General features: G+C 62.6%; 53 protein-coding genes and 1 tRNA gene (1 of these 54 cut by a window edge). 30 read left to right on the top strand and 24 right to left on the bottom strand.

What is annotated here, in order from left to right:
* The 3 genes in view from Q8O35_RS00785 to Q8O35_RS00775 are tightly spaced (at most 46 nt apart) and all read right to left on the bottom strand, a layout consistent with a single transcriptional unit that may run on beyond the window.
* On the bottom strand, positions 1–95 hold the 5' portion of the coding sequence (locus Q8O35_RS00785) for an aconitate hydratase (protein WP_305569247.1). Its footprint begins 1828 nt before the window's first position; the window shows 95 of its 1923 coding nt (coding positions 1–95); its start codon is at positions 93–95; its stop codon lies off the left edge, out of view.
* 46 nt (positions 96–141) lie between these two features.
* Positions 142–438, bottom strand: a complete 297-nt coding sequence (locus Q8O35_RS00780; RefSeq protein ID WP_305569245.1) for a hypothetical protein — start codon at positions 436–438, stop codon at positions 142–144.
* Complete coding sequence (locus tag Q8O35_RS00775) at positions 395–2050, bottom strand: hypothetical protein (RefSeq protein ID WP_305569243.1); 1656 nt, start codon at positions 2048–2050, stop codon at positions 395–397. The genes Q8O35_RS00780 and Q8O35_RS00775 overlap by 44 nt, the downstream gene beginning before the upstream one ends.
* Before the next feature lie 244 nt (positions 2051–2294).
* Here Q8O35_RS00775 and Q8O35_RS00770 point away from each other — a divergent pair, with 244 nt between their 5' ends.
* The 9 genes from Q8O35_RS00770 (at position 2295) to Q8O35_RS14800 (ending at position 10006) form a co-directional block, all read left to right on the top strand.
* Positions 2295–3059, top strand: coding sequence for an ABC transporter ATP-binding protein (locus tag Q8O35_RS00770; RefSeq protein ID WP_305569241.1), 765 nt, complete (start codon positions 2295–2297; stop codon positions 3057–3059).
* Between the two features lie 15 nt (positions 3060–3074).
* Positions 3075–4244 carry a branched-chain amino acid ABC transporter substrate-binding protein gene (locus Q8O35_RS00765; RefSeq protein WP_305569239.1) on the top strand — a complete coding sequence of 390 codons (1170 nt, stop codon included), beginning with the start codon at positions 3075–3077 and terminating at the stop codon, positions 4242–4244.
* Positions 4245–4320: 76 nt separating this feature from the next.
* Positions 4321–5223 carry a branched-chain amino acid ABC transporter permease gene (locus tag Q8O35_RS00760; RefSeq protein ID WP_305569237.1) on the top strand — a complete coding sequence of 301 codons (903 nt, stop codon included), beginning with the start codon at positions 4321–4323 and terminating at the stop codon, positions 5221–5223.
* Positions 5204–6415 carry a branched-chain amino acid ABC transporter permease gene (locus tag Q8O35_RS00755; RefSeq protein WP_371133069.1) on the top strand — a complete coding sequence of 404 codons (1212 nt, stop codon included), beginning with the start codon at positions 5204–5206 and terminating at the stop codon, positions 6413–6415. Before Q8O35_RS00760 ends, Q8O35_RS00755 begins: the two co-directional genes overlap by 20 nt.
* 3 nt (positions 6416–6418) lie before the next feature.
* A complete protein-coding gene (locus Q8O35_RS00750; RefSeq protein ID WP_305569236.1) occupies positions 6419–7144 on the top strand; it encodes an ABC transporter ATP-binding protein in 726 nt (241 codons plus the stop codon).
* 168 nt (positions 7145–7312) lie between these two features.
* Positions 7313–7759, top strand: coding sequence for a LexA family transcriptional regulator (locus Q8O35_RS00745; protein WP_305569234.1), 447 nt, complete (start codon positions 7313–7315; stop codon positions 7757–7759).
* Between the two features lie 3 nt (positions 7760–7762).
* Complete coding sequence (locus Q8O35_RS00740) at positions 7763–9043, top strand: Y-family DNA polymerase (protein WP_305569232.1); 1281 nt, start codon at positions 7763–7765, stop codon at positions 9041–9043.
* A 470-nt stretch (positions 9044–9513) separates the two neighbouring features.
* Positions 9514–9780, top strand: coding sequence for an NHLP leader peptide family RiPP precursor (locus tag Q8O35_RS00735; protein ID WP_305569230.1), 267 nt, complete (start codon positions 9514–9516; stop codon positions 9778–9780).
* 109 nt (positions 9781–9889) lie between these two features.
* Complete coding sequence (locus Q8O35_RS14800; RefSeq protein WP_371133068.1) at positions 9890–10006, top strand: DUF4113 domain-containing protein; 117 nt, start codon at positions 9890–9892, stop codon at positions 10004–10006.
* 257 nt (positions 10007–10263) lie between these two features.
* Here Q8O35_RS14800 and Q8O35_RS00730 read toward each other — a convergent pair whose 3' ends face one another.
* From Q8O35_RS00730 to Q8O35_RS00715, 4 genes are all read right to left on the bottom strand, one after another.
* Positions 10264–10671 carry an SH3 domain-containing protein gene (locus Q8O35_RS00730; RefSeq protein ID WP_305569228.1) on the bottom strand — a complete coding sequence of 136 codons (408 nt, stop codon included), beginning with the start codon at positions 10669–10671 and terminating at the stop codon, positions 10264–10266.
* Positions 10672–11101: 430 nt separating this feature from the next.
* Positions 11102–12391, bottom strand: a complete 1290-nt coding sequence (gene uraA / locus Q8O35_RS00725) for a uracil permease (RefSeq protein WP_305569226.1) — start codon at positions 12389–12391, stop codon at positions 11102–11104.
* A gap of 167 nt (positions 12392–12558) precedes the next feature.
* Positions 12559–13185 carry a uracil phosphoribosyltransferase gene (gene upp / locus Q8O35_RS00720; protein WP_305569224.1) on the bottom strand — a complete coding sequence of 209 codons (627 nt, stop codon included), beginning with the start codon at positions 13183–13185 and terminating at the stop codon, positions 12559–12561.
* A gap of 247 nt (positions 13186–13432) precedes the next feature.
* Positions 13433–14119, bottom strand: a complete 687-nt coding sequence (locus Q8O35_RS00715; RefSeq protein WP_305569222.1) for a response regulator transcription factor — start codon at positions 14117–14119, stop codon at positions 13433–13435.
* 416 nt (positions 14120–14535) lie between these two features.
* Here Q8O35_RS00715 and lon point away from each other — a divergent pair, with 416 nt between their 5' ends.
* The 4 genes from lon to Q8O35_RS00695 all read left to right on the top strand — a co-directional run bounded on the left by lon (position 14536) and on the right by Q8O35_RS00695 (position 18703).
* A complete protein-coding gene (lon, locus tag Q8O35_RS00710) occupies positions 14536–17145 on the top strand; it encodes an endopeptidase La (RefSeq protein WP_371133067.1) in 2610 nt (869 codons plus the stop codon).
* A gap of 111 nt (positions 17146–17256) precedes the next feature.
* Positions 17257–17502 (top strand): zinc ribbon domain-containing protein, encoded by a 246-nt coding sequence (locus tag Q8O35_RS00705; protein ID WP_305569220.1) that lies wholly within the window; start codon positions 17257–17259, stop codon positions 17500–17502.
* Positions 17503–17511: 9 nt separating this feature from the next.
* Entirely contained in the window at positions 17512–18438 is a 927-nt protein-coding gene (gene hemC, locus Q8O35_RS00700) for a hydroxymethylbilane synthase (protein WP_305569218.1), read from the top strand.
* On the top strand, positions 18425–18703 hold the full coding sequence (locus Q8O35_RS00695) for a helix-hairpin-helix domain-containing protein (RefSeq protein ID WP_305569216.1): 279 nt from the start codon (positions 18425–18427) through the stop codon (positions 18701–18703). The genes hemC and Q8O35_RS00695 overlap by 14 nt, the downstream gene beginning before the upstream one ends.
* A 144-nt stretch (positions 18704–18847) precedes the next feature.
* On the opposite strand, the gene Q8O35_RS00690 is transcribed toward Q8O35_RS00695, so the two are convergent.
* The 3 genes from Q8O35_RS00690 to Q8O35_RS00680 form a co-directional block, all read right to left on the bottom strand.
* Positions 18848–19195, bottom strand: a complete 348-nt coding sequence (locus Q8O35_RS00690) for a TraR/DksA C4-type zinc finger protein (RefSeq protein WP_305569214.1) — start codon at positions 19193–19195, stop codon at positions 18848–18850.
* 614 nt (positions 19196–19809) lie between these two features.
* The gene (gene dinB, locus Q8O35_RS00685; protein WP_305569212.1) at positions 19810–20988 is read right to left on the bottom strand and encodes a DNA polymerase IV; all 1179 of its coding nucleotides are present in this window, start codon (positions 20986–20988) and stop codon (positions 19810–19812) included.
* A gap of 92 nt (positions 20989–21080) precedes the next feature.
* Positions 21081–21968, bottom strand: a complete 888-nt coding sequence (locus tag Q8O35_RS00680) for a formate dehydrogenase accessory protein FdhE (protein WP_305569210.1) — start codon at positions 21966–21968, stop codon at positions 21081–21083.
* A gap of 201 nt (positions 21969–22169) precedes the next feature.
* Between Q8O35_RS00680 and Q8O35_RS00675 the strand changes: the two genes are divergently transcribed.
* A complete protein-coding gene (locus Q8O35_RS00675; protein ID WP_305569207.1) occupies positions 22170–22589 on the top strand; it encodes a hypothetical protein in 420 nt (139 codons plus the stop codon).
* A 96-nt stretch (positions 22590–22685) separates the two neighbouring features.
* Here Q8O35_RS00675 and icd read toward each other — a convergent pair whose 3' ends face one another.
* Positions 22686–23840: an NADP-dependent isocitrate dehydrogenase gene (gene icd / locus Q8O35_RS00670; protein ID WP_305569205.1), complete on the bottom strand. Its 1155-nt coding sequence runs from the start codon at positions 23838–23840 to the stop codon at positions 22686–22688.
* 353 nt (positions 23841–24193) lie between these two features.
* On the opposite strand from icd, the gene Q8O35_RS00665 reads away from it, so the two are divergent.
* From Q8O35_RS00665 to Q8O35_RS00655, 3 genes are all read left to right on the top strand, one after another.
* The gene (locus tag Q8O35_RS00665; RefSeq protein ID WP_305569203.1) at positions 24194–25540 is read left to right on the top strand and encodes a TrpB-like pyridoxal phosphate-dependent enzyme; all 1347 of its coding nucleotides are present in this window, start codon (positions 24194–24196) and stop codon (positions 25538–25540) included.
* A gap of 114 nt (positions 25541–25654) precedes the next feature.
* The gene (locus Q8O35_RS00660; RefSeq protein WP_305569201.1) at positions 25655–27697 is read left to right on the top strand and encodes a monovalent cation:proton antiporter family protein; all 2043 of its coding nucleotides are present in this window, start codon (positions 25655–25657) and stop codon (positions 27695–27697) included.
* 73 nt (positions 27698–27770) lie between these two features.
* On the top strand, positions 27771–28490 hold the full coding sequence (locus tag Q8O35_RS00655; RefSeq protein WP_305569199.1) for a Fe-Mn family superoxide dismutase: 720 nt from the start codon (positions 27771–27773) through the stop codon (positions 28488–28490).
* A 71-nt stretch (positions 28491–28561) separates the two neighbouring features.
* Here the strand turns inward: Q8O35_RS00655 and Q8O35_RS00650 are convergent, their stop codons facing one another.
* The 7 genes from Q8O35_RS00650 to Q8O35_RS00620 all read right to left on the bottom strand — a co-directional run bounded on the left by Q8O35_RS00650 (position 28562) and on the right by Q8O35_RS00620 (position 37711).
* A complete protein-coding gene (locus Q8O35_RS00650; RefSeq protein WP_305569197.1) occupies positions 28562–28858 on the bottom strand; it encodes a YciI family protein in 297 nt (98 codons plus the stop codon).
* Between the two features lie 58 nt (positions 28859–28916).
* A complete protein-coding gene (locus Q8O35_RS00645) occupies positions 28917–30806 on the bottom strand; it encodes a tetratricopeptide repeat protein (RefSeq protein WP_305569195.1) in 1890 nt (629 codons plus the stop codon).
* An 8-nt stretch (positions 30807–30814) separates the two neighbouring features.
* Entirely contained in the window at positions 30815–31990 is a 1176-nt protein-coding gene (locus Q8O35_RS00640) for a glycoside hydrolase family 3 protein (protein WP_305569193.1), read from the bottom strand.
* Between the two features lie 4 nt (positions 31991–31994).
* Positions 31995–32279 (bottom strand): Lrp/AsnC family transcriptional regulator, encoded by a 285-nt coding sequence (locus Q8O35_RS00635; RefSeq protein WP_305569191.1) that lies wholly within the window; start codon positions 32277–32279, stop codon positions 31995–31997.
* Between the two features lie 177 nt (positions 32280–32456).
* Positions 32457–33647 (bottom strand): class I SAM-dependent RNA methyltransferase, encoded by a 1191-nt coding sequence (locus Q8O35_RS00630; protein WP_305569189.1) that lies wholly within the window; start codon positions 33645–33647, stop codon positions 32457–32459.
* A gap of 24 nt (positions 33648–33671) precedes the next feature.
* Entirely contained in the window at positions 33672–36821 is a 3150-nt protein-coding gene (locus Q8O35_RS00625) for an EAL domain-containing protein (RefSeq protein WP_305569187.1), read from the bottom strand.
* Positions 36822–36970: 149 nt separating this feature from the next.
* Positions 36971–37711: a molybdopterin-dependent oxidoreductase gene (locus Q8O35_RS00620; protein WP_305569185.1), complete on the bottom strand. Its 741-nt coding sequence runs from the start codon at positions 37709–37711 to the stop codon at positions 36971–36973.
* A 120-nt stretch (positions 37712–37831) separates the two neighbouring features.
* Here Q8O35_RS00620 and Q8O35_RS00615 point away from each other — a divergent pair, with 120 nt between their 5' ends.
* The 8 genes from Q8O35_RS00615 (at position 37832) to proB (ending at position 43252) form a co-directional block, all read left to right on the top strand.
* Positions 37832–38458 (top strand): MBL fold metallo-hydrolase, encoded by a 627-nt coding sequence (locus Q8O35_RS00615; RefSeq protein WP_305569183.1) that lies wholly within the window; start codon positions 37832–37834, stop codon positions 38456–38458.
* A gap of 132 nt (positions 38459–38590) precedes the next feature.
* A complete protein-coding gene (locus Q8O35_RS00610) occupies positions 38591–38779 on the top strand; it encodes a hypothetical protein (RefSeq protein WP_305569181.1) in 189 nt (62 codons plus the stop codon).
* Between the two features lie 43 nt (positions 38780–38822).
* Positions 38823–39446 (top strand): flavodoxin family protein, encoded by a 624-nt coding sequence (locus tag Q8O35_RS00605; protein ID WP_305569179.1) that lies wholly within the window; start codon positions 38823–38825, stop codon positions 39444–39446.
* The gene (locus Q8O35_RS00600; RefSeq protein WP_305569177.1) at positions 39439–40179 is read left to right on the top strand and encodes a ComF family protein; all 741 of its coding nucleotides are present in this window, start codon (positions 39439–39441) and stop codon (positions 40177–40179) included. Before Q8O35_RS00605 ends, Q8O35_RS00600 begins: the two co-directional genes overlap by 8 nt.
* Before the next feature lie 103 nt (positions 40180–40282).
* Entirely contained in the window at positions 40283–40594 is a 312-nt protein-coding gene (gene rplU, locus Q8O35_RS00595; RefSeq protein ID WP_305569175.1) for a 50S ribosomal protein L21, read from the top strand.
* Positions 40595–40612: 18 nt separating this feature from the next.
* Entirely contained in the window at positions 40613–40882 is a 270-nt protein-coding gene (gene rpmA, locus Q8O35_RS00590) for a 50S ribosomal protein L27 (RefSeq protein ID WP_305569173.1), read from the top strand.
* A gap of 88 nt (positions 40883–40970) precedes the next feature.
* Positions 40971–42089, top strand: a complete 1119-nt coding sequence (gene obgE / locus Q8O35_RS00585) for a GTPase ObgE (protein ID WP_305569171.1) — start codon at positions 40971–40973, stop codon at positions 42087–42089.
* Complete coding sequence (proB, locus tag Q8O35_RS00580; RefSeq protein WP_305569169.1) at positions 42086–43252, top strand: glutamate 5-kinase; 1167 nt, start codon at positions 42086–42088, stop codon at positions 43250–43252. The genes obgE and proB overlap by 4 nt, the downstream gene beginning before the upstream one ends.
* A 110-nt stretch (positions 43253–43362) precedes the next feature.
* On the opposite strand, the gene Q8O35_RS00575 is transcribed toward proB, so the two are convergent.
* Complete coding sequence (locus Q8O35_RS00575) at positions 43363–44460, bottom strand: hypothetical protein (protein ID WP_305569167.1); 1098 nt, start codon at positions 44458–44460, stop codon at positions 43363–43365.
* A gap of 757 nt (positions 44461–45217) precedes the next feature.
* On the opposite strand from Q8O35_RS00575, the gene Q8O35_RS00570 reads away from it, so the two are divergent.
* The 3 genes from Q8O35_RS00570 to Q8O35_RS00560 all read left to right on the top strand — a co-directional run bounded on the left by Q8O35_RS00570 (position 45218) and on the right by Q8O35_RS00560 (position 48224).
* Positions 45218–45892, top strand: coding sequence for an anaerobic ribonucleoside-triphosphate reductase activating protein (locus Q8O35_RS00570; RefSeq protein WP_305569165.1), 675 nt, complete (start codon positions 45218–45220; stop codon positions 45890–45892).
* Positions 45840–47900: a ribonucleoside triphosphate reductase gene (locus Q8O35_RS00565; RefSeq protein ID WP_305569163.1), complete on the top strand. Its 2061-nt coding sequence runs from the start codon at positions 45840–45842 to the stop codon at positions 47898–47900. Before Q8O35_RS00570 ends, Q8O35_RS00565 begins: the two co-directional genes overlap by 53 nt.
* A gap of 198 nt (positions 47901–48098) precedes the next feature.
* On the top strand, positions 48099–48224 hold the full coding sequence (locus Q8O35_RS00560; protein ID WP_305569161.1) for a hypothetical protein: 126 nt from the start codon (positions 48099–48101) through the stop codon (positions 48222–48224).
* 251 nt (positions 48225–48475) lie between these two features.
* Here Q8O35_RS00560 and Q8O35_RS00555 read toward each other — a convergent pair whose 3' ends face one another.
* Positions 48476–48634: a hypothetical protein gene (locus Q8O35_RS00555; protein WP_305569159.1), complete on the bottom strand. Its 159-nt coding sequence runs from the start codon at positions 48632–48634 to the stop codon at positions 48476–48478.
* Between the two features lie 128 nt (positions 48635–48762).
* Here Q8O35_RS00555 and Q8O35_RS00550 point away from each other — a divergent pair, with 128 nt between their 5' ends.
* Complete coding sequence (locus tag Q8O35_RS00550; protein WP_305569157.1) at positions 48763–49026, top strand: hypothetical protein; 264 nt, start codon at positions 48763–48765, stop codon at positions 49024–49026.
* 132 nt (positions 49027–49158) lie between these two features.
* The gene (locus Q8O35_RS00545) at positions 49159–51072 is read left to right on the top strand and encodes a FapA family protein (RefSeq protein WP_305569155.1); all 1914 of its coding nucleotides are present in this window, start codon (positions 49159–49161) and stop codon (positions 51070–51072) included.
* 133 nt (positions 51073–51205) lie between these two features.
* Here the strand turns inward: Q8O35_RS00545 and Q8O35_RS00540 are convergent.
* From Q8O35_RS00540 to Q8O35_RS00525, 4 genes are all read right to left on the bottom strand, one after another.
* Positions 51206–51287, bottom strand: a tRNA-OTHER gene (locus Q8O35_RS00540).
* Between the two features lie 51 nt (positions 51288–51338).
* Positions 51339–53024: a hypothetical protein gene (locus Q8O35_RS00535; RefSeq protein ID WP_305569152.1), complete on the bottom strand. Its 1686-nt coding sequence runs from the start codon at positions 53022–53024 to the stop codon at positions 51339–51341.
* Complete coding sequence (locus tag Q8O35_RS00530; RefSeq protein ID WP_305569150.1) at positions 53024–54367, bottom strand: SagB family peptide dehydrogenase; 1344 nt, start codon at positions 54365–54367, stop codon at positions 53024–53026. Before Q8O35_RS00530 ends, Q8O35_RS00535 begins: the two co-directional genes overlap by 1 nt.
* 9 nt (positions 54368–54376) lie before the next feature.
* On the bottom strand, positions 54377–56551 hold a 2175-nt coding region (locus tag Q8O35_RS00525), incomplete at its 5' end, for a TOMM precursor leader peptide-binding protein (protein WP_305569148.1).

Genomic DNA, 56551 nt, shown 5'->3' with positions numbered 1-56551 from the left:
TCGATGCGCAGGCCGATCTCGTTGCCCGGATTCATTTTGCCGGTCACAAGATGCTGGGCGATGATCTTCTGGGTGAGGTTCCGTGCTTTGGCCATCTTCAGGATGCTCCTTTGCTTCCAGGGGGGATTTCTTGAAACGGGGCTAGAACGCGAGGCCGCCGGTGTCTGGTCCGGCATTCTCGTCGTAGCCCAGACGGATTCGGTTGATTCTCTTGCGCCGGAACTCCATCTCAACCTCCAGGCGCAGCTTGTCGCGCTGGAGGCGGAAGATCTCCGCAGCATGAAACACCCCGGCTGCGGGATCTTCCGCAGCCAGGAGTTCGCGGCAGCGCTTCACGCAGGCGTCGCGCTCCGCTGTAAAACCGGCCATCTCCGCCTCGCAGCGGATAATGGCCTCAGCCGGAGACTCGGACTCTGCGGTTTTTGGGCTTGGTGTCATGCTTTTCTGGCTCCTTGGGCGCCGGGGCGGGATCGCGCGCAATGGGCAACGAGTTGAACAGGGCCCAGAATCTGGGCCACAGGGCGGCCAGGCCGCCGGGGTTGTCCAGGGCTATGCCCGGACGGATGAAGGAGATGAGCGCCAGACCCATGGTGGCCCAGGCGTCAGGCGAGGTCCACACGCCTTCCCAGGCCATCTGCGGTCCGCTGGTGACGACCAGGGTGTCGTCGCCGGGCTCGTCGGAGGAGTCGAAGCTCGCTCCCAGGCGGTCAAGAATGTCCATGGACCACACGCGGGACGCCGGGTCGCCGGGCAGGGCCACTGTTGCGCCGCCAGCGCGCAGGGCCAGGGCCAGCGCCAGGGGCAGGTACTTGGCGTCACGGCTCATGCCGAGGGTTTGCCCGGCGTTCAGGGGGGCGTGGCGGCAGATGGCCGCGCCGCCGTCAAAGGCCGGAGCAAGGCCCAGGGCCTTGAAGTCCGCAAGCACCTGGGCGGGCAGGGTCAGCTCGCCCGAGAGCCTGGCGAAGCCGCCGGCCATGGCGGGCAGCGCCAGCACATAGGCCGAGAGGGCCGGGTCCAGGGGCAGCGCCGGCGCCTTGGGCAGCTTGGGCTTGCCAGCAGGGATGATGTATTCGTTGCCCTTGCGCTTGGCTTTGATTTCGCAAAGGTTCAGCACGCTCACCGCGTCATCCAGGGCGGCGGCCTGTGCGGCAGCCGCGCGCGGATCGGCGGAGAGCGCCAGACGCAGGCCCTCGGGGTAGGTCCAGGCGGAGATGGCAACGGCCTGGGCGAACAGCGGCGGGCTGTCGGGCGTAAGCTCGATGCGCGAGGCCATGCGTCCGCCGGACTCAAGGCGCGCAGGCAGGCCCCGGGTGCGCGGGTTCATGGGCGCAAGGCGCGCGCCCAGTTGCGGCAGAAGCAGGTCCAGGGGCCGCAGGTCCAGGGACTTGAGGCCTGCGCCGCCGGCGAATTTGCTTCGGCCCGCATCGCGCAGGGCCATGGCCAGCAGTACATAAAGGGTAAAGGGCTCCTCTCCTGCGAAGATGAGGATGTCCTCAAAGACCAGGGGAAACTCGTCCGAGGGCTTTTCCAGCGGGCTTCCGTCCAGGCCGTCTTCAGACCAGGAGAGATGCGCCCCGGCCTGATTCAGGGCCTTCACCAGCTCAATGAGCGGGTCGGAGAGCACCACGCCGCTGAGGCGCACGCTTTGGCCCGTGGCCGCAGCCAGCACGGCCAGAAGGCGCGTGTGGGCGCGGGAGCGCGGACCGGTGATGTCCAGGTCGGCGGCCTCGGAGCGCGGAATGAGGGTGAATGGTTTGTCCGCCGCGCGGCGCTGGGGCTGTGCCTCCAGGCCGAAGCTGCCAAGCAGCGCGAACATCTGGCGCGTCATGCGCGGGTCCAGGTTCTGCTGGCGGCTCATCTGGTCGAAGGCGCTCCAGAGCTGCTTCTCCAGCTCCCTGTCCAGGACCTGGCGGCCCTTGGCGGCGCGCTGCACCAGCTTGATCCTGCGGGCCACCTGGGCCAGCAGACGAGCGTCAATATCCAGCAAGTCCTCGAGGATGGTTGTCCTGGGACGCGGGCCTTTGTCGAAGATGATTGGGCGGTCAGTCATGGATTCTCTTTTTCAATGTGGTGTAAAAAAGGGACTCATAGCCCGAAATCCCGCCACGGGCAAGTGCAGGCGAGGGCAAGAAAACGCGTGGGTTGGCCCCTCCAAAGCGCGAACGATGTTCGGCCTATGTTTGTTTGTGGCGCATTAAGCCTTGCTGGGGCTCGAAAAAGCCGTGCGCATGCAAATTTTGTAAATCTTGGCCCTTGATTTTAATTGCCCTGAGTCTGTATAGTGCGCGCCACTTATGGCAACACTTGAACTCTCCGAAATCAGTGTCCGCTTTGGCGGGCTGCAGGCTTTGACTGATGTGTCCTTCCGCGTACGGGACGGGGATATCGTCGGCTTGATTGGCCCCAATGGCGCAGGCAAGACCACGGTTTTTAACGTCATTACCGGCGTATACCAAACAAGCGCAGGCCAGGTGAGCTACGATGGCGCCCCGCTGCGGGCTTTGCGCCCGCATAAGATTCTGGCCCTCGGCGTGGCGCGCACCTTTCAGAACATTCGCCTGTTTCAAAACATGACGGCGCTGGAAAACGTCATGGTGGCCCAACACTGTCGCACGCGCGCTGGTGTGCTTGGTGCCATTCTGCGCTCCCCGGCCCAGAAGCGGGAGGAAGCCCACATACGCCAGAAGTCCATGGAAGCCTTGGAATTCATGGGTCTTGGCGGCTTCGCTGGAGAGGTCGCATCAAACATGGCGTACGGACTTCAGCGCAGGCTGGAGATCGCCCGCGCCCTGGCCAGCGAGCCAAAGACAATTCTGCTCGACGAACCCGCAGCGGGGCTGAACCCCGCCGAGAGCCGCGAGCTGATGCACACCATTGGTCGCATCAGCGATCTGGGCATCAATATCCTTATGGTGGAGCACGATATGAAGGTGGTGATGGGGATTTGCCGCCATATTGTCGTACTGGATCACGGTGTGATGATCGCCGAGGGCAAGCCTGAAGAGATTCAGCGCGACCCCAGGGTGATCGAGGCGTATCTGGGCAATGAACATCAATAAAGGGGGAAAGAAGAGATGAAACGCGCGTTGTATCTGCTGTCTATGCTGCTTCTCGTTTCGCTCGTGGCCTTCGGCTGCGGTGGGGAGAAGAAGGAAGAGAAGAAGGGCGAGGCCCCCAAGGCCGCCGCAGGCATCAAGATTGGTAGCCTTGGCCCCCTGACCGGCCCCTACGCCGCCGACGGCAACGACATCAAAAACGGCGTTCTCGCCGCCATCGAGGTCATGAACCCCGAGATGGGCGCCCTTGGCCCCGTGACGCTCCAGGCTGAAGACGACGCCTGCGATCCTCGCCAGGCCGTGGCCGCAGCCAACAAGCTCATCAACGAGAAGGTCACCGCGGTCATTGGCGCATACTGCTCCAGCGCCACCATCCCGGCCTCCGAGCCCCTCATCGCCTCCAAGATTTTCATGATCACCCCGGCCTCCACCAGCGAAAAGGTCACTGAGCGCGGCATGCCTTTCATGTACCGCACCTGTGGCCGCGACGACGACCAGAGCAAGGCCGCCATTTCGTTCATGACCGACCATCTGAAGGCCAAGACCGTCTACATCATCGACGACAAGACCACCTACTCCCAGGGCCTGGCCGACAACGTCGCCAAGCTCGCCGCCGCTGGTGGCCTCAAGGTGCTGGGCCACGAGCACGTGAACCAGGGCGACAAGGACTACTCCGCCGTTCTTACCAAGGTGAAGGCCGCCAAGCCGGACGTCTTCTACGTCAGCTTGCAGAACTCCGCCTCCGCCGCCCCCATGCTCATCCAGATCGCCCGCATGGGCATCAAGACCAAGATCCTCGCCCAGGACGCCGTGTACCATCCGCAGCTGATGGAACTGGCCAAGAAGGACGCCGAGGGCGTGTTCCTGACCTTCGGCTACACCGACAAGGAGACCCCGTCCTACAAGAAGTTTGCTGATGCTTACAAGAAGCTCGGCGAGCCCGGCGCTTATTCCGCATACTCCTACGACTCCACCGTCGCCTACCTGAAGGCTGTGAAGGCCGCTGGCTCCACCGACCCCGACAAGGTTAAGGCCGAACTGGCCAAGCTCGAGTTCGACGGCGCCTCCAAGAAGATCAAGTACAAGGAGAACGGCGATTCCGGCTCCAACTACGTGATCCAGGTCGTCAAGGACGGCAAGTTCACGAACTACTGGAATCCCGAGAACGGCCAGCTGTTCGCGAAGTAGACCCCTCTTATCCCAATCGAGTGAACTCATGGCGGAGGCCCTTCGGGGCCTCCGCTTGTAAAAGGCGCAAACAAAAGTGGAATTTCTTCTCCAGCAACTCGTGAACGGCATCACACTCGGCGGGGTGTACGCCCTGGTGGCCCTGGGCTACACCATGGTCTACGGCATCATTCAGCTCATCAATTTCGCCCACGGCGAGATTTACGCCGCAGGCGGCTACATGGGCGTCATCCTAATCAGCTGGCTGTTCGCCCAGGGCTACCCCCCGGCGATCTGCCTGGGCGCGGCGTTGCTGCTGGCCATGGGCTACTGCGCCCTTTTGGCCATGGCGGTTGAGAAGGTCGCCTACAAGCCCCTGCGCCATTCTTCAAGACTGTCCGTGCTGCTCTCCGCGCTCGGCATGTCCATCTTTCTGCAGAACGGGCTCATGCTCACCCAGGGCGTGTACGACCGCGCCTACCCCGGCGAAATGGTCCAGGGCGGGTTCGAGGTCGCCGGCGCCGTAGTGTCCTACATGCAGGTCATCATCGTGTCCGTCACCATCGTGCTGCTGCTGGCCCTGAACCTGCTGGTCTTCAAGACGCGCATCGGCAAGGCCATGCGCGCCACGGCCCAGGACAAGACCATGAGCGCGCTGGTGGGCATCAACTCCAGCCGCATCATCAGCCTCACCTTCGCCATCGGCGCGGCCCTGGCCTGCGCGGCGGGCATCATGGTGGGTCTGTATTACGGCTCAGTGCGCTACGACATGGGTTTCGTGCCTGGGATCAAGGCCTTCTCGGCTGCGGTGCTCGGCGGCATCGGAAACATCACCGGCGCCATGATCGGCGGACTTCTCATCGGCATGATCGAGGTCTTCGCCGCCGGCTATATTTCAAGCGAATACAAAGACGTGTTCGCCTTCATCATCCTCATCGCTGTGTTGTATTTCATGCCCACCGGCATCATGGGAGAGAACGTTGACGATACGCGCGTCTAAACTCTGGCTTGGCTATGGCGTGGCCATGGCCTGGTTTTTCGTGCTGCTTTGGCCGCTCTTGGGCATCAAGGCCGAAGGGCTTGAATTTGCCGAAAGCATAAGCATCTGGCTCAAGGTGGCCGTGGCCGCAGCCATTCTGCTGGGCCTTCATCAACTGAAGCAGGGCGGTTTGTTCCGTTTCCTGGAAAAGCCGACCCAGGCCGCCTCTGCGGCTGCGGATGCCTTGGCCGCCCGCGTGCCCAGGTGGCTTGCCCTGTGCGCTGTGGCCGCATGCGCGCTGGCGTTCCCAATGCTCACGGAGCGCTATGCCCACGACGTGGCCATCAGCGTCCTTGTGTACATCATCCTTGGCCTGGGGCTGAACGTCGTCGTCGGTTTGGCGGGACTGCTCGACCTTGGCTACATCGCCTTTTTTGGCGTGGGAGCATACACCTACGCCCTGCTTTCCGTGCACTTCGAACTGTCCTTCTGGCTCTGCCTGCCCATCGCCGCCTGTTTTTCGGCCATCGCCGGATGCATCATCGGCTATCCGACCCTGCGCATGCGCGGCGACTATCTGGCCATCGTGACGCTAGGCTTCGGCGAAATCGTGCGCATCGTCATCAACAACTGGATGAGCCTGACCAACGGCCCCAACGGCGTGCTGGGCATCAAGTCCCCGGGCGCCTACTGGTTCAAGGACGGCAGCTTCGAGCACATCTGGCTCAACAGCCTGGAGCAGCTCTACTATATCATTCTCGGCCTGGCGATGCTCACCATCGTCGCCGTGTACCGCCTGAACTACTCGCGCATCGGACGCGCCTTCGAGGCCGTGCGCGAGGACCAGACGGCAGCCGAGCTCATGGGCGTGAACACCCTGCGCCTGAAGCTCCTGGCCTACGCCATGGGCGCGGTTTTCGGCGGCATTGCAGGCACGTTCTTCGCCGCGCGCATGAAGTTCGTCAGCCCTGAGTCCTTCACCTTCATCGAGTCGGCCATGGTGCTGGCCATGGTTGTGCTTGGCGGCATGGGCTCCATTCCCGGCGTCATACTGGGTTCGCTTGCGCTCATCGCCCTTCCAGAGGTTTTCCGCGGCTTCGAAATGTACCGCATGTTCGTGTTCGGCGGGGTCATGGCCGTCATGATGATCTTCCGTCCCAAGGGCCTGTGGCCCGCCAAGCGCATGGGCGCCCGCAGCGAGGAGAGAGACTAGATCATGACCGAGCAGACCCCCATCCTTGAACTCAAGAACGTCACCTCCGCCTATGGCCGCATCAAGGCCATCAAGGGCATTTCGCTCAAGGTCTATCCCGGCGAAGTGGTAAGCATCATCGGCGCCAACGGCGCGGGCAAGAGCACCACACTCATGAGCATCAGCGGGGTGATAAAGCCCACCAGCGGCGAGGTCTGGTACGCGGGCGACCGCATCGACGGCCTGGCCCCTGACCTGCTGCCTTCCCGCGGCCTGTGCCAGGTGCCCGAAGGCCGCCGCATCTTCCCCCGCCTGACGGTGGAGGAGAATCTGGACATGGGCGCGTTCTTCCGCAAGGACACTGACGCCATCAACCACGACAAAAATCGCGTGTTCCAAATGTTCCCCATCCTGCTGGAGCGCCGCAAGCAGCACGGCGGCACCCTTTCCGGCGGCGAGCAGCAGATGCTGGCCATGGGCCGTGCGCTCATGGGCCGCCCGAAGCTGCTGCTGCTGGACGAGCCCTCCCTGGGCCTTGCGCCGCTCATCGTTCAGCAGATCTTCCGCATCATCCGCGAGATCAATGAGGTCGACGGCGTTACGGTGGTGCTGGTGGAGCAGAACGCCAACCTGGCCCTCAAAAGCTCCAGCCGGGGCTACGTGCTGGAGACCGGCAATGTGGTCATGGAGGACGACGCCCAGGCGCTTCTCGTCAATCCGGCCATCCGCGCGGCCTACCTCGGCGAGTAGGATACGAACAAATTGGGAACAGGTTGGGAACAGCCTGCGAACAGTTTGCGAACAGAGTTCTCCACAGTTTGTTCAAAGAAATGCCCCTGGCGCGAGAAGTGTCCGGGGCTTTTTCGCGGCCGCCACCGCAGCCTTGACCCGCGCTCGTGCCTGGCCTAGCGTGGCCCCATGACACTGCGCACCAACGGCCTGGAGATCCTGGGCACCATTGACCCCGACGCCGCGCCGAAAATGAAGCTGCCCCTGTGGCTGGCCGGGGTGCAGGCGGGTTTTCCGTCGCCTGCCGACGACTTCATCGACAAGCGTCTGGACCTGAACGAGCACCTCATCAGCCATCCGGCGGCCACGTTCTTCGTGCGCGCCGTGGGCGACTCCATGCTGGGCGCGGGCATCCACGACGGCGACCTGCTCATCGTGGACCGGGCCATCGAGCCCTGCGCGGGCAAGGTGGTCATGGCGGCCATCGGGGGGGAACTTACGGTTAAGCGCCTTGAGCGCAAGGGCGAGCGCCTGTTTCTGGCTCCGGCCAACCCCGACTATCCCAGCTTCGACGTCACCAGTCGCGAGGACTTCGAAATCTGGGGCGTGGTGACCCACGTCATCCACAAGGTTTAGCCCGTGCCGCTTTACGCCCTGGTGGACTGCAACAACTTCTACGCCTCCTGTGAACGGCTGTTCCGGCCCGGTCTTAAGGGGAAGCCCGTTGTGGTGCTGTCGAACAACGACGGCTGCGTCATTGCGCGCTCCAACGAGGCCAAGGCGCTCGGCATTCCCATGGGCGCGCCCGCCTTCCAGTGGGAGCACGTGTTCCGCAAGCAGGGCGTGGCCGTGTTCTCAAGCAATTATGCCCTCTATGGAGATCTCTCGGCCCGCGTCATGACTGTGCTGGAGGATCTGGCCCCCCGCGTAGAAGTCTATTCCATCGACGAAGCCTTTCTGGACCTCTCCGGCGTTGCCGATGCGCCTGGCCTGTGCCGGAAGATCCGCGCGCGCGTGGGGCAATACACCGGCATTCCGGTGTCCATCGGCTTGGCGCGCACCAAGACCTTGGCAAAGCTGGCGTCCCGTTGCGCCAAGAAGGACCCCGCCCTGGGCGGCGTGTTCGACCTCGCAGGCTGCCCGGACCCGGAGGCCATCCTCGCCGCCGCCGAGGTGGGCGACGTGTGGGGCATCGGCCCGCGGCACGCCAAGCGTCTGCTATCCCGCGGGGTGCGCACGGCCCTTGATTTCTCTCGTCTGCCTGCGGATTGGGTGCGCAAGGAGATGACCGTGGTGGGCCTGCAGACCCAGATGGAGCTCAAGGGCATTTCGTGCCTGCCAGTGTCCAGCGCCCCGGCCCCGCGCCGCTCCGTGCTCTGCTCGCGCTCTTTCGGTCAGCTGGTGGAGGACAAGGAGCACCTGCGCGAGGCCGTGTGCGCCTTTGCCGTGCGCGCGGCGGAGAAGCTGCGCGATGCTGGCCTGGAGGCCCAGGCCGTGCAGGTCTTCACCCTCACGCCGCGCCATCGCGAGGAACTGCCCCAACACCAGGGCCAAGCCACAGTGACCTTGCCGGGGCCAACGAACTTTACACCTGATATCGTGGCCGCCACCCTGCGCGGCCTGGATGAGGCCTTCCGCCAAGGCTTCGCCTATCAGAAGGCTGGGGTGCTGCTCCTTGGGCTTACGCCAGCCTCGGCCCGGCAGCGGTCGCTGCTCGACCTGCCGCCGGAGGAGCGCCAGCGCCAGCGCGCGCTCATGGCCGTTGTCGACGCCGTGAACCGCCGCCATGGCCGGGGCGCGCTGCGGCTGGCCATCTCGTCTGCTCCAGACAGGCCTTGGCACATGCGTCAGCACCGGCGCTCCCCGCGCTACACAACAAGTTGGGACGAACTGCCACGCATCGGGCAAGTGAAAGGGTAGGCAAGAGAGAGTGGGGGCATTCTTTGGGAGACTGCAACCGCATCCCCTTGTGGGGACAACCTCAAGAGTGGAGTGGGCCGAAGAAAGCCGGCAGGTCACTCACACCTGTCAATCCAATGGATCACGTCATCAACCGGCATGTGGCTGTTCGCCAGCCACTTCTGCTTCTTGCAAGGTAGCATAAAGAACAACGGAGATTGCATGCGCGGGGGATCTCGATTCTCAGTTCAGAGGGATTGATGGATAAACATCATTATATTTCATGCCTCGCAAGAAAACGAAATGAGCTACCAAAAGCAAGTTTTCAAGGGTAGGTTGCCGATCACGCGAAGAGCACCAACATAAGCATTTGTTCGGCCTACAGACAATTTTCGTTTTACAGCAAGACGTGTTCTTGATAGTAAGAATTATCCTGTAAATCGTTTGATTCGTCTAACATAACAACGAAAGTCCTCTTAATGGAGCATACAATGCAAGGATTCAACGAGCAGCAGAAAGTGTGGGCGAAGATTGTTGCCAAGGCCTGGGCGGACGAAGACTACAAGCAGCGTTTGCTTGCTGATGCGGCAGCTGTGCTGAAAGCTGAGGGTGTGGACGTGCCGGAAGGCGTGGCATTCAAGTGCCTGGAAGCCACAGAAACACAGGCGTGGCTCGTGCTGCCGCTCATGCCGACAGACGTCGGGGGCGTAAGCGAGGGAGAAGAGCGTCTGGCGGCGGGGGGCGGAAATTTTCTTTAGGTATTTGTGCGGGCGGGGCCTAGAGGCATGCTTGCTTCGATTCTACGCAGCCCTGTCCCCGGCAACTGAAGACTGTCGGGATTGACTTGGCCGGAAGCCTTGCCTCGACTTGGATCATAGACAGCTTCTTCGGCTTAGGCCCTGGCGCTTGCGCCAGCACCGGCGCTCCCCGCGCTACACCACAGTCTGGGACGAGCTGCCACGCATCGGGCAAGTCAAAGGGTAGGCAGGAGAAGGACGGGCGTTGCCCTCTGTCCATAGGCAAGTGCTGCGGATTGAAGTCGGGAGCGGCTGAACCGATTTTTTGGGCGGGCAGATCAAACGCATGCCTGACCGGTGCAGCCAGCTCCCAGCCGGAACCGAGGATCTTCTGCCTTTTTAGCGTGCTGGGATATTCGAGAACAAGCATTTTGGGTCATATGACATGTCCTTTCGGCCAGTCATATGCCGCTGAGCCGTGGAGCGTGTCCCGCAGGTCATGCTTTATTCTTTGATGCTTTGCAGGTTCTCCAACGGCAGCCATCCCTCGCCGTTGCCGGAGAGATGCCGACACCAAACCCATCCGTTGAGCGTTTTCACGCCTGTCAGCATTTCCCCCGCGTCCACATCAAGTTCAAAGGCGGTATAGTCTTCTACGGCCAGTCCCGTCGCGCCATCAAGGCGTTCAAAAAGCTGCTCAGGAACCCATCCGCCTTCCTGGCCGGGGGTGGTGCAAAAATACCAATCCGCCCAGTCTTCGGAGCCTTCGTATTTTTCTCCGATGGTGAGCAATGCTCCTTTTTTGAAGTTGATAGGGTTGGGAAACTCATTCTTATGAGCTTTTACAACAAGATATTTCATGCGTTTACCATTGTCGGTGTGGGTTGATGGATGATTGTTCCTGAAGATCATACGAACTGTGTGGTTCGCAATTAAAGTGAGCATAATTTGCCATGAGGCTGGTCCCTTCGCAACTACAGACTTGCCTGGTTTTGCGCGGATTATCGCCCACTGGGCGGGTTGAGATCCTTGGATTTCGTTAGCCCCAGCGTCGATCCACTATGTTGAAGAGGGGAGCGATGGTTTCCTGAGACTGCTTAGGCAGCGTCCTGTGCCAGGGCACTGCCCTTGTCCAAAAGTCCCAAGCTCTCTTGTGCTCGACGCGTGTGTTATAAATTAATATGCCGAAAGGAGCTTGCCGCGAGTGAAGGTTCAGCGGACACGGCATCATGCTTCCGCCGCAAGTGAAAGGGCCGGTTCCGAGCGTCTGCTCGGAACCGGCCCGTTCACTTGCCCGGAGGGGGGGGAATCATTCCCCCCGGAAAAAAGATGTTCCTTCCCCCTACAGATCCGTCTGCTCGTTGGTCAGCCCAGCGCGTTGCAGCATTCTGAACACAAGGGACAGGGCCATGCCGACCACTGTGGCCAGGGCCATGCCCTTGAGCTGCACGTTGCCGATTTTAACTGCGGCGCCGCTGATGCCCACGATGAGCACGATGGCGGTAAGGGACAGGTTCACGGGCTTGGAGTAGTCCACCTTGGCCTCCACCAGCATGCGGATGCCCGAGGCGGCGATGACGCCGAAGAGCAGGATGCACACGCCGCCCATGACCGGGGCGGGGATGGACTGGATGAAGGCCGAGAGCTTGCCCACGAAGGCGAGCGCGATGGAGATGACCGCTGCTCCGCCGATGACCCACACGGAGTATACGCGGGTGATGGCCATGACTCCTATGTTTTCGCCGTAGGTGGTGGTGGGCACGGAGCCGCAGAAGCCGGAGAGCACGGTGGACAAGCCGTCGCCCAAGAGGGAGCGGTGCAGGCCGGGATCCTTGGTCAGGTCGCGCTCGACGATGTTGCCGGTTACCACCAGGTGTCCGATGTGCTCACTGATGACCACGAGGGCGGCGGGCAGGATGATGATGATGGCGTTGATGTCGAAGATCGGCGTGTAGATGGTGGGCATGGCCAGGAGCGGGGCCGCCGCAACGCCGCTGTAAGTCACCATGCCGAGGCCGATGGCGGTGCCGTAACCCACGATGATGCCGAGGAGCACCGGGATGATGGCCATAAAGCCACGCAACACCACGGACCCGAAGGCCACGGTCAAGAGCGTCACCACCGAGACGATGATAGCGTTGGTGTCGAAGGCGCCGGTCTTGGGGTCGGGCATGATGCCCGCCATGCCGGTGGCCACGCTGGCCAGTTCAAGGCCGATGAGCGCCACGATGGGGCCCATGGTGGCCGGGGGCAGCACCACGCTGATCCACTCCGAGCCGAAGCGCCAGATGATGAGCGCTACGGCGATGAACACCAGGCCTGCGGCGATGAAGCCGCCCAGGGCGTAGGAGTAGTTTGCGCCCCAGAAGGCCTTGTCCGCGCCAAGGACCACGAACACGGGCGAGAGGAAGGCGAAGCTGGAGCCCAGGAAGGCCGGAGCCTTGCCCTTGCAGAGGAAGAGGTAGATCAGGGTGCCGATGCCGTTCATCAAGAGGACGATGGCCGGGTCTATCTTGAACAGGGTGGGCACCAGCACGCTGGCCCCGAACATGGCGAAAAGGTGCTGGAAGCTGAGTGGGATGCCTTGCAGGAACGGCACCTTCTCCTCAACCTGAATGGTCTTTCTCATCATCTGAACTCTCCCTTCTGTTGGTTCTCGAACCTCGCATGCAGGTTCCGTCGACCATGCTTCCGCGCCTGCCCCGTGACAGGGCGCGGCGTGTCCCCGTGCGCCGCGTGCCCTGGCTGGCGCAATGGCGTGGAGACGAAAAAAAGGGGGCGTCGCCGCCCCCGTCCGTGCTATTTGGTGCCGAAGATTTTGTCGCCTGCATCGCCCAGGCCAGGCAGGATGTATCCCTTCTCGTTCAGGCGGTCGTCCAGGCCGGCACAGTAGATGTCCACATCCGGGTGCTTGTCGGTGATGCGCTTGATGCCCTCGGGCGCGGCAACCAGGAACAGGCCGCGGATCTGGGTGCAGCCCGCATTTTTCAAGAGCTCGATGGTGGCTTCTAAGGTGCCGCCGGTGGCCAGCATCGGATCGAGGATGATGGCCATGCGCGCCTTGATGTCCGAGGCGAGCTTGACGTAATATTTCACAGGCTTCAGTGTCTTCTCGTCGCGGTAGAAGCCAACCACGCTGACCTTTGCGCCGGGCACCATGTCCAGCACGCCGTCCATCATGCCGAGCCCCGCGCGCAGGATGGGCACAACGGTGATCTTCTTGCCCTTGATGCGCTCGATCTCAACTTCTCCGGCCCAGCCCTTGATGGTCTTCTTCTCGGTTTCAAGATCTTTGGTGGCCTCGTAGGTAAGAAGCCGGGCAAGCTCCTTGGTCACGTCGCGGAACAGGCTGGTGGTGATGTCGTGCTTGCGCAGGAGGCCGAGCTTGTGCTTGACCAGGGGGTGCTGGGCGACGTGGACGGCCATGGAGATCTCCTTTGGGTTGGGCAGTGAACGGAACAAATCCCGCTCTTCTAAAAAGGCGGGGCAGTGAGGTCAAGGGAATAAACCGAAGCGCCGCTGGCTCTGGCCCGAAGCGTCGAAAAATGCAAGAAGAAAATCTCGCGCATGGATTCTGTGTCAAGGAGGGACTGGCCTCTGCGCTGTGTGTGCCGACGGCCCGCCGACTTGTTTGGAAGTGGCTGCGGCACGAAGCATTTGGCAGGCGCGGGTGTCAGGTCTTGAGGCGATAACCCACGCCGCGCACGGTTTCTATGTGCTTGGCGTAAACGTCGAGCTTGGCGCGCAGGCGGCGCATGTGCGTGTCCACCGTGCGCGAGACTCCTTCGAAATCGGTGCTCCATACGGTGTCGAGCAGATGGTCGCGCGAGAGCACCCGGCCACGCGCCTGCACCAGTTCTTTCAAAAGCCGCTGCTCCGTGGCCGTGAGCTGGCGCTTGACGCCGTCCACCTCCATCTCGTGCCCGGGAAAGTTCACCACCAGCCCTTCGTGCCGCCAGATCTCGTTCACCGGGGCAGCCTCGAAGCTGGTCCGGCGCAGGGCGTTCTTGATGCGCAGGATCAGCTCGCGCAGGCTGAAGGGCTTGAGGATGTAGTCCTCGGCCCCCAGCTCCAGACCCACCACGCGATCCACCTCGTCGCCGCGCGCGGTGAGCATTATCACCGGCACGGTGCTCAAGGAGGGTGTCTGCTTGAGCCGGCGACAGACATCAAGACCGTCCATCCCCGGCAGCATGATGTCGAGCAGCACCAGATGGGGCCGCCAGCGTTCCATTGTTGCGAGCCCTTGCTCCCCACCTGCCGCGGCGCGGACCTCGAATCCTGCGGCCTGGAGGTTGTACTGGAGAAGCTCCCTGGTCTGGGCGTGGTCTTCCACGACCATGATGCGGCGTTGTTCCATGCGTGAACATCCCCTGGGTCGGGTTTGCATGGCCGGAAGCGGCCACCTTCGCGTCGTCAACCGTGTTTATGGGAGACCTTAGCCCTTGCAGGGCGGGAGATTGTTACCCCCGCGTGACGGGCCGGAGAAGGTTGCGCAACAGGAGAAAACAAGCAAAAAACAGGCGAAAGACGGTGAAAGGCGGCGAAATGGCGCATATTTCCCCTGTTTGCCCTTGCCTCCCGGCAAAGCGGCATTAGAATAGACAGGCCCGGCATCAGGGGGAATTTCCCCCGGTACCTGTCCGGTGCACGCACTACGGCAAGGAGAGTTGTTTGAAACGCAAAAAAGCCCCCACCAAACCGGTCCGCCTCCGCCGCCGCGCTGGAGCCCCAACGGCAGCACAGCGTCTGGCCCAGGCGACCACTGGAATTCATATGGACGACAAGAAAAAGAAGCAGCCCTTCAGCCTCATGCCCGACCAAGCCGACGGCAGCATTCCCGTTGGCGGTCCTGAAGGCGACGACGCGCCGAGACCAGAAATTCCGGGCATCATGCCTGTGCTCCCCGTGCGCGACATCGTTGTCTTCAATTACATGATCCTGCCCCTCTTCGTGGGCCGCGAGAAAAGCGTCAAGGCCGTTGACGCGGCGCTTTCCGGAGATCGCTACATCCTCATCCTGTCGCAGAAAGACGAGGCTGTGGACAACCCCGGCCCGGACGACATGCATCAGGTGGGCACCGTGGGCATGATCATGCGCATGCTGAAGATGCCCGATGGACGCCTGAAGGTTCTGGTGCAGGGGCTTTCCCGCGCCCGCGTGAAGCGCTTCGTCTCCGACGAGCCCTTCCATCTGGCCGAGGTTGAGGCCATTTCCGAGTCCGAGCCCAAGGAGTTGAGCCCGGAGCAGGAAGCCCTTGTGCGCTCCTCTCGCGAACTTTCTGAAAAGATTTTGACCCTGCGCGGCATCTCTCCCGCAGACATCATGGGCGTGCTCAACTCCGTGTCGGAGCCGGGGCGCCTGGCCGATCTCATCGCCAGCAACCTGCGCATGAAGGTGGCCGACGCCCAGGGCATCCTGGAGTGCGAGGACCCTGTCGAACGCCTGCGCCTGGTGAACAGCCAGCTGGTGAAGGAGGCCGAAGTCGCCTCCATGCAGAACAAGATCCAGTCCATGGCCCGCGAAGGCATGGACAAGGCCCAGCGCGACTTCTTCCTGCGTGAGCAGATGAAGGCCATCAAGCGCGAACTGGGCGATGAGGGCGGCGAGGACGAGGAGATCGAGAATCTCCGCAAGGCCATCGAGAAGGCCGGCATGCCCAAGGACGTCAAGAAGGAGGCCCTCAAGCAGATGGGCCGCCTGGAGTCCATGCACCCGGACTCCTCCGAGGCCACGGTCATTCGCACCTACCTGGACTGGATGACCGAGCTGCCCTGGAAGAAGCAGTCCAAGGACCGCCTCGACGTCAAGGCCGCCAAGGAGATCCTGGATGAGGACCACTTCGACCTGGAGAAGGTCAAGGAGCGCATCCTCGAATACCTTTCCGTGCGCCAGCTGAACCCTAAAATGAAGGGCCCCATCCTGTGCTTCGTCGGTCCTCCGGGCGTGGGCAAGACTAGCCTGGGCCGCTCCATCGCGCGCAGCCTGGGCCGCAAGTTCCACCGTCTGTCCCTCGGCGGCATGCGCGACGAGGCCGAGATCCGCGGCCACCGGCGCACATACATCGGCGCCATGCCTGGACGCATCATCCAGGGCATCAAGGGCTGCGCCACGCGCAATCCCGTCATCATGCTCGACGAAGTGGACAAGCTCGGCGCGGACTTCCGCGGCGACCCGTCCTCGGCGCTGCTTGAGGTGCTGGACCCGGAGCAGAACTTCAGCTTCACCGACCACTACCTGAACGTGCCCTTCGACCTGTCGGCGGTGATGTTCATCTGCACGGCCAATACGCTGGACACCATCCCCGGCCCGCTTCTGGACCGCATGGAGGTCATCCGCATTCCCGGCTACACAGAACAGGAGAAGGTCAAGATCGCCAGACGCTTCGTCATGCCTCGCCAGGCCAAGGACAACGGGCTCAAGGAGTCCGAGGTCAAGATGGACGACGATATGCTGGCCAAGATCGTGCGCGAGTACACCCGCGAGGCGGGCCTGCGCAATCTGGAGCGCGAGATCGGCAGCGTGTGCCGCAAGCTGGCGCGCAAAAAGGCCGAGGGCGAAAAGGGCCCCTTCAGCGTCACCGAGAAGAATCTGCACAAGTACCTTGGTGTTCCCCGCTTCCTGGAGGACGAAAAGGAGACGACCCTGCCTCCCGGAGTGGTCACCGGCCTGGCCTGGACCCCTTACGGCGGCGAGATCCTGCACGTCGAGGTGACCACCATGCCCGGCACGGGCAAGCTCATCCTCACGGGCAAGCTGGGCGATGTCATGAAGGAGTCGGCCCAGGCTGCGGTGTCCATCTGCCGCGCCAAGGCGGATATCTACGGCATCCCGGCGGACTTCCACGAGAAGCGCGACATCCACATCCATGTGCCTGCGGGCGCCACGCCAAAAGACGGCCCCTCCGCCGGCGTCACCCTGGTGACGGCGCTGATCTCGGCCCTTACCGGGGTTGCGGTGAGCGCGGACACCTGCATGACCGGCGAGATATCCCTGCGCGGCCGCGTGCTGCCCGTGGGCGGCATCAAGGAGAAGATCCTTGCGGCCGTTTCCCAGGGCATGAAGCGCGTCATCATGCCCAGCCAGAACAAAAAGGACCTGCAGGACATCCCCGAGGACCTGCGCAAGAGGGTCGCCATCAAGTTCGTGGAGCGCGTGGACGAGGTGTGGCCCCTGGCCAAGTCCTCGGGCAAGGCTTCGCCTAAGGCCGAGGCCAAGGCGGACGCCAAGGTTGAGCCCGCCGCTGATGCGGATGCGGCCAAGGCTCCTGCCAAGACGGCATCGCAGAAAAAGCCAGTGGCTTCCAAGGCTCCTGCGAAAAAGCCTGCGGCGCCCAAGCCCGCAGCGCCCAAGCCCGCGGCGAAGAAGCCCGCAAAGAAAAGCTAACTCCAGGGGGCGGGCCTGGGCGGCGTTGCCAGTGTGCGCGAATTGCGCTACTAAAGCGCCCGCCCAGCCCCACCCGCCGGGCCAGTCAGAGATGCAGCGAGGAGACCCGCGATGCCCATATTCGAATACGTCTGCAAAAAGTGCAAAAACCAGTTCGAAGAGCTTGTGTTCAGCCAGGACGAGCAGGCCGTGTGCCCCTCCTGCGGCTCCACCAGGACCGAGAAGCTCATGAGCTGCTGCCGCAGCAAGGTGGGCGGCGGTCCCAACATGGACTCCCCTGCGGCCCAGGCCTCTCCCGCGCCATCCGGCGGCGGCTGTTCCGGTTGCTCCGGCGGCTCCTGCTCCACCTGCCACTAGGTCTGCGACATGAAGAACATCACCATCGCCACCCGCGGCAGCATGCTCGCCCTCTGGCAGGCCGAGCACATCAAATCACTGCTTTGCGCCCGTTACCCCGGCCTCACTGTGGATCTGCTCAAGATCAAGACCACCGGCGACAAGATCCTCGACGTGCCCCTGGCCAAGGTGGGCGGCAAGGGCCTGTTCGTGAAGGAGATAGAAGAGGCGCTGCTGGATGGCCGCGCCGATCTGGCCGTGCACAGCATGAAGGACGTGCCCACCGAGTTGCCTGAGGAACTCATCGTGGGAGTGAACCCCGTGCGCGAAGCGCCCACTGACAGTCTGCTTTCGGTCAATTTCGACGGTCTGGACGCCCTGCCCAAGGGCGCGAAGGTGGGCACCAGCAGCCTGCGCCGCCAGGCACAGCTGCTCACCCTGCGGCCTGACCTCACCATCGAGTCCCTGCGCGGCAACCTGGACACCCGCGTGCGCAAGCTCCTCGAGGGCCAGTTCGACGCCATTGTGGTGGCCACAGCCGGATTGAATCGCCTGGGCCTCACCGCGCCCAAGGTGGAGATTCTGGGACCCCCGCGCTTTTTGCCCGCCGTGGCCCAGGGGGCTCTGGGCATCGAGTACCGCAAGGACCGGCCTGAAATGGCCGAGATGCTCGCCTTTTTGAATCACCCCGAAACTGCCAGCCAGGTGGCTGCGGAGCGCGCCTTCCTCACCGGCCTCGACGGCGGCTGTCAGGTGCCCATTGCGGCCTGGAGCCAGCTTGAGGGCGAGAGCCTGACCCTCACCGGTTTTGTGGCTGGCGTGAACGGCGAGAACCCCATCCGCCTCACCGCAACCGGTACGGCGGACAAGGCCTGGGATCTTGGCGCGCAGCTGGCCGATCAGGTGTTGGCGGCGGGCGGAAAGGCCATTCTGGACGAGGTCTATGCACGCAGCTGATGTCCCGGATCCGTTGGTCCTGAAGGACTTTCGGCGCATTCCCGGAGTGGGCAAGGCCACAGCCCTGGATCTCTGGAATCTGGGGCTGCGTTCCGTGGAGGAGTTGCGCGGGCGCGACCCTGAAGCGCTCTATGCCGACATGGAGGCCCTGGCCGGTAGGCATGTGGACCGTTGCGTGCTCTACGTTTACCGTTGCGCCGTGTACTTCGCGCAGACGCCGAACCCGGAGCCCGAACGGCTCAAGTGGTGGAACTGGAAGGATTAAGGATTGTGGGCGCATGGCCCAGAGGTTTCGGTAAATATTTCAAGCGGGAGCAGGCGAAGGTCTGCTCCCGCTTTTGTTTGATCAAGGCGCGGACGTTTTCGGTCGGTGGATACGCCCCTCTGACGGAACGGGGCGGAGCGCCCATCAGACCGCCGCAACGAGTCCCGATTCCTTGTGCGTCATGCAGCGTGTGCAATATGCCGTTGTGGGCAGCAGCTCCAGCCTGCGCAGTGAGATGTCCTCGCCGCACTCCTGGCATATGCCGAAGTCTTCCTCTTCCATCTTGCCCAAAAGGCGCAGCAGTTCCATCATGCGCCTGTCAGTGTTGTGCTTCCAGTCCTGATGAAGCACCCGCATGGCAGTTTCTTGCACTCGCTGGACTCCGTTGTCGTCAAGTCCGTTGCATGCCCTCCATTGCTCCAGCGCGGCGTGGATGTCTTGAATCTCAGTTTCAACGATTTCTCGCAAACGGGAAAGCTGTTCCGCAGTCATAATAACCTCCAATGATGTTGAATAAAAATGGCCCCACCTTCCGACGTTCGGAATGATGGGGCCTCATGTCGTCGTTGTTGCGTGACGTGCTACATGACGGCCCCTTTCCCAGAACGGAAGAGACGGCTCTCCGGACGGGAAAACGCTTTTTCTGCGCCAGCGGAATGCAAGCGGCTGGATTCAAAAGGGAAGTGGTGCATCACTCAGTAGCTCCAAAATGTCGGGTTGGCTTGCGGCTTTTGCCGTGGTTCAGGCATTATGCTGGATTCCCAATGCACCGTTGGCGGATGCATTGGCGCACTCTGCGCAAAGAAAAAGCCCCATCTCACTGTGTTTGGTGAGAAGGGGCCTTCAATGCAGGCGTTTTGACGTGACGCGCTACAATGCAGCCCCGTTCTCCCAAGGGAAGAAACGGTCCTTCCGGCGGGAAAGAGTGTGTCCGGCGCAGACGGTATGGTGAAGGCCGGGATGCTGGGGGCTCGAACGTTTCACGAGGTCACTCCAAGGAAAAAATTGCGTTGCTGAAGCACATAGCCTACCCGGTCCGGGAAAAAAAGCAACCCCTGGGCGTTTGAGGTCATTCAGACACCAAGTCATCCGCCCATTGTCTTTCCCTACTCGTCGAAATCCAGCAGATCCCCGCGCATTATGGCCCCTTTGCCGAAGCGGCTGCGAACGGCGTCAAGGGCTGTGTCCAGCGCGCCCTTGGGCCTGTCCGTGGGCTCTGGCTGAAGGAGCGAGAGCTGGCGCGGCTTGTTACCGAATTGGCTGACGCCCACGCCGATGAGACGCAGGTTCTTCTTGGGATTCAGCTCGGTCAGGAGGCTTACGGCGGTATCGAAGATGGTTTGGGTGTCGCAGATGGCTTCGGGCAGGGTGCGCGAACGCGTCACCTGGGTGAAGTCGTCGAACTTGGCCTTGAGGGTGACTGTGCGGCCGCGCACGCCCTGGGCCCGAAGGTCCGAGCCCACCCGGTCGGCTTGCAGCAACAGCCAGCGACGCAGGGTGGCCGGGTCGCGGGTGTCCTTGCTGAACGTGTTCTCCGCGCTGGAGGATTTTGGCGGGGTGAAGGGCGTCACCGGGCGGTCATCCACGCCGCGGGCCAGCGCATGCAGCCACAGGCCGCGTTCGCCAAGCTTCCTGCCCCAGAACTCCGCAGGGTGGCGCAGCACATCGCCCGCAGTGGATACACCGAGCTTGTGCAGGGTTTCCAGGGTGCGTCCGCCCACGCCGGGAATCTTCTGCACCGGCAGGACGTCCAAAAAGGCGCGCACGTCCTGGGGGCGGATGATGGTCTGCCCGTCGGGCTTGTTGAAGTCTGAGGCGATCTTGGCAAGGAAGCGCACCGGAGCGATGCCCACCGAGCAGCTGAGCCCGGTTTCCTGCTTCACCGCGGCGCGCAGGGCCAAGGCGAATTCCTCCGGCGGGCCGAAAAGGCGTTCCAGGCCGGTGGCGTCAAGGTAGGCCTCATCCACGCTGGCCTGCTCCACAAGGGGAGAAAAGTGTTGCAGCACGCCCATGACCCGGCGCGAGATCTCCTTGTAGCGCCACATGCGCCCAGGCACGAACAGCCCCTGCGGGCAGAGCCTTTTGGCCTGCGCCACGGGCATGGCCGAGCGAACCCCGTAGGCGCGGATCTCGTAGCTGGCGGCGGAGACCACGGAGCGTGGGCCATCTCCCACGGCGAGCGGCTTGCCGCGCCACTCCGGGTGGTCCAACTGCTCGATGGACGCAAAAAAAGCGTCCATGTCGATGTGCGCGATGCGCCGTTCGTTGTTTGGGTCCTGGCTCATCCCCGCCGCGCTTTCCATGTGTTCTGGTACGACAGACCAGGACGCTTGGAAAGGGGCGGGAAGGCCGGGCGGCAGGCTGACTGGCGGCTGGCCTAGAAGCCCCAGGCCGAAAGGGTGGGGCGCTTGTAGCCTTGCTGCTGGGCCAGCACGTCGAGGGCCACGGTGGCCATGTCGTCCAGGGCTGGCAGCAGCTTCTGGTCGAGCTCGCGGTAGTCCAGGGTCTTGATGTACATGTTGCAGGTCTCGCACACGTCCACGCGCACGCCGGGGTATTCGGCCACGCGGAAGAGCTTGAGCTTGCCCTGGTCGTCCTCGTCGCAATACGCGCAGGCAATGCGCCGCACGCGGTGTTCGAACCCGCAGAAGGAGCAGACGCCGAACCGCGCCCCTTCCTTGTCGCGCAGGAGCGAGATGAAGGGCAGGCTGCCGCACAGGGGGCAGTGGCCGTGCTCATGGGGCAGGTTTTCCGGCAGGCGAGCGGTCAATTGCTCCGCTGCGGCGTTCAGGCTGGGAGAAATGGCCGTGGTGGCCAGGAAGTCCAGCGCCCTTGGGCTGCCGGGCAGGCGCGTGCGCCATGCGGAGAAGAGCGTGTCATCGCCAGCCGCCAGGCCGCGCAGCGCCTTTTCTGGGTCAAGTTCGCCAGATGCCATGGCCTCTCGCAGGGCCTTGGCGGCGTTCGCCGCCTCGCCGCCGGAGGCGGCCAGCAGGTCGAGCAGGGCCGGAACGAGCCCCAAGGCCTGCTTCAGGTCGAAAGGGAAGCTCTGGCGCATCAAAAGCGGGCTGCCTGCGAACATGGCCTCTGGCGTGGCGCAGTCTGTGTGTGCGGGCAGTTCGACTTTTGCATCGGCCCGGGCCTGGCGCAACAGGGGGAGCACCCGCTCAACCAGGGCGATGAGTTCTTCAGGCAGGATCTCCTGTGCGCGGATGATGGAAAACTTAGATTCCAACAGCTGTTCGTAGGCCGGATCGTCAGCGTGCATGCATTATGTCCTTGGCTGGTTTGGCAGGCGCTTGGACCTGCATGGAAAACACTACGTGCTGCAGCGGCTGGATGCAACCAGGGATACGTAAGTTCACCTTTTGAACCATCATTTTTTTAATATTCCCCTTGCGAGCACAGTCCGGGGCACGTATGGGAAGTTCAGTTTCGTAACCTTGAGCACAGTCGGTGGTGGTTTATGATGAGTCAGGATTTTGCGTCAGGCATCAACCTGGTGAGCCTTCAGGAGGCTTTTGACGGCAGCGAGGAAGTGCTGGCGCAGATGCTGGGACTTTTTCAGGTTCAAGCTGTGGAGCGCATGGGGCAGCTGAACGCGCACCTTGCAGCCTGGGACACCACGTGTGCGCGCACTGCGCTGCATTCGCTGATAAATATTTCCGGTGCCGTGCGCGCTTACGCCATGAGCGAATTGGCCAAGGCCGTAGGCGAAGCGGTGAAGCGCGAGGACCGCGAGCTGGCTCAGACAACGGCCAGAGTGTTAGGGCAGGAGACGGAAAGGGTGCTGGCGATGGTCAAGGCAATGCTCGACGCGGCCCGACAGAATCCACTGGAAATCTGGAACGTTCCACTGGTCGGCCTTGGGCACGGCATAACCCCATAGCGGAGCTGAAAAATAGGCCGCCCGCCCGGCCCAGGCAGTTCCGCAAGGAACCTGGGGCAAGGCGGACGGCCCTGAAGTCTCGATTTAATTCAAACCCTACAGATTTGCCTGAAGGATCTCGCCGAATTCCTTGCAGCCCACGGCCTTGGCGCCCTCGATCTGGGAGGCCAGGTCTATGGTAACCTTGCGCGCGGCGATGGCCTTGGCCACAGCGCCGTGCACCAGCTGGGCGGCCTCATGCCAGCCCAGGTGCTCAAGCATCATGGTGCCGGAGAGGATGAGGCTGCCGGGGTTGGCCATGTCCTTGCCAGCGATGGTCGGCGCGGTGCCGTGGGTGGCCTCGAAAAAGGCCAGGGTGTCGCTCATGTTCACGCCGGGCGCCAGGCCCAGCCCGCCCACCTGCGCGGCCAGCGCGTCGGAGATGTAGTCGCCGTTCAAGTTCGTGGTGGCGATGACGGAATACTTCTCGGGGCGGATGAGCGCCTCCTGGAACATGGCGTCTGCAATGCGGTCGTTGATGATCACCGGCTTTTTAGCGCCTTCGGCGGCCTCGGCCTCGGTCATGGTGAAGTCGCCGAACTCCGCAGCGGCCATCTCATAGCCCCAGGCGCGGAACCCGCCCTCGGTGAACTTCATGATGTTGCCCTTGTGCACCAGAGTCACGCTGCCGCGCTTCTGGTCGATGGCGAACTTGACCGCGCGGCGCGCCAGGCGCTTGCAGCCCTTTTCGGTCATGGGCTTGATGCCGATGGCGCAGAGGTCGTCGAGCTTGGCGCCCATCTCGTCGCGCAGGAAGCCCACCACGCGCCTGGCCTCCGGGGTTCCCGCCTCCCACTCGATGCCGGCGTAGACGTCCTCGGTGTTCTCGCGGAAGATGACCATGTCCACGCGTTCCGGGTGCTTCACGGGACTCTCGATGCCGGGGAAGTATTTGATGGGCCGGATGCAGGCGTAAAGGTCGAACATCTGGCGCAGGGTGACGTTCAGGCTGCGGAAGCCCTTGCCCACCGGGGTGCCCAGGGGGCCTTTCATGGCCAGTTCAGCGCCCTTGAGGGCGTCGAGGGTGGCCTGGGGCAGGTTTTCGCCCGTTTCGCGCAGGGCTTTTTCGCCCGCAAGAATTTCCTTCCACACGAGCTTCTTTTCGCTGCCGTAGGCCTTGGCCACTGCCGCGTCGATGACGGGCCGACCCGCCGCCCAGACCTCGGGGCCAATGCCGTCGCCCTCAATGAAATAGACAACCTTTTCCACCATGATGCCTCCCGAACAAAATTCGCGTCCCCGTGTCCGCTTTGGGGCGCGGTCCGCGTGCCAGACGTGATAGCTGGGCTTCGGTCTCAAGGCAAGTACCCAACGGCCGCGGTCCTGGTGTCGATCTTGACAATTGCCCGGACCCGAAGTAAGCACCCACCATGTGCAAAAGCATGACGAATATATCCAGCCAAGGCTGGTGGCGCTGGTGGCAGAGTTACTGAAGCCGCCGGCTTGACGGATGCTCGAACTTTTGGGCCGCGGACTTCAGGACCGCGGCCCTTTTTTGTGCTCTCGCGGCGCATTGAGGGGCCCCGGCCCGGACCGCGGTGAAACACCCCCGAGGAGGACATGCAATGGAAACGAGAATCAACCTGCCCCAGAACGAGATGCCCTCGGCATGGTACAACGCCTTGCCGGATCTGCCCACGCCGCTTGCCCCGCAGTTGGATCCGCAGACCCATGAGCTGCTGACCCCGGACAAGCTGTCCGCAATTTTCCCGGAGGCCCTCATCGAGCAGGAGATGAGCCTCAAGCGCTTCATCGAGATCCCCGAGCAGGTGAAGGACATCTATCGCCTGTTCCGGCCCACGCCTCTGGTGCGCGCCAAGCGCCTTGAGGAAGCCATCGGCTCCAAGTGCCGCATTTACTACAAGAACGAATCAGTTTCGCCTTCCGGCTCGCACAAGACCAACACAAGCGTGCCGCAGGTGTACTACAACAAGCTCGAGGGCGTGAAGCGCCTGGCCACCGAGACCGGCGCCGGACAGTGGGGCACCGCCCTTTCCTTCGCCTGCAGCATGTTCGACATGAAATGCACTGTGTACATGGTCAAGGTGAGCTACGAGCAGAAGCCCTATCGCAAGATTCTCATCAACGCCTATGGCGGAGAGATCTTCCCCTCGCCCTCCATGCAGACCAACGCCGGCCGTGAGATGCTGGCCAAGGACCCGGACTGCAAGGGCAGCCTGGGGCTGGCCATCAGCGAGGCCGTGGAGGACGCCGCCACCCACGACGACACCAAGTACACTTTGGGCAGCGTGCTGAACCACGTGCTGCTGCACCAGTCCATCGTCGGCCTGGAGACGGAGAAGCAGCTCCAAATGGCGGGCGAAAAGCCCGACTATCTCATCGGCTGCGTTGGCGGCGGCAGCAACTTCGGCGGCCTGGTGCTGCCGTTTTTGCCGCGCAAGCTCGCGGGGGAGAACATCACCTTCGTGGCTGCGGAGCCCAAGGCTTGCCCGACCCTGACTCGCGGCAGCTTCCGCTACGATTACGGCGATATGGCCCGGCTGACCCCGCTGATGAAGATGCACACCCTGGGACACGCCTTCATGCCTGCGCCCATCCACGCGGGCGGCCTGCGCTATCACGGCGATGCTCCCATCGTCTGCAACCTTATGGCCGAGGGCCTTGTGGATGCGCGCGCCTATTATCAGGGCGAGTGCTTCGAGGCCGCGCAGCTGTTCCTCAAGACCGAGGGCTTCCTGCCTGCGCCGGAAACCTCTCACGCCATCAGGAGCGCCATCCAGGTCGCCAAGGAGGCCAAGCCCGGCTCCTGCGTGGTGTTCCTGTACTCTGGCCATGGCATGCTCGACCTTGCTTCCTACGACGCCTACCTGCGCGGCGATTTGAGCAACTACGAACTGCCCCAGGACTGCATCGACCAGGCCCTGATGATGTGCCCCACCATCGCGGGTTAGTTTCTAAGCCACGCGTGCAAATCAGGGGGGGCTTCGGCTCCCCTTTTTTGTTGCAGACCTGATGATTCGCGTTTGCGTCTTGACCTCTTCCGGCTCATCTGTCAAACATTCGGCATGGATTTTACGCTTTTCTCCGAAATTTTGACGATATTCGGCCTTTCCGTGGCCGTCATATACCTGTGCCACAAGGTGCGCATCCCGCCCATCGTGGGGTTCCTCATCACCGGCGTCATCGCCGGGCCCTATGGCCTGGGGCTTGTGAGCGCCGTGCACGAGGTTGAGATCCTGGCCGAGGTGGGCGTGGTCTTGCTGCTGTTCACCATCGGCCTGGAACTGTCCATGGGCGAGCTGGTGCGCTTAAGGAAGAGCGTGCTTCTTGGCGGCGGCGGGCAGGTGCTGTTCAGCATCGTGGCCTTCGGCGCCCTGGCCTACGCGCTGGGGCAGAGCATTTCCCACTCAGTGTTTGTGGGCTTTTTGGCTGCTCTTTCATCCACGGCCATTGTGCTCAAGATCTTTCAGCAGCGTGCGGAAATGGACTCTGTCCATGGCCGCATTTCGCTGTCCATCCTCATTTTTCAAGATCTCGTCATCGTGCCCATGATGCTCGTCATTCCCTTCCTGGCCGGTCAGGCCGGCGGGCAGGGGGGCTCCAGCCTTTCGTTCCTGTGGCCCACACTGAAGGGCATCGGCATGGTCGGGCTGGTGTTCTTTCTGGCGCGCAAGGTTGTGCCCAGGCTTCTGCACCGCATTGTGCAGACCCGCAGCCGCGAGCTGTTCCTCATCTGCACCCTGACCCTGTGCCTGGCCACGGCGTTTTTGACCTCGCAGGTGGGGCTGTCGCTTTCGCTGGGCGCTTTCCTGGCCGGGCTCATCATCTCCGAGTCCGAGTACAGCCTGAGCGCGCTGGAGGGCATCATGCCCTTCCGGGACGTGTTCACCAGCCTGTTTTTCATCTCTGTGGGCATGCTCCTTGATGTCGGCTATCTGGCCAGCCACGTGCCGTCCGTGGCCGGGGCAACCCTGGCCGTTCTGGGGCTGAAGGCGCTCATGGCGGCGCTGGCCGCCTACATGCTGGGCTTTCCCGTGCGGCCTGCCGTGCTGGTCGGGCTCGCCCTGTGCCAGATTGGCGAGTTCTCCTTCGTGCTGGCCAAGGCCGGGCTGGCTCAGGGCCTCATCGACGCCCAGGGTTACCAGCTGTTTCTGGCCGCCAGCATCATGACCATGGCGCTCACGCCGCCGCTCATCAGTCTTTCGCCCCGCGCGGCGGACTGGATGCGCGCCTTGCCGCTTTTCGCCCGTCTGGCCAAACGCCCCTTCGAGCAGGAGATGGAGCAGGCTTGCGAAGGCCACGCCTGTGTGGCTGACCATCTTGTCATCGTGGGCTTCGGCGTGGGCGGCAGGCACCTGGCTCGCGCCGCCAAGAATTTCGGCATCAGCTACCGCATAGTGGAAATGAACCCGGACACAGTGCGTCAGAGCGCAGCCGAGGGCGAGCCCATCATCTACGGCGACGCCAGTCAGAACGCGGTGCTGGAGCATGTGGGCGCGCAGAACGCCCGCGTGCTGGCCGTGGTGGTGTCCGACCCCGTGAGCATCCGGGGCATAACCGATGCTGCGCGCAAGCTGAACCCGGCCCTGCACATCATCACGCGGACCCGCTTTCTCAGCGAGATGGGGCCCCTGCTGGAGCTGGGCGCAAGCGACGTCATTCCCGAGGAATTCGAGACCTCCGTCGAGATCTTCACCCGCGTGATGATGCGCTATCTGGTGCCGCGCGGGGACATTGAGCACTTCACTGAGGAAGTGCGCTCGGAAGGCTACGAGATGCTGCGTTCCACAGAGGTGCGGGGCGAGTCCTTCTGCACCCTGAACCGCCAGTTTCCAGGCATGGACGTGAGCGCTCTCACCGTGGAGCTGGGGTCCATTCTCGATGGCCAGACCCTTGAGGAGTCCGAACTCCGGCGCACCCACGGACTCACGGTGGTGGCCGTCGGGCGCGAGGGCGAGGTCATGGCGAACCCGGACGGCTCCCTGCGCCTGGAGGCGGGTGATGTGGCCTATGTATTTGGCCCCCATGCGGATATCGCGGCCAAGGCCGGGCTTTTCACCGGGCGCAAGCGGCCCTGGGAAAGATTCGAAGGGACCGCTCCGGCTTGACATCCTGGTGGGTTTGGGATGAGAGAATAAATACCACTCGCATTCCTGTACGCAATACCCAGAGGAGGAGAGCATGAGCGCACCCGAAGACACCCAGCCGGGCCTGGATCGACGCGAATTTCTCACCCTGGCCGGCGTTGCCGGCGTTGGCCTCCTGGCCCCCACACTGTTCCCCCTGTCCGAGGCCCTGGCGGCTGATCCTTTGGAAACGGCAGCGTTGCCATACGCCATGAACGCCCTGGAGCCGGTCATCAGCGCCCGCACCCTGGAATTCCATTATGGCAAACACCATGCGGGCTACGCGGCCAACGTCAAGAAGATGATCCCTGGCAGCGGTCTTGAGGGCAGGAGCATGGAGGACATTGTGCGCGTCACGGCGGTCATGCCCGACAAGGCCGCGCTCTTCAACAACGCGGCGCAATGCTACAACCATGCCTTTTACTGGAAATGCATGAAGCCCGGCGGCGGCGGAATGCCCACGGGCAAGCTCATGAGCGCCATCACCGCCAGCTTTGGCGGGTACGACGCCTTCCGCAAGGCTTTTCTGGACGGATCAGTGGGCCGTTTCGGCAGCGGCTGGGGCTGGCTGGTGCAAGAGGGCGGTAAGCTCAAGTTCGTCTCCACCTCCAATGCCGAGACGCCGCTTACCCATGCGGCAGTCACCCCGCTGCTTGTGGTGGACGTTTGGGAGCACGCCTATTACCTGGACTACCAGAACAGGCGCGCGGATTACGTGGGCGCCTTCCTGGACAAGCTGGTAAACTGGGACTTCGTTGCGGCGAACATGAAGTAGCAGCGGGAGCACGATGAATGACAAGGGCTGCGGCAGATGCTGCAGCCCTTGTCATTTGGTGCGCGAAGCGCCTAGCACTCGCCGTCGAGGAGGAAGCTCAGGGCCTTGCCCGCGCGGGTGGCCTTGAACTCGATGATCTCGTAGGTGGCTGCGCCCTCGGCGACAAAGGGATCCTGTTCCAGCAGGGTCGCCAGCTCCTGGCGGCTGCCCGCCTGGGCCAGGATGACGCCGCCGCTGCGCGGCTCGCGCGGGCCGGAGAGCAGGAACAGTCCGGCCTGATAGTTGGCCTCAAGGAATTTGCGGTGCGCGGGCAGCAGTGCGTCGATGACTTCCAGCGGCTTCACATAGGTCATGTGCACAAGGTACATGGGTGCTCCTGGGGTGTGTAGGTTCTTGCTGAGTTTGTATGGCGGATGCCCACGCCTTTCAAGGATTCTGTGCGGAGCTTTCCGTGGGGACGGCAGCCAGCAGGGCGCGAACCTGCGAGAGGTTGTTTCTCGCGACGTCGTATTGGGGGTTCAGGGTCACGGCCTTGGCGAAGTGCCCTTCGGCAACGGCCAACTGCTTGCGGATGATGGCGATGTTGCCCAGGTCGTTGTATGCCTGAGAGTAGTCCGGCTTGTGCTTGAGGGCCGCCAGGTAGTGGTGCTCAGCCTCGTTGTAGCGGCCCAGCTGGGAAAGGCAGAGCCCCATGCAGTAGTGGTCTTCAGCCAATTCGTTTGGGTCCAGGGTGTTCTGCTCCAGGGCGCGGGCAAAGTAAGGCAGGGCCAAGGAGTAGCGTCCTGTGTTTGTGTACAGGATGCCTAGGTTGCCCAGGGCCTTGCTATAGTGGGGCTGCACGCTGAGGGACATGCGGATCCATTTCTCCGCTCCGGAGAAGTCTCCGGCGCGCATTTTGAGCACCCCATAATTGTTCATCACGAAATAGTTGTCATCCGTCACCGCCAGGGCGCGCTCGTAGACGGTCATGGAATTTTTCCACCAGCCCAGTTGCAGGTGGGTCGCCACGCCCAGAGCCAGGCACAGGGCTGCAAGCAGTCCCGCCGTCAGCCCGGACCGCAGACGACTGTCCGCCAGTCGCGCCAGCCCCTCCCAGGCCAGCATGGCCAGGCCGAGATACAGGCCGATGAAGGGAAAGTAGCTCCAACGGTCGGCGTAGGCCACATGCAGACCCACCTTGGGCGGGATGAGAACCGGGGCCAGGGTGCCCAGGAACCAGAACCAGCCCACGGCGAGTTGCGGTCGGCGCTTCAGCTGCCAAAGAGCGGTCGCGCTGACGCCCAACAAGAGGATGATGGCCGCAGCGAGCTTTGCCGCGGGCACGGCCTCTGGAAACGGGTACACCAGCCCCAGCCCGGCAGGAAACACCAGCAAGCGAAGATAGTCCAGGTAGGAGGCCACGGCGTTGGCCAGCTTCAAGGCCAGGGCAGGGTCAGTGGCGCCATAGGCCTTTGGGTGGGTCAGCAGGGTTAGGGCCGACATTGCTGCTGCCGGAAGCAGGAAGAACGCTTTCTCCAGGAGCAGCGGTCCCAGCCCTGTCCGTGTCGGTCCGTCGCTGCCGTTTTGCCATAGGCGCAGACGTCGTAGAGGCCAGAAGTCCAGAAGCAGCAAAAGCGCCGGAAGTGTTACCAGCATGGGCTTGGAAAGCAGGCTGGCGGCGTAGAGCAACAGCGCAGGCAGCAGGTTCGTTTTGAGGCCGTCGGCGCGACATTGGGCATAGTTCGTGTAGCTGCGCAGGGTGAGCAGCCCGAAAAAGACAAAGAGCATGTCCTTGCGTTCCGACACCCAGGCCACGGACTCCACGTGGACCGGGTGCAGCCCGAAGGCCAGGGCAACGGCCAGGGCGGCCCATTTGCCGCCTGCGTTTGCCTCCGGGACGGGCCGGGCCAGGTTGAACCAGCGCAGGACAAGAAAATAGAGCAGCGCCACGTTGGCGCAGTGCAGGGCCGCGTTGGTCAGGTGATAGCCCCCGGCCCGGTTTCCGTAGAGGGTCCCGTCGACCAGGAGCGACAGCCAAGTCACGGGCTGCCAGTACATGATGTCGTTGAAGCCGAAGGCCCAGCGCAGGCTGTCCAAGGTCAACCCGGCCAGAACATGCGGGTTGTCGGTGACGTAGATCGGGTCGTCCAGGTTGATGAAGTCGAAGCCTGTTACGCGTAAGTACACTGCGGCGGTAAGCAGTGCGGCGCAGAGCGCCAGCGCCCAGGGCGGAGGGGCGGGAAATCTGGTGAGCGGAGCCGCTTGCCCCGGAAACTGCTTTGTCCGGCGCTCTGCTGCGGCGGGGTGCTGTTCGGGTGCTTTGCGGCGATTGCTCATGGTGCCTGCTAGTGTGGTCTTGTGCTCAAGCTCTTGGCCTTGAGCGCGGCCACACGCGCCACCGATTCACGGATGCGCTCCGCAGGCACCACACCCTCGGCCACCAACTCCATGAGGGCGTCCAGGGCCTTGGGGGCGATGTCCTCGTCGTAGGCCAGATTGTTGCCGATGAGCAGGAGGTCGGCCCCGGCGTTGACGGCCAGGCCTATGGCCTCCTTCATCCCGTAGCGGCTGCCGATGGCGCGCATCTGGAGATCGTCCGTCACCACCACTCCGTCAAATCCAAGCTTGCGGCGCAACAGGCCGGTGATGACCGGGCGCGACAGGGTTGCCGGGTGCTTTGCATCCAGACGGTCGTTGAACACGTGGGCGGTCATGATCATGTCCGCCTGGCCCGTGCGGATGAGCTCGGCAAAGGGGATGAGTTCGGCCTCGGTCCAGGTGGCGGAAACGTCGGTGAAGCCCAGGTGGCTGTCGGAGGTGCTTGAGCCGTGGCCCGGGAAGTGCTTGGCCGAGGTCAGCACGCCCTGGCCCTGGAGCCCCAGGGCAAAGGCCCTGGCGCAGGTTGCGGCTCGTTGCGGATCAGCGGAAAAGCTGCGGCTGATTTTTCCGATGACCGGATTATCCGGGTTCACGTTGACATCGCACACGGGAGCGAAGTTGAGATTGAAGCCTGCCTGGTGCAGCATGCGGCCTGTGGCCTCGCCAGCAGCCAGGGCAGGGCGCGGATCAGCTTTGTTCTCGTCGCCAGGGCAGAGGTCCGCTGCTGCGGGGCTGTCCGGGAAGCCGTTGGCGGACTTGAGGCGCTGCACGCGTCCGCCCTCCTGGTCCACGGCGATGAACAGCGGCAGGAGGGAGGCGTCTTGCGCGGCGAGGCTGAGGGCGCTCGTCAGGCGGCGCACCTGCTCCGGGCTCTTTACGTTGCGGCCGGGCAGGCCAAGCGCCGCATCGCGGTCGAACAGGATGACCCCGCCGAGGTTCAGCGCTGGCACCTGGCGCAGAATGGGCAGGGGCTTGCCGGACTCGTCCGCAGGTTCCGCGCCGCGAAAGCCCACCAGGAGCATCTGCCCGGCCTGGCGCTTGAGCTCCGCCGAGGGCGGCTCTGGACGGGTCAGGGCGCAGCCCTGCAACAGGGTCAGCAGCGTCAGCGCAAGCAGCGCCGGGGTCCGCAATGATCTGCGCACAGCTCTAGATCCGCTCGCTGCCGAGGGAGAAGGTGCTCTCGATATCGTAGCTGGAGATGACGCGGTAGGAGATGAGGGTCTCCGTGCCGGTGATGCCTTGGATGAGCAGCATTTTTTCCGTGACGATGGTGGCCAGGTCTTCATTGTCCTTGGCGCGGATTATGGCCACCAGGTCGTAGCGTCCGCCCACGGAGTGGACTTCGCTGATGCCGTCGATGGCGACGAGTTTTTGGGCCACCACATTAATGGCCGTGGGCTGGACGTGCATGAGCACGATTGCGTTGGTCATGGCGATCCTCCGTTCGCTGGGTATTACCCGGTTGCGGGCCACGGGTCAAAGGGTTGGGAGGATGCTCACGGAAAAAAGCCCCCGGATGGCTCCGGGGGCTTTGAGGAATCAAGGGGCATTCACTGGAGTACCCTGTCAGTAGTCGGGCAAGCCCGTTTTGACTTGGTCGCGCAGGGTTCAGTCCGCGCTTCCCTCTGCGGGTTTCGGGGTGCGGCGCGTGCCCTGGTACAGCTCGTACTCCAGCAGTCGGCATTCGATCTTGGCGTTGAAGAGCGGGGTCTTGCGGCGCGGCTTCAGGCCAACCTTGGCCGCCAGGTCCGGGTTGCCGGTGAACACGAATCCGCGCCAGCCGGAGAGGCGTTTTTTGAAGAAATCACCGATGCCGGCGTACATGGACTCCAGGCGCGGGGCGTCGCCCAGCCGTCCGCCGTATTCCGGGTTCAGCACGCAAACGCCTGCGCCTTCCTCGGGCACGGTACATTCGCTGAAGTCGCAAACCTCGAAGGTGATGTGCCCCTCCACGCCTGCGGTGCGGGCGTTCTGCTGCGCTGCGACGATGGCCTCGGGGTCGATGTCGCTGGCGATGATGCGGATGTCCAGGTGCTTCCTGGACCCTGCCTGGGCCTCGCGGCGCAACTCGGCGTAGGCCACAGGGTCGAAGTCCAGCAGGTGCTCGAAGGCGAAGCCGCTGCGCAGAAGCCCAGGCGCGCGGTTCAGCGCAACCAGGGCGGCCTCTATGGCCAGGGTGCCGCTGCCGCACATGGGTGAAAGGAAGTGTCCGCCGCGCTCCGCATAGCCTGTGGCGAGCACGATGCCCGCGGCAAGGGTTTCCTGCAGGGGGGCCTTGTGCGGCATTTTGCGGTAGCCGCGCCGGGCAAGGGGCGCGCCGGTGGTGTCGATGTACACGGTGACTGCGTCCTCGCGCCAGTGCAGAAACACGCAGGCGCCCACCGGGTCCGGTCCGGAGTCCGGCCTGCGGCCCTTGCGAGACAGGATGCGGTCCACGATGGCGTCCTTGGCCTTCTGGTTGGCGAAGCGGCTGTCGCGCACGTGTTCGTTCTGAACGCTGGAGTCGACGGTAAGGTGCCCGTCGGCCGGGATGATGTCTTCCCAGGGCAGGCGGCCCAGCTCATTGGCCAGGGCGGTGGGGTCCTTGGCGCGCAGGCGGGCAAGCTCCAGCAGCACGCGGTGCCCCGTGCGCAGATGAAGATTCAGGCGCATGCAGTCACGCATGTCGCCTTCAGCGAGGACTCCGGCGGCAAGTTCGCGGCCCGGGAGGCCGAGGCCGGACATTTCGCGCGCCAGAAATGGCGGCAAAGCTTTGGGGCAGGTCACCAGGACCGGGCGCTTCTGCGCAAAGAGGGACATGGACCGTCCTTTGTGTAGGTTTGGCTATGAGGTTGCGAAGGGGCTGGCCTGCGCCAGAAGCTCCGTCATGTCAAGGGCGGGCACGGGCCTGCTGAAGAGATACCCCTGAAACTCCCGGCAGCCCAAGGATACCAGGAAGTCAAGCTGGGCGGTTGTTTCCACGCCCTCGGCCACCACGCGCAAGTCCAAGTCTTGAGCCAGAGAGAGCACGGACTTGACGATGCTGGCGTCGTCCTCGTCGCCCGGCAGGCCGTCTATGAACGAGCGGTCGATCTTGATGGCCTGGATGGGCAGCTTCTTGATGTAACTTAAGGATGAATATTCTTTGCCGAAGTCGTCCAGCACCACGGAGGAGCCCATGTCTCGCAGGGCGGAGAGCGTGGCCAGGGTCTCTGGCCTGTTGTCCAGCAGCAGGTTTTCGGTGATTTCGAATTCAAGGGCTTGGGGCGGCACGCCGGTTTCGTCCATGATGGCCCGGATGCGCTCCGTGAGGCCGGGCTGCAGGAATTGGCGGGGCGAGAGATTCACGGCCACCACGAAGTCCTTGCGCGCGCCCGTGCGCCACTCTACGGCCTGCTTGCAGGCATGCCGCAGCACCAGGTCGGAAAGGTGCATGATGAGCCCGGTGTTCTCGGCCACGGGTATGAATTCCGCCGGGGAGACCAGCGAACCGTCTTCGCGCCGCCAGCGCACCAGCGCTTCGGCCCCGGCTATGACGTTTCCGGGCTGGGCGACCTTGGGTTGGTAGAACACCTCGATGCCGCCGGAGGAGAGGGCCCGGCGCAGGCCAGCCTCAATGGCAAGGCGTTGCACAACTTGGTCGTTCAGTTCCTCTGTGAAGAAAGCGAAGGTGTTGCGCCCGCCAGCCTTGGCCCGGTACATGGCGAGATCGGCGTTTTTCAGCAGCACTTCCGGGGTTTCGCCGTGGGCGGGGAACAAAGCGACGCCCACGGAAAGGCCCACGTGCAGGCTCTGCCCGTCAAAGTCAAAGGGCTGGGCGATGCTGTCGAGAATATGTTGGGCCACCTTGCCCGCTGCATCCTGGTCTGCCGGTCCGTTCACCACCAGCACGAACTCGTCCCCGCCAAGTCGGGCCACGGTGTCGCTGCGGCGTACGGTTTCCTCCAGACGCGTGGTGACCAGCTTGAGCAGGCGGTCGCCCGCGGAATGTCCCAGGGAGTCGTTGATGTCCTTGAAGCGGTCCAGGTCCATGAGCAGCACGGCGACCTCATGGCCGACGCGCCGGGCAGATTCCACGGCGTGCTCCAGGCGGTCCAAGAGCAAATGACGGTTGGGCAGTCCTGTGAGGCTGTCGTGGAAGGCCTGGTGGCGAAGCTGTTCCTCTGCCAGTTTGCGCTCGGTTATGTCTTCAAGGGAAGCCACGCTGACGTCGGTGCCCGGGATCATGCCCACGGTGAGCAGGGTGATGCGCTCTTCGCCGCGGCTGTTCAGGAAGTGGGTCTCGTAGTTGCGCGGGGCCAGTGCCGGGGATTGGCGGCGCTTCACGTGGTGCTGGAGCATCCAATCCACGTCCCTGGGAGCGAAGAATTCCGTCCATCTGCGCTTGCCCTCCAGCTCTTGTCGGGAACAGCCGGAGAGCTTTTCGAACTCCTGGTTGGCAAGGCTGATGGTGGTGTCGGTCTCGATCAGGATGGTGGCCGTTCCTGTGTTCATGAATACGGCGCGGTACTTCTCTTCAGAGCGCTTGAGCGCATCCTGGGCCTTTTGCAGCTCTTCGACATCGATGAAGGTTTCGAGCAGGAAAGGGGTGCCGCTGCGTTCTATGCGGGAAACGCTTTTGAGCACGGCCAGGTTCGAGCCATCGGCGCGCACCAGGTTGTGCAGCGCCTGCTCGCCGCACTGGCCCAGGTCGTTGATCGGGCACCTGCCGTCCGCATTGGGGGAGCTGAACCCGTGGCAGAGTTTGCCCGTGATGGCTTCCCGCGGAAGTCTTGCGCTGGCGGCCGCAAAGGCGTTGACTTCGCGGATCAGGCGCGTTTGCGGATCCACCAGGATCACCCCGGCCTGGATGGAGTCCAGAATCTGCTGCAGATAGCTTTCCTGTTCCTGGGTCATGGCGCACTGGGTGGCGAGATTCTGGCGCGAGCGCTCAAGCTCCTCCAGGGTGTTGTTGATGCGGAGCGCCAGGGCGGAAAGTTCGTCGTTGCCGGGCATGTCCACCCGGCCCAGGGCGGACTGGGCTTGACGGCATCCTTCGTTCCGGTCTTCCGCATCGGTGCCGATGCTCTCCACCTGCATCTTCAGGCGGTCCAGGCGTCGCAGCACGCGCAGTTCCAGAAACAGCACAAGCACGGCAAAGCTGGCAAGGGTGCCCAGGATTGCCCAAAGATGCTCCAGGCTCATGGCGTGGTCGCCGCGATTCATTATCTCACGCGAGTCGCGCAGCACCACACGCAAGGCCGGCCTGCCCCAAAAGTCCGGCAGAATCAGCACGGCGCAGTAAAGGTCGGTGGAGACGACTCCCGCCGTCAGGCCCCCTGTGTGGTTGCGCATCAGGGGAGCTATGTCGGCGGTCAACGGGCTGTCGGCCCGCTCCAGGGAGATGGGCAGGCGCACGTCTTCGGCAATCTCCGCGCTGTCCTTTTCCGTCAGTGGCCGCAGCATGATCAGGGTGCCGATGGATGGTCCCAGCCCGTCGCTCCCGGTGATGGGGCAGGTTGCCGTGAACATGATGCCCTGCGGAAGCAGCATCAGCCCCTTGGCGCGGTCCTCGACGCTTGTGGCTGCAAGCAAGGGCGAGCCAGGGGTGAGTTCAGTCATGAGCCCGTCCGGGAGTGGAGCTTTGACGCCCTGGACGGGGTCGAATCCTTGGGCCCAGACCACCTTGCCCTTGGGGTCAACGAAGACGATGGCTGCAAGGCGCAGAGAGGCCAGGGTCCGGTCATTCATGTTGGAGTCCGCAAAGTCTTGTGCGCGGCCCTGCATGAAGTGTTTGGCATCGTCCCAAACAGCCCAATCCACAACAATGTCGTCGAGATTACGCAGCTCATGCGCCACAGCGTTTCGAGCGCGTTCCATGTTGCGCACGGCGTGGTCGCGCTCCAGTTCGGAAAAGCTCGACTCTATGACTATATGAGTGGCCAGGAAATTCACCAGCAAAAGCGCCAAGGTGCTCAGGCAGATGAAGATGAGGGTGGCCTTGCGAAGCGTCATGATGCCTCTTGCTTTATTGGGGAGCGGTCATTTGTTTCGCCAGGTCGGCTTCGGATCAAGTTGTTTCTTATCAGACGAATTTGGTTCTGTTTGCAAGCATGGATTTGTGCGAGACTGTGGGGAGCGCTGTTATTGTTCTGCCAATGTAGTCAGGAGCTGCGGGGGTCCGGGGTTCGCAGGCGTTGCTTCTGAACCGGGGCGTGCACCGGATAGATGGGGTTGGCCCTGGTCCACCAACCGGGGATTTCCTGCGCCGTGAACTCAACGCGGGTGACGAACTTGATGCTTTTGTACGCGAGGTCAAAGGGGCTGATGACCCGTGCTGGAGCGCCGCGCTGATCCGAAAGGGGCGCGCCTTCGAGGTCCAGAGCCAGCAGGCTGCCCATGGCTGGGTTCAGCAGTTCGGCCAGGGGGAAGCCTTCGATGTAATGCGTCAGGCCTCCTGCCGGGTTGGTTACGCCCAGGGAGTGGAATACCGCGAACCGGGCCTGGGGCAGCAAGCGCACGCGGGAAAACACATCCGGAAACGTCACGCCTCCCCACGGGGCATCGGTTACGCTCCAGCCTTCCACGCAGTGAAAGTCCGCCGTGCGCCTGACTTGCGGCAGGGCGCGCAGATCTTTGTAAGACAGCCGCGCCGGAGCCTCCACAAGACCGTCCAGGACCAACGCGTACGGTTCCCGGCGGCCATCCTTCCAAAGCACCTCTCCTTGCGCGGGGTCGAACCTGAAGGTGTTCTTCTCCACCGTGCGGGTGGGGAACCTCTCGGCAAAGGCTTCTCTCGCGCGGGCGGGCAAAAAACCCCAGAGCGCGGCCCCGGCTGCAACAGACGCGGCTGCGAGCAACTTGAGCAGAGAACGTCGGCCAGGGTCCGTTTCGTGGGCAGACATGATGCCCTCCTTTGATTCATCTCATATAAGCTTAGCGCAGGGTTTTGTGAAGCGCCTGCTTGCAAACGGCGGGCAGCACGGCTACCTTCCCGGCAACCCCAGCACCGGAGGCATTGAATCATGCGCATCACGTCGTACTCACTCGGCCCTCTTGAGACCAACTGCCACGTTCTGGACCACGAGGGCTTGGCCCTGGCCGTGGACCCCGGCGGAGACCCCGCCGAGGTGCTTGAATTCTTGCGCGCGGAGAAGCTTGTCCTCAAGCACATCCTCATCACGCACCTGCACTTTGATCACATTTACGGCTGTGCGCGGCTGGCCCAGGCCACCGGCGCCCCTGTCCTTGCTCCGGCCGCCGATGCGTTTCTCATGGATACCGAACTCGGCAAGGGCGGCGTGTACGGCTTTCCCGTTGTCGCGCCCTTTGAGAGCAGGCCTGCGCCCCTGGGCCAGGCCGAGTTCCTGGGCCTGGAGTGCCGCTGCCTGTCCACCCCCGGACATACGCCCGGCAGCATAACCTACTATTTCCCCCAGGCAGGCGCGGCCTTTGCGGGCGACCTCATTTTCTACCGCTCCGTTGGCCGCACGGACTTTCCTGGCGGCAGCAGCGCGCAGCTCAAAGAGTCCGTGCAGAAACACATCTTCACCCTGCCGGGCGACACGGCCCTGTACTCCGGGCACGGGCTGGAAACCACCGTGGCCGACGAGCGCACGCACAACCCGTTCTTCCTGCATGACATGTTCTAGCAATGGGCTGGGGAGCGCACGCTTGGCCGCCCAAGAGGAAGGGGCAGGTTGTGTATTTTATAAATCAACGTGCCGAAACAAGCGAGCCCCATGAAGACCATTGATCTCTGCGACAAATGTTGAGGCGTGGGCATGGAGGTCGGGTGGCACCTCCGTTTGACGCATGAGGCTGGGCTGGTGTTTCTGGTGCAGGCAAAGCTTGCGCCTAATGTCGAGGACGCGGTGTTTGTGGCGGGCGAGTGGCTGCTGGAGTGGGACCGTTCCGCCGAGGCGGAGGGTTTCCTGCGCGCCGAGGTGACGCGCAAGCCCCGGCAGGAATGATTCTTCAGCCCGCCTATGATCGACGCAAAGGGGGGGGAAGGGCATGGCCCACATGACGCGTGAGGTTGCGATCTTTGCTTGCAGCCATCGGGGCGGCGGCAATTCCGATACTGCGGCCACGCTTCTGGCTCGCGGCGTGCGCGAGGCGGGGGCCGAGGCCCGCGTGCTGGCCCTGCGGAACTACTCCGTGCTGGCCTGCCTGGCTTGCCGCGCCTGCGCGGGCGAGAAGCAGTCGCGCTGTGTGCTGGCGGCCAAGGATCAGGCCGAGGAGCTCTTTGGCGTGCTCATGGCCGCGCCCGTGGTGATTTTTACCTCTCCTATTTATTTTTATGCCTTGCCATCCCAGTGCAAAACCTGGGTGGACCGCTCCCAGCGCTTCTGGGAGGCCCGGCGCAAGGGCGACCCATGGGTCATGGCGCTGAAGGACCGCCCGGCCTACGCCTGCTTTGTGGCAGGCCAGCCCACGGGGCAGAAGCTTTTTGACGGCGCGCGGCTGACCCTCAAATATTTTCTGGTGAACTTCGGCCTCACTTTGGCCGAGCCCCTGGGCCTGCGCGGCCTTGACGCAGCCAACGACCTGGCCTCTGACGCCGGGGCTTCCGCCCTGGTGCTGGATTTGGGGCGCGAGGCCGGGCGCCGGGCTTTGGAGGTCCAGGCTGGTGCGTGAAGCGTTTGCGAGGCTGGCCGGGCGCGTTCTGCGCACCGCGCTCCTGGCCGAGACGCGTTGCCCTGGTTGCGGGCGCATCACAGCCGATGGTCTCGGCCAGTGCCCGGACTGCCGGGCGGCAATCGCACCGCTGGGCGGCGGGCCGTGCCCCGGGTGCGGAGAGTATCCGGGCAGTGCGCAGGACGTGCCGGTTCTTTGCGGCCGCTGCCGCGAGAAGCCGCGCCCCTGGAATCGCACCTTGGTCTACGGGCCATACGCCGGACCGCTCAAGGATTTGATCCTGGGCTACAAGTTTGAAGACCGGCTGGACTTCGGGCAACGCTTGCAAGAATTTGCCCTGGAGACGTTCGAGCGTGGCTTGGCCGCAAGTCCCGAACTCGCTGCCTGCGACATGATCGTGCCCGTGCCCCTGCATCCGCGGCGGCTGCTTGCGCGCGGGTTCAACCAGAGCCTTGAGGTTGCCCGGCTCTTGTCTGCGCGGCGCGCCTTGCCCATCCGTCAGGAGGGGCTTTGCCGCGTGCGGCGGACCACGCCGCAGATGGAGCTGGCGCGGGAGGCCAGGGCCGAGAACATCAAGGGGGCCTTTGCCGCCAGCGGGCCGCTTCTGGCGGGCAGAAACGTCCTTCTCGTTGATGACATCATGACCACCGGGGCCACGCTTGAGGAGTGCGCGCGGGCCATGCTCAACGCCGGGGCGCTGCGTGTGGATGTGCTTGTGCTAGCTCGCGCATGAGGTTATAGGGAGTGTGAGGCGAAAAAAAAGAGAACCTCGGAGCTTGACTTCTCCGGGCTGAACAAGCTAAGAGATCGCCTCTTACGCGATGGAGGTATTCGCAATGTTCGCAATTATCGAGACCGGCGGTAAGCAGTACCGCGTGGAACAGGGACTCGAGTTCAAGGTGGAGCTTTTGCAGGCAGAGCCCGGCACCGAGCTGAACTTGGACAAAGTCCTTCTGATCGCCGATGGCGGTCAGACCAAGATCGGGGCCCCCTACCTTGACGGCGCCAAAGTCGCCTGTGAAGTCCTGGGCCATGGCCGTGGCGAGAAGATCATCATCTTCAAGAAGAAGCGCCGCAACGACTTCCATAAGAAGACCGGCCACCGGCAGGATTATACCAGCCTTAAGGTCAAAACCATCCAGGCCTAGCGGGCAAGGAGGGATACAATGGCTCACAAGAAAGCAGGCGGCAGCTCCAGGAACGGACGCGACAGCGCCGGACAGCGCCGTGGCGTGAAGCGTTACGGCGGTCAGCAGGTGCTGGCCGGAAACATCCTCGTGCGTCAGGTCGGCACGTCCATCCACCCCGGCAAGAATGTCGGCGTTGGCAAGGACTGGACTCTGTTCGCCCTGGTCGATGGCGAGGTCAAGTACGAGAAGTACACCCGCAACAACAAGGTCAAGACCCGGGTCCACATTCTGCCCGTGAGCGCCTAGTCTAGGCGGCTCCACGAAAGAACCATAGCGCGGGCAGGAGCGGCTTTGAGCAGCTCCTGCCCGTTTTCTATCTGGGGAAAAAGGCGTCATGCGATTCGTTGACGAAGCCAGCATCACTGTGCGTTCCGGCAAGGGCGGCAATGGCAGCGCTTCACTTAAGCGCGCCAAGAATGTCCCCAAGGGCGGTCCCGACGGCGGCGACGGCGGCAAGGGCGGAGACGTAGTCTTCCGCGCCAGCCCGCGCCTGCTCACCCTTTACGACTTCCGCGCCCAGCGCCTGTTCGAGGCCGAGAACGGCGACATCGGCCGCAGCCAGGACAAGTATGGCCGTGGCGGCGAGGACCTGATCATCGAGGTTCCCGTCGGCACCCAGGTGTTCCTGGAGAACGAGGGCGGCGAGGGCTATACCCTGCTTGCCGACCTGCGCCGAGCGGGCCAGCAGTTCATCGCCTGCCCCGGGGGCGAGGGCGGCCGCGGCAATCTGCATTTCAAAAGCTCGGTGAACCGCGCGCCCAAAAAGGCCGAGGCCGGCAAACCCGGTCAGGAGAAGCGCCTGCGCCTGGAGCTCAAGGTCATCGCCGACGCTGGGCTGCTTGGCCTGCCCAACGCCGGCAAGTCCACCTTCCTTTCCGCTGTTTCGGCGGCGCGGCCCAAGATCGCCTCCTATCCCTTCACAACGCTTACCCCGAATTTGGGCGTGGTTGAGAGCGAGGACGGCCGCCGCCTCATCATCGCCGACATCCCCGGCCTGATTGAAGGCGCAAGCCAGGGCCTGGGACTGGGGCACAAATTCCTTAAGCATGTGGAGCGCACCCGTTTTCTGGTGCACATTCTGAGCGGCGATGACGCGGACCCGGAAAATCCGGCTGCGGGCTACGCCATGCTCGACGAGGAACTGCGCGCCTTTGATCCGGAGCTTGCCGACAAGCCGCAGATCCGCGTCATCAACAAGATTGACATCTTGCCAGCAGAGCGCCTGGCCGCCCTGCGCAGCAATGCTCCGGCGGACGTGCTGTTCGTCTCCGCCCTGACGGGCCAGGGGCTGCCCGAGCTTCTGGCGGAAATGTGGCGGCGCATCAACGAGGCTGCCGCGGCTGAGGAAGCCAAAAACAAGGACGATGCGGCGGATGCCGACGAGAACGGCCAGGGCTTCCACGAGGATGCCAGCCGATCTGCGGGAGGCTTCGCGGACGAGGAGGGCGAATGAGCGTTCCGGCAGGCGGGCTGCGCGCAGACATCTTGTCGCGCGCGCGCACGATTGTGGTGAAGGTTGGCAGCGCGGTGCTCACGTGCGGCACCGGGCTTGATGCCCGCGCCGTTGGTCGTCTGGTGGATCAGCTTTCCGTCCTGCATGACCGCGGCCTCAAAGTGGTGCTGGTAAGCTCCGGCGCAGTGGCCGCTGGCCGCACGCGCATCCGCCAGAGCGTCGCCGGGGCCGAAGCCATCGACTTTTCCGAACTCCCCGCCCGCCAGGCTGCTTCGGCCATTGGTCAAAGCCGCCTCATGCATGAGTACGACGAGGCATTTGGCCGCTTCGGCAAGACCGTGGCCCAGCTTCTGCTGACGCGTGAAGACCTCAAGAGCCGCAAACGTTTCCTCAACGCCCGCAACACCATGCAGCGCCTGCTGGACTGGGGCGTCATCCCCATCGTCAACGAGAACGACACCGTGGCCGTGGCCGAGCTGGAGTTCGGCGACAACGACACCCTGGCGAGCCTCATGGTGGACCTCGTGGGCGCGGATTTGTTCGTCAACGTCACCAGTGCTGGCGGCGTGTTCGACAAAAACCCGGACAAGCACCCGGACGCCTGCTGCCTGCCGCTCATCGACGACATCGAAGGTCTGAATATCGAGGTCATGTGCGACGGCAAGACCAGCGTGGGCTCCGGCGGCATGTACTCCAAGCTGCGCGCTGCGCGCCGCGCCGCACAGCTGGGTGTGGCCACACTCATCGTTTCCGGCAAGGACGACATCCCCCTTGACCGCATCTTTCGCGGCGAGGAGTTGGGCACGCTGGTGCTGCCATCTGCTCGCACCGTGTCGCACCGCAAATTTTGGCTGGCCTACCACGATAACCCGGCGGGCAGCGTGAGCGTTGACGCGGGCGCGGCATGCGCCCTGCGCGACAAGGGCAAGAGCCTGCTGCCTGCGGGCATCCGCGCTGTGGAGGGCCGTTTCGCGCGCGGTGCGCTGGTGCGCATCGTGGACCAGGCCGGGGTCACTGTGGGCGTTGGCCTGTCCAACTACTCCGCCGCAGAGATGCGCCGCATCATGGGCCGCAAGAGCGGCGAGTTGGTTGAGGTGCTGGGTCAGGCGCCATTTGTCGAGGCCATCCACCGCGACAATCTGCTTCTGGACGCCGCGCTCTAAATTGCATTCGCGCAAGCGACGCAACGAAGCGGGCCGCCTTCCCACCAGGGAGAGCGGCCCGTTTTGATTGTTCGGCATGGGGGCTGGCTTCAGTTCAGCCTGCTCTGGTGCTAATAGGACGGGTAAATCCCGCCTACGGCTGCGCCCATGTCGGACCGCGCCGGTTCCCGCACAAAGGTCCCTGGCAGAACGCGCTCGCGCACGAAACGGGCGAGAAGCTCGCAGCCCTTGGCCGAGAGCAGGTCCTGGCGCGAGTTCTGGACGTGGATGCGATTGCCCACGAAGGCCTTGAGAAAGCCCGTGAGGTCGAAGCAGCGCATGCCCAGCGCAGCGCAGCAGGCGCGAAGTTCCGCCAGCACAGCCGCTTCCACAAGGCCCAGGCGTTCAAGGGATTCGCGGTCGCGCACCTGGACCTCCTCAAGACGCTGGGAGACCAGATATTCGCGGCTGGGCAGCAGCAGGGCGGTAAGCGAGAAGTAATGCTTTTCCGACAACCGTTGCAGGTGAGCAAGGGCCTTGGCGGTGATGCTCAGCCCCGCCTCGATGGCCGGATGCTCAAGATCCTGCATGGCGAGCAGCGTATGTTCCGACAGATAGAACCGGCTGGTGTCGAGCACGCAGGGGTTGATGTCGGATTCGCCGCGCTGGGCCAGCAGGGCCAGCACGTCTTCATGAGAAAGGGCGGGGTTCTCTGCGGAAAGCTGATCGACTGCACGGCCAGCATTGAACTGTGCAGAATAGTCCGGCTGCGGCAGCTTGACCCAGGCAGGTTCGAAGAAGCTGCGCGCCAGTGGCGCAGTGCTCACGCGGGCGCAGTTGAAAGCCTTGGCGAGATCGTTTGCCGGGGTCAGGCAAATAATGACGCGGCGCGGTGCAAGAGCGGTGAGCATTTCGCCCGCCATGGCGTACTGCACGCTGCCCCATCCGGCCATGCCGGCATTGAGCACGCCGCCGCCCATGCGCTGCCCCAGCTTTGCGGGCCAGCTTTGGCCGGGCGCAAGCCCTTCGCCGTACACCTGCGAACCGCCGATGATCGCCAGTTCGGGCAGTTGGACTCCTTGGGGGTTGCGAAGGCCCAGCGCATCGTGCTCCGGGTGGTCCGGGTTGCCGCGCACCAGCCAGGCCGGGTCGGCCAAATGGCGCTGGACTTCTGTATTCGCGTCGTTGGTGAAGTCGTCAGCGGCGCGGCACGGCTCTGTTTCGTTCAAGGAAATGTGTGTGATCGTTGTGTCTTGCATGATGAACCCCTTGAGAATGATGGCCTGGGCAGAAACTACCCGTCAAATGATGTGCAAGGGGTGTGCCGGGAACCAGGGTTTTCCTGTTCCGGAAAGGATTGCGCGGGACTAGGGCGGTGGTGGCGGTGCAACATCCCGAAATTGAACAGCGCATCCCGTATCGGTGCCTGGTTTGTGATGCTCTTGGAGCTTGGGTCTGACAGTATTCGCAGGCGCCCATCCTCGTCAAAGAAAGCGCGGTGGCAGGTCGCTTAGAGTCGCGGATCTGGACGAAGACGTCATCTGTCGGCCGGTCTTTTCGGCGGATTTTTGTGTCGGCGTGCTTGGCGACAAGGATTCTTCGCGGGGGTGTTGAGGCGTGCGGTGCAGTGAGATCAGTCCCTCCGGTTGGTTCTTCATGCATCCTTGAGAACTCGCGTGTCGAAAACAACAGCAAGGGCAGGCCGGAAATAATCTTCTACACGATGTCTAGAAAAAAGCATGAATCAATGGGCATGCAGAATGTTCCAAAGTTGTGGAAAACGAAAAAATAAATGCTAAAATCGGGAATAAACGACTATAATAGCCAAAAACAGCAAGTGTGTTTCTGTCAAGTGCCATGGGTGCCTGTACAGAAAAGTGCTGTTGGAGTAATGTCAATTCTCGCGTGCCGCCGCTGTCCAAACGCCACCCGTGACCCTGTCTTGGCGGCTGCGCGCGGAAGATCTTTTTGGAGCAACGAACGAACATGAACACCGATCTCGCCTGGAATCACCTGCGGGGCCTCACGCCCCTGAGCCTCTGCGACTGGCCGGGGCATCCTTGCTGCGTGGTGTTTCTGGGCGGCTGCAACCTGCGTTGTCCCACCTGCCACAACGGGGGCCTGGCCTGGGACATGGAGCGCCAGCCGCTCATCACGCAGGCCACGTTGCGTGCCTTTCTGTCCAAACGCAAACGCTGGCTCTCTGGCGTCACGGTGACTGGCGGGGAGCCCACCGGCGTGCCCGGAGTGGGGGCCATCCTGCATGAACTGGCGGTCTCAGGCCTGCCCATCAAGCTCGACACCAACGCCATGCTGCCCGAAGCCGTGGAGCTGATGCTGGAGGAGGGGTTGGTGTCGCTGTTCGCCGTGGACGTGAAAGGCCCCTTTGCCAAATATCCGGCCCTCACCGGCGGGGCAGTGGACGAGGCCGCGGCGCGGCGCAATCTCTCGCGCATTTTCGCCTTGGCCGAGAAGCGGCCTGAGGCGTTCTTTTTTCGCACCACCAAGGTGCCGCTGTTGGATGAGCACGATATCGACACCGTGCGCGGCATGCTGCCCGCCGGTTTTTCCCTGACCACACAAGACTTCAAGCCGCCAAGGAGGCCCGATGCCCTCACAGATACTGAAGCGCGACGGACGACTGGAAACCTGGTCAACTGACCGCATCGCCAAGGCCATCTTCAAGGCCCTTTCCGCAAGCGGCATCAAGGATCCGCTTCTTGGACGCCGCTTGGCCCAGAAGGTGGAGGCCAAGCTCATTGACGTGGACATCCCGGAGCAGGAGCACGTGCAGGACATGGTGGAGCTGGTGCTCATGGAGATGCGCCAGTTCGCCGTCGCCCGCAAATACATACTGTACCGCGAGAAACGCCGCCAGCTGCGCAATCAGCAGGAGGCCTTTTTGGACATCAAGGAGACCATCGACGAGTACCTGGACAAGAGCGACTGGCGCGTGGCCGAGAACTCCAACATGAGCCACAGCTTTCAGGGGCTCATGCTGCACCTCTCGGGCACCGTGCAGGCGCGCTACGCCCTGGAGAAATACCCGGAGGAAGTCCGCCAGGCCCACGAGCACGGCTACTTCCACATCCACGACCTGTCCTTCGGCCTGGCCGGCTACTGCGCGGGCTGGAGCCTGCGCGACCTGCTCCTTGAGGGCTTCAACCTTGAGGGCCGCTCCTGCGCTGGCCCGGCCAAGCATTTCGACTCCGCCCTGGGCCAGATGGTGAATTTTCTTGGCACCCTGCAAAATGAATGGGCGGGCGCACAGGCCTTCAACAACGTGGACACCTACCTCGCGCCCTTCATCCGGCACGATGGCCTGTCCTACGAGAAGGTGCGCCAGGCGGTTCAGAAGTTCGTGTTCAACCTGAACACCACCAGTCGCTGGGGTGGGCAGAGCCCCTTCACCAACCTGACGCTTGACCTGACCCCTCCCAAGCACATCGCCAAGGAAGCGGTCATCATCGGCGGAAAGCTTCAAGACTCCACCTACGGCGAGTATGCCGTGGAAATGGAGATGTTCAACCGCGCCTTCCTCGAAGTGATGCTGGACGGCGACTACGCCGGGCAGATCTTCTCGTTCCCCATCCCAACGTACAACGTCACCGAGGACTTCCCCTGGGAGACGGAGATCGGCGAGCTGCTTCTGAAGCTTACGGCCAAGTATGGCGCGCCCTACTTCCAGAATTTCATCAATTCCGACCTCCAGCCAGAGGACGTGCGCAGCATGTGCTGCCGCCTGAAGATGGACCTGCGCGAACTGCGCAACAAGGTGGGCGGGCTTTTCGGCGCGGGCGACCTCACCGGCTCCATCGGCGTGGTGACCCTGAACCTGCCCAAGCTGGCCTACCTGTCCCAGGGCGAGGACGAGTTTCTGACCCTGGTCGAGGAGTACGCCACCCTGGCCAAGGACTGCCTGGAGTTCAAGCGCAAGCTCATCACCGGAAACCTGGAGCGCGGCATGTTCCCCTGGACGCGCCGCTACCTCAAACAGGGCTTCCGGGGCCACTTCTCCACCATCGGCCTGCTGGGCGGGCACGAGGCCTGCCTGAACCTCATCGGCAAGGGCATTGAGACGGAGAACGGCATGCGCCTCATGCGCCGCACCCTGAACCGCCTGCGCGAGGTCACCAGCCGCTTCCAGGAGGAGACGGGCACCCTGTACAACCTGGAGGCCACCCCGGCGGAAGGCACCAGCTACCGCCTGGCCAAGATCGACCGCAACCTTTATGCGGACATCATCACCAGCGGCAACGGCACGCCGTATTACACCAACTCCACCTGCCTGCCCGTGGGGCACTCGGAGGATGTTGTGGCTTGCCTGGAGCATCAGGACCAGTTGCAGCCGCTGTACACCGGCGGCACGGTGTTCCACACCTTCCTGGGCGAGAGCGTGGCCGATGTGGCGAGCTTGCGCGAGTTCATCGTCAAGAGCTTCCGCAACACCAAGCTGCCGTTCTTGTCCATCACGCCCACGTTCAGCGTGTGCAAGGACCACGGGTACATCCACGGCGAGCACGAGCAGTGCCCCACCTGCGGCGCAGATGCCGAGGTCTACACGCGCATTGTGGGCTACTACCGCCCGGTTTCGCGCTGGAACAAGGGCAAACAGGCCGAGTACGTGGACCGCGTGGTCTACTCCGGCGTGTGCGGCTGCGACAGGTAGAGTGCGAAATTTATAAAATCTGGAACGAAAAAAGCCCAGATTGCAGTCTGGGCTTTTTTCGATTTAGGTGACCGAAGTGGGCTTCGGCACCCGGCTGGGACACAGCGTGGCCCAAGTGGAATACGTCAATGCGGCAATATTCTACCACGCGAGTCTCCTGGCCGCAATCCAAATCTGGCCCACAAAGGAGAAATGCACATGGCAGACAAAAAGAATAGCGGCCACAAAATTGGTCGTGACGCCGGGACAGGACAGTTCATCCCAGTGAAAGAAGCGAAGGAGCGTCCGAAGACCGCCGTCGTCGAAACCATTAAAAAGAAATAATTGTAGTAAGCGCAGGGGGAGGCTTGGGCTCTCCCTGCAATCAAAAGGACCGCCGGGGCAAACGCTCCGGCGGTCCTTCTTCATTTGGGGAGCAGTTCTTGCGGTTGCCCGCGCAGCGAGTGGATTCTGACGTGTTTCAGGCCGGTGCCAAGACGCACGCAACAAAAGACAATGGGGCTGGCCAAGAGGCTGGCCCCATCGTTCTTTTCAGCGGCAAGAGCCGCAGTCGCCATCGTTAGGCGGGGGTGGGGCTAGCCGACCGCCTTGATCCGCCACATCTTTGGGGCGAACTCGACGATGCGGAAGGTCTGCGTGGCCTGGCACTTGGGGCATTCCACGGAAACGACGGGGGCAAGGGGGTAGTCTTCCATCACGTTCTTGCAGCAGCAGGTGAAGATAGGACGCAGCATACCTTTCTTGCCGGGCACAAGAGATCCAGTTATTGTTTTCATGCGCACCATCTAGCAGCGGTGCGCGCAGAAGTCCAGAAACAGAGTTTCCGGCCCCTGCTCCTGCACACCATAAAGAGAGAGGCGCCATGACGATTTATACGCTCCGAATGCCCAAGGACAAAAGCTCCGGGGCCAAATCTCATGTGTTTGAAGCCAAGCCCGGCGCCGGCAAAGGCTGCATCTGTCTGCCAAAGTCCCTTTGCCAAGCCGCCACGACAGCGGTCACCGTCGGGGTGGAAGGCTTCATGTGCCTGAGCAGGGAAACCATGTGGGGCAAGACCCTCAGCTACAACGGCGATGTCTGCGCCGAGTGTTTGGCCGCGCTTTCCAAGTATGGCGACAAGGCGTAGCAGCCGCAGTCGGCAGTTGGACTGGCGCGGGGCATGCCGCCGCAGGCCGTCCAACTTGAGCGTCTTCGAAAAGGGGTGCGCATCGTGACTGACAAGGGCAAAGCCGAGCCTCGTAATGGGGACGGAAAAAGCATGGCCGACGCCGCAGATGCCGACGCTGCCGTGCGCTTCGGCGGCACCCCCGACCGCATGAAGGTCGGCGTGACCAGCTACCTTCCGGCGCGAGGCCAGGGGAGGCCCTTGTCCGTGGATCTTTTGCGCCAGCTTCTTGCCGAGGCCGGTGTTACGGCACCCATGGACGAGAAGAACGCCGCCGAGGTGGTCCGGCTCCTCCTTGCAGGGCAGGACGCCCGGGCCATTACCATCGCCCGTGGTGTGCGCCCCCAAAACGCGCAGGATGCCAGGTTTGAACTCTTTGGCGCGGCGCAGTTTCCCGTATTTCCTGGGCAGGCCTTCGGGCGCATCCATCCGGCTGTTCCCGCGCAGGCGGGCCGTGATGTTGGCGGAAATCCCGTGCCCCCGACTGATGAGCACGCGCCGCGTGAAATTGCTGCGGCTGGCGGCATCGCTATGGACCGGGATGGAGTGCTTACCGCCCAGCTTGCCGGGCTTGTGCGCCTGAGCGAAGGCCGCGTTGAGCTGGAGCCCCTGGCGCGTGTCTCCGATGACAGGCTCCAGGCCACGGCCACGCTCTACCATCGGGACGCCCTGGGCGGCCTGGTTACGCCTGAGGGGATGGTTGCGGCGTTGTCCAGCCAGGGAATCGTCTTTGGCATCCAGATGGAGGCGGTCATCCGGGGGCTGGGCCAAGCCAGCGCTGAGAACCGGGCGGTTGAAGGCGTTGTGGTGGCCCAGGGGCAGGCCCCGGTGCAAGGCGCGGCTGGCTGGCTGGAAGCGATTTGTGAAGGTTCTGGCTGCGTGGAGGCGCCGGATGAAAACCAGCGCATGGACTATCGCAACCGCGGGCAATTTCCTGTGGCGCGCAAGGGCCAGGACATAGCCAGGCTGCGACCTCCCACCAAGGGCGTTCCGGGTCGTGATGTCTACGGCAAGGAGGTCGCGTCCCGTGATGGCGCAGCGCTGCGCGTCCAGGTGGGCAAAGGCGTTGAGGCCCTGGAGGAGGGCACGCGGTTTCGCGCACGCATCGACGGGGTGGTGCTGGCCGGGAAATCGAGTCTGGACGTGTCCGAGTTGCTCAATATGACGGGTGATGTGGACTACGGCACCGGAAATATTCTGCTGAGCCAAGGCTCGGTGCGGGTGGGCGGCACGGTGCGCTCGGGCTTCACCGTTGAGGCCCCCGGCAAGGTTCTCGTGGAAGGCATGGTGGAGAGCGCCCGCATCATCGCTGGAAGCGACGTCCTGGTGCGCGGCGGCATCTTCATGTCCGGGGACGAGGCCGCCTTTGTGCAGGCTGGCGGCTGCGTCACCGCGAACTACACACACAACGCCCACGTGCAGGCCGGAGGCGACGTGACCGTGGCGCTGGCTATTGTGGGCAGCACGGCGAACAAAGGCTCGCGCGTTACATCCGGGGGCAGCGTCCGCGTCACCGATCCCAAAGGCCGCATCATGGGAGGCACAGTAGTCTGCGCTCATGGGTTGGATGTCTTTCAGGCCGGGTCCGAGCGGGGGATGTCCACCACCCTCGCCTTGAGCCAGGAAACCCCGGAAATCGCCGCTCTCATCAAGGAAATGCGCGAGCTCAGGGTGCTCAAGGAGCGTTCAATGTTCGTTGTTGGAGAGGGCGACGGGGCGGTAGCCTTGGCCAGGTTGCCGGGCGAGCGCCGGGAGGAGGCCAGGGACCTGTTGGGACGGCGGGACAGCATCGAGTCCCGGCTTCGGCAGATACAGCGCACCCTGGCCGAGTTGGCTCAGGAACACCTGGAGCGGGTGGCTGCGGCGAGAATCGCTATTCGCGGCACGGCGTATCCCGGAGTGGCCATCAAGATGGGCGGCTGCGCGCTCTACATCGAGCGCCCGCTGGATCGATGCGTTTTCAGCTGGGACGCGAAAAACAAGCAAATCGTCACCGGAAGCCTCTAGTTCGCGCCCTCGCAGGCCATCCTGGCGCATGGCCGAAGATGCCCTGCTTGCATGGGCGGAATTACACTCTGCCAGTCCACGGAAAAGCCCCGTCGCGAACTTCATCGTCCGCATGCGGGGTTTTGTGTTTCCTTGGTGCTCAGGGTCGGAATCGAACCGACATGACCCGAAGGTTGAGGGTTTTTAAATCTCTGCTTTGCGGCCAAAATTACAGTGGCTTGCAGAGACGTTGTAGGCTGTGGCGTCCTGTGTGACAGGGCTATTTCTTATTGAATCTTGTACTCACGATACCGCACAGCCTTGATCTTGCTATAGGCAAGGTTGCCGAGACTCACAAACAGGAGTGCTCCGATGAGTGTGGCAAAAAGCAGTTTCCCGCCTGAGGCTGAGCCGTCACGGAGAAGGTGGTTTAGGTTGAGGACTGGCAGAGCGAGGAAAATGAGTGTCACCAAGCTCCCCAATATGCCGTACCACCAGAATATCTTGCGTTCCCTCAGCGTTACTTTGACGTCATCCTCAGAGCCAACGCCTATCCAGCCGAAAGCTTTGCGCTCAAGGAACTTGAAGGAGCGTTCCCGCAGGTTGGGGATTCCTGTGTAGTCTAGCAGCATGTAGTAGGCGTCCATCTTGATGAACGGGTTGAAGTTCATGATCAGGCCAAACAGATTGATGAGGCTGAAGGCCACGAATACCGATTCCCAGATTGAGCCGGTTCCGGCGTAGTATCCGGCTGCCCAGAGTCCAGCGCCGAGGATGGCAAACGAGATGATCGGCCCGCCCAGTGAGACGAGTAAGCGATGTCGTTTCGCAGGGAAATTCCAGGCTGCTGTGGTGTCGCAATAGAAGATGAACGACCCCAGGTAGAACATGACGCCCAGGCGTGGGACGTTGCCGCCGTAGTGCTTGCACGTCACGCCATGCCCGAGTTCATGCAGACTGACGTGGATGAGCGTCAGGAGATAGACGGGCAGGATGAGCAGTGGGGTGCTGAGAAAGGTCTCCTCCAGGCTCTTAATGGAATGCATGAACTGGCTGTGGTGCTCAAGGTACGGGATGATCCCTGACAGGCCAATGGTGAGCAGCACACCGAGGCCAAACGAGGAATAGAGAAACCGAGTCTTTTGGTGGACCGCTGCGACCACTCCGTCCGCATTTGGAATGGATATATCCGGGTTAATGAATTTCCTGATGATCTTTCGAAAGCGGCTGTTCTTCGCTTCTTGGTCAGGGGTGACCAGCATGCCCATGGCTTCGAGCCGCTCGTACAAGCCGGCCAGCATGTCCGGCGAGGTGAGGCCCAGGGCGTCAATATGCGCCATGTAGAGGTCGTGGAACGAGGTTTTTCCATCCATGTTCTGGATGATGAAGGTCTCGCTGGGGCCGAGCCTGAGTACGCCCACTCCGGTGGCCTGCAGTGTGGAGGACGGGTGCTCGGTGTCTGAATCAGCAAGATGCAGCAAGAGTCCTTTGCGCAACTCAGGCTTGATACCCATGACCCAAGCCTGCTTTTCCTTGCCCTTGTCGCGGTGGTACTTGACCATGCGCAAGATGTGGCGCGAGCCGTTGACCTTGAAGCGAACCCGGTCCATGCGCTGTTTGATCATGTGCAGCCAGAGCGTGTCCATGTCCAGATCGTCCAGGCCAGATTCGGCGTCTGGAACCTCATACTCTCCGGTCTCAAGCGGGTTGAGGGGGATGCGGGAATTGTATTCGATGTCGATGACAATGGTTCCGCCCTTGTAGTCAAGCAGCAGATCGACGGGATCGGAGATGCCTGCCTTGTCCGCCTTGCTGAGCAACTCCTCGCAGGCTTCCAGGACGGAGCTCGTGCACATCTCTTTCAGTCTCTCGGAAAAACCGACCATTTCGCAGTATCTATGCAGACAGTCCTGCGCAAAGCGCAGCCAGTTGGCGTTTGACGGCAGCGTGATTGAGATGCGATTCTCGTTCATTATTTCCCTAAAGTGAAGGCGCCGATGAATGGCTCTTCACGCCAATCGATCCCCAGCGCCTTGCCAAGTTGGTCGGTGTTCACCGAGCCGAGGGCACATGGCGACAACCCGAGGGCCGTGGCGACCAGGTATAAGGTCTGGTACAGGCAGCCCATGTCCTGATTGATGAGCTTAAAGGCAATCGATTCATACTTCCAGGCCGTTCGGCCTATGCGGGCCGCAATATTAAAGGTGACCTGGGGCGAATTGCCGCCGAGGAATTCGAAGGGGTTTTCTTCCAGGAGTGTTCCAATCATTTCTTCATTCCCCGGAACTCTCTCAAGCCGATGATTCAAGGCGTCGTAGTGATAGCCTCCGGGGCTGAGGCCTGTACAGTGCCTTACGAGTGGGTAGATTTCCAAGGCATGGCGTGCACCGCCGCTCGGGGAGGGGCGCATCGTGACAGCATCGTCCTGCTCAGGTTCGGCCAGCTCTCTCTTTATTCTGGCGGCGGCATAGAGAAAGGCTCCTAGTTCTTCCAGGGTCAAAGGCTCGTCGGAAAATTCCCGGCGTGATTCTCGCTTGCCCAATACTTCGGAAAAGGGACGACCGAGTTGCTCTGACAGGAGGGCGGTTGGCGCAGGCAGTGCGATGACGTCATCTGAGAGAGGCTTCCTGATGGCCGGGAGTGATGGCCGTTTGCCGTGGAAGCGGTACGTGGCGCCAATGGTATATGTGGTTTTCCCGTGGAGGGTTCGGGCGTAGTACAGGAGGTCATGGAATTGCCAGAACTGCATCGGGCTGTTTTCATTATCCACCCCGGCAGGCTCAGCGATTCCCAAGGCAATCAGAGCAGACAAGAATACTTTGGCGTCCTCACCCGCGATGTCTAAACGCAGGCCGGCACAGAGATGGTGCAGCATCCCGGCCAGCTTCCCGTCATGAACAGCGATTCGAGACGGAGTGAGCGGGCTTTCCAAAAGCAGACAGCCATTATCCTGACGCAGGTAAGCATATCGGTTCAATTGATACGTTATGCCGGACGCAATCTGCCCCGTGAATGCAGATTCCTCTGGGGAAGGCGAGACGGAAAACAAGACGCTCTCTCCCTTCACCATTCGGGCATCCAGCATCCCCGTCTTCTGCATCGTGATGAGCGCGAAATACCCTTGGCTCAAATCGTTCGTCTTTCCCGCTGCTTCATCCTCGGTCAGCCAGCCGGATTGAAGTGCCTTGGCCATGGGAGCCGCGTTCAATCCCAGCGAGAACGCCTTGCCGGTCACCGTGGAAACAAGAGCGATTCCCTTGGCGGATTCGTACACATCCACCGTGCTCTGCAATCTGTATTGTATCTGGATACTCATTGTTGTCTGCTATGCATAAAAGGGAACCGGATTGAGATCGGCTTCAACCTTGGGAGCGTCCAGCCATCCCAGTTTGACAGGAGCTTCATAAAGCCGCTTGGCGCCAAGGCGTGGCCAGAAGTGAACCAGGCCTGGGACCATGACCCGCACCACCGACAGTCCCACCTCCGGGCGGGTCAGGTCGGCCATGAGCATTTCGAGGCCCAGATTGTCCAGAAGAGCGACACACTGTTGAACATCTGAGAGGAAGTCGTTGGTCGCGAGATTGGTGAACGCAGTGAGGGGAGTTCGCGGCGCGTCCTGGTGAGGACGAAGGAAGGGCTCTGTGGAGAGATTGCGCCCTGTCACGTTGCGATTGATTGTGTTTGGGCTTAAAAGAATGGACGCGTCCCAGGATTGCCCAACTTCGCTTATGGCCCGGTCGAGGGCGATGCGGGCATCAAAGTGGGCGCCATATCCCAAAAGCGGTTCCGCATCCGGGTCGGACGCATGCAACCCCACAGCGGCGAAGACCGGGATGCCGAGATCCGTGGTCAGGTCGAGGACATGCAGCGTGTGGTCGTGGCGCTTCAACCCCTCGACGGCTTCCATGGCGAAAGCGCTGCCAAAGGTCGGCAGATCCAGGCAGGGACGCTGAAGCATGTTGTACCACCACAGGGCCACGCCATCGCGCTCCACCAGTTCCATGAACCCCTGGATGATCGCTTCTTCCACGCAGTTGCCCGCAGCGACACCGTTGGAATCGCCATTGGCAAAGCTTCCGCCGCCTTCCCTTGGGTAGTCGTAATACATGTATGCAGACGGGACGTACTTCCAGCGGTTGTTGGTCAGGGACCAGGCCGGTGTCCAGTCCACTGGCGCATTGTCGTCAAAACGTTCGGGCACGCGTCCGGTGGCGGCGCGTTTGGCCCATTCCTCGCGGTTGTCGTATTGGCTGTCCGTGAACTGGTTGAGTTCCAGGGGGTGCACGGCCTTGTCCTTGATGCCCGCATAAGAGGCTCTGAAGCGCGGCTCGTACCCGAAATGCTGGGAGCAATACCGCTCCAGGGCCTCGCCCAGGGCGCTGGTCCGGGCTTGTGTCTCGCTGCGCCCCTTGCCTGCGCTTGCGCCGACCGGTTCGAGACGTCCCAGGCTTGCATCGGCCTTGTGTCTGTTGAGTGTGGCCCAGGAAGAGCGGACTGCCCGGCCGAAGAATTCAGGAACATTATCCAAGACGCCCAATTCGCCGACCTCGCCGGTAATGGGACTGATGCGTTTCTCGAATAAACGCATGGTCTCTGCTGCGGCCTTGATGCGCTCGCCGCCGTCATTGTAGTCGGCCTTGGGCTGGTGGGTCAGCGTGAAATCCATTTCAGGCAGGCCTGTCAGCGTGTTTTCAACCGCGTCGCCGCAGGCCGGGCAGTGGGGACGCCGGACCAACTCATGACAGCGGGTTTCCAATGCCTGGAGATTGATGGTCACGACACCCTTGTTGATGCAAGCGTGGGGACTGCCAGAAATGACCTTTTCCAATTCCAGGCCGAGCAAGCCGCAGGCCGCATCCAGTGAGGCCTTGGTGCTGCCCTGGGACAGGCGAGGCGGCAGGCCTTTTTCATGGGCGATCTGCATTTCACGGACGCGGTGCCCGCGCAAACGGTGGAGCAGGCATTCCACGCAGGCGGTCTCGCCAGGATCAACCAGCGGACCGATCCAAGGTTCGATGCCGTACGGCTTGAAAGGTATCCAGCGTGCGCCTGCTTCCAAAGCCTTGCTGTTGAATTCGGCAAGCTCCGGCTCAAGATATCCGGGCGTGAGCACGATCCAAAGGGAATTATCGTCCAGTGTGGTGGATTGCCAGTGCGCAACACCGACCTGAAAGGAATCCATGCGCAAAAGCCTGTCAGCCACGAGCTGCGGGTCTAACCCCCCAATGGCGGTGACGCTGATACGCTGGGGCGTGGCGAGCGAGGCAGGGTCGCCGCCCAGTCGAGCATGAAAAACATCCCTTGCTGGCGCTTCCTGGCTGGGAACCGTTTCAGTCATTCCCTTCTGTTTCAGGTGGATGAGCTGATAGTATATCTCGGGCAGCTCGAACTGGCCGGAGAGTTCCTCCGCGATATCGTCTTCGCTGCGGGTTCCGTCCAGCAAGGGAAGCATGGCAACCAGAAGCTTCCCCTCCACACTGTGGTTGATGGTCTCCGACAG

Origin of the sequence: Humidesulfovibrio sp., assembly GCF_030689645.1 — a bacterium.
Lineage (GTDB): Bacteria > Desulfobacterota > Desulfovibrionia > Desulfovibrionales > Desulfovibrionaceae > Humidesulfovibrio.
The sequence above is the reverse complement of the archived record's forward strand: the minus strand, read 5'-3'. Positions and strand labels throughout refer to the sequence as shown.

Coding starts and splice junctions, on each gene's coding strand:
- Q8O35_RS00780 (WP_305569245.1), bottom strand. CDS start 438: ATGACACCAAGCCCAAAAACCGCAGAGTCCGAGTCTCCGGCTGAGGCC.
- Q8O35_RS00775 (WP_305569243.1), bottom strand. CDS start 2,050: ATGACTGACCGCCCAATCATCTTCGACAAAGGCCCGCGTCCCAGGACA.
- Q8O35_RS00770 (WP_305569241.1), top strand. CDS start 2,295: ATGGCAACACTTGAACTCTCCGAAATCAGTGTCCGCTTTGGCGGGCTG.
- Q8O35_RS00765 (WP_305569239.1), top strand. CDS start 3,075: ATGAAACGCGCGTTGTATCTGCTGTCTATGCTGCTTCTCGTTTCGCTC.
- Q8O35_RS00750 (WP_305569236.1), top strand. CDS start 6,419: ATGACCGAGCAGACCCCCATCCTTGAACTCAAGAACGTCACCTCCGCC.
- Q8O35_RS00745 (WP_305569234.1), top strand. CDS start 7,313: ATGACACTGCGCACCAACGGCCTGGAGATCCTGGGCACCATTGACCCC.
- Q8O35_RS00735 (WP_305569230.1), top strand. CDS start 9,514: ATGCAAGGATTCAACGAGCAGCAGAAAGTGTGGGCGAAGATTGTTGCC.
- Q8O35_RS00730 (WP_305569228.1), bottom strand. CDS start 10,671: ATGATCTTCAGGAACAATCATCCATCAACCCACACCGACAATGGTAAA.
- uraA (WP_305569226.1), bottom strand. CDS start 12,391: ATGATGAGAAAGACCATTCAGGTTGAGGAGAAGGTGCCGTTCCTGCAA.
- upp (WP_305569224.1), bottom strand. CDS start 13,185: ATGGCCGTCCACGTCGCCCAGCACCCCCTGGTCAAGCACAAGCTCGGC.
- Q8O35_RS00715 (WP_305569222.1), bottom strand. CDS start 14,119: ATGGAACAACGCCGCATCATGGTCGTGGAAGACCACGCCCAGACCAGG.
- lon (WP_371133067.1), top strand. CDS start 14,536: ATGGACGACAAGAAAAAGAAGCAGCCCTTCAGCCTCATGCCCGACCAA.
- Q8O35_RS00705 (WP_305569220.1), top strand. CDS start 17,257: ATGCCCATATTCGAATACGTCTGCAAAAAGTGCAAAAACCAGTTCGAA.
- hemC (WP_305569218.1), top strand. CDS start 17,512: ATGAAGAACATCACCATCGCCACCCGCGGCAGCATGCTCGCCCTCTGG.
- Q8O35_RS00695 (WP_305569216.1), top strand. CDS start 18,425: ATGCACGCAGCTGATGTCCCGGATCCGTTGGTCCTGAAGGACTTTCGG.
- Q8O35_RS00690 (WP_305569214.1), bottom strand. CDS start 19,195: ATGACTGCGGAACAGCTTTCCCGTTTGCGAGAAATCGTTGAAACTGAG.
- dinB (WP_305569212.1), bottom strand. CDS start 20,988: ATGAGCCAGGACCCAAACAACGAACGGCGCATCGCGCACATCGACATG.
- Q8O35_RS00680 (WP_305569210.1), bottom strand. CDS start 21,968: ATGCACGCTGACGATCCGGCCTACGAACAGCTGTTGGAATCTAAGTTT.
- Q8O35_RS00675 (WP_305569207.1), top strand. CDS start 22,170: ATGAGTCAGGATTTTGCGTCAGGCATCAACCTGGTGAGCCTTCAGGAG.
- icd (WP_305569205.1), bottom strand. CDS start 23,840: ATGGTGGAAAAGGTTGTCTATTTCATTGAGGGCGACGGCATTGGCCCC.
- Q8O35_RS00665 (WP_305569203.1), top strand. CDS start 24,194: ATGGAAACGAGAATCAACCTGCCCCAGAACGAGATGCCCTCGGCATGG.
- Q8O35_RS00660 (WP_305569201.1), top strand. CDS start 25,655: ATGGATTTTACGCTTTTCTCCGAAATTTTGACGATATTCGGCCTTTCC.
- Q8O35_RS00655 (WP_305569199.1), top strand. CDS start 27,771: ATGAGCGCACCCGAAGACACCCAGCCGGGCCTGGATCGACGCGAATTT.
- Q8O35_RS00650 (WP_305569197.1), bottom strand. CDS start 28,858: ATGTACCTTGTGCACATGACCTATGTGAAGCCGCTGGAAGTCATCGAC.
- Q8O35_RS00645 (WP_305569195.1), bottom strand. CDS start 30,806: ATGAGCAATCGCCGCAAAGCACCCGAACAGCACCCCGCCGCAGCAGAG.
- Q8O35_RS00635 (WP_305569191.1), bottom strand. CDS start 32,279: ATGACCAACGCAATCGTGCTCATGCACGTCCAGCCCACGGCCATTAAT.
- Q8O35_RS00630 (WP_305569189.1), bottom strand. CDS start 33,647: ATGTCCCTCTTTGCGCAGAAGCGCCCGGTCCTGGTGACCTGCCCCAAA.
- Q8O35_RS00625 (WP_305569187.1), bottom strand. CDS start 36,821: ATGACGCTTCGCAAGGCCACCCTCATCTTCATCTGCCTGAGCACCTTG.
- Q8O35_RS00620 (WP_305569185.1), bottom strand. CDS start 37,711: ATGTCTGCCCACGAAACGGACCCTGGCCGACGTTCTCTGCTCAAGTTG.
- Q8O35_RS00615 (WP_305569183.1), top strand. CDS start 37,832: ATGCGCATCACGTCGTACTCACTCGGCCCTCTTGAGACCAACTGCCAC.
- Q8O35_RS00610 (WP_305569181.1), top strand. CDS start 38,591: ATGGAGGTCGGGTGGCACCTCCGTTTGACGCATGAGGCTGGGCTGGTG.
- Q8O35_RS00605 (WP_305569179.1), top strand. CDS start 38,823: ATGGCCCACATGACGCGTGAGGTTGCGATCTTTGCTTGCAGCCATCGG.
- rplU (WP_305569175.1), top strand. CDS start 40,283: ATGTTCGCAATTATCGAGACCGGCGGTAAGCAGTACCGCGTGGAACAG.
- rpmA (WP_305569173.1), top strand. CDS start 40,613: ATGGCTCACAAGAAAGCAGGCGGCAGCTCCAGGAACGGACGCGACAGC.
- obgE (WP_305569171.1), top strand. CDS start 40,971: ATGCGATTCGTTGACGAAGCCAGCATCACTGTGCGTTCCGGCAAGGGC.
- proB (WP_305569169.1), top strand. CDS start 42,086: ATGAGCGTTCCGGCAGGCGGGCTGCGCGCAGACATCTTGTCGCGCGCG.
- Q8O35_RS00570 (WP_305569165.1), top strand. CDS start 45,218: ATGAACACCGATCTCGCCTGGAATCACCTGCGGGGCCTCACGCCCCTG.
- Q8O35_RS00565 (WP_305569163.1), top strand. CDS start 45,840: ATGCCCTCACAGATACTGAAGCGCGACGGACGACTGGAAACCTGGTCA.
- Q8O35_RS00560 (WP_305569161.1), top strand. CDS start 48,099: ATGGCAGACAAAAAGAATAGCGGCCACAAAATTGGTCGTGACGCCGGG.
- Q8O35_RS00555 (WP_305569159.1), bottom strand. CDS start 48,634: ATGCTGCGTCCTATCTTCACCTGCTGCTGCAAGAACGTGATGGAAGAC.
- Q8O35_RS00550 (WP_305569157.1), top strand. CDS start 48,763: ATGACGATTTATACGCTCCGAATGCCCAAGGACAAAAGCTCCGGGGCC.
- Q8O35_RS00545 (WP_305569155.1), top strand. CDS start 49,159: ATGGCCGACGCCGCAGATGCCGACGCTGCCGTGCGCTTCGGCGGCACC.
- Q8O35_RS00535 (WP_305569152.1), bottom strand. CDS start 53,024: ATGAACGAGAATCGCATCTCAATCACGCTGCCGTCAAACGCCAACTGG.
- Q8O35_RS00530 (WP_305569150.1), bottom strand. CDS start 54,367: ATGAGTATCCAGATACAATACAGATTGCAGAGCACGGTGGATGTGTAC.